The organism is Actinomadura sp. SCN-SB, from assembly GCF_043906805.1.
Taxonomy (GTDB): Bacteria; Actinomycetota; Actinomycetes; order Streptosporangiales; family Streptosporangiaceae; genus Spirillospora.
In genome coordinates this window covers 1-53,348 of the sequence record NZ_JBIMPP010000056.1, presented here as the reverse complement: position 1 = coordinate 53,348, position 53,348 = coordinate 1, and the positions used below count along the sequence as shown (strand labels likewise).

Annotated in this window: 50 protein-coding genes and 1 pseudogene; 18 read left to right on the top strand and 33 right to left on the bottom strand. The window is 72.8% G+C overall.

What is annotated here, in order from left to right; genetic code table 11:
- Positions 1 to 178 precede the first annotated feature (178 nt).
- The 3 genes from cmk to ACGWYJ_RS29005 all read left to right on the top strand — a co-directional run bounded on the left by cmk (position 179) and on the right by ACGWYJ_RS29005 (position 2,556).
- The gene (gene cmk, locus ACGWYJ_RS29015; protein WP_395109601.1) at positions 179 to 886 is read left to right on the top strand and encodes a (d)CMP kinase; all 708 of its coding nucleotides are present in this window, start codon (positions 179 to 181) and stop codon (positions 884 to 886) included.
- Positions 883 to 2,268: a ribosome biogenesis GTPase Der gene (gene der, locus ACGWYJ_RS29010; protein WP_395109600.1), complete on the top strand. Its 1,386-nt coding sequence runs from the start codon at positions 883 to 885 to the stop codon at positions 2,266 to 2,268. Before cmk ends, der begins: the two co-directional genes overlap by 4 nt.
- A gap of 84 nt (positions 2,269 to 2,352) precedes the next feature.
- Complete coding sequence (locus ACGWYJ_RS29005; protein WP_395109599.1) at positions 2,353 to 2,556, top strand: hypothetical protein; 204 nt, start codon at positions 2,353 to 2,355, stop codon at positions 2,554 to 2,556.
- Between the two features lie 26 nt (positions 2,557 to 2,582).
- On the opposite strand, the gene ACGWYJ_RS29000 is transcribed toward ACGWYJ_RS29005, so the two are convergent.
- Positions 2,583 to 3,275, bottom strand: a complete 693-nt coding sequence (locus tag ACGWYJ_RS29000) for a hypothetical protein (RefSeq protein WP_395109597.1) — start codon at positions 3,273 to 3,275, stop codon at positions 2,583 to 2,585.
- A gap of 137 nt (positions 3,276 to 3,412) precedes the next feature.
- On the opposite strand from ACGWYJ_RS29000, the gene ACGWYJ_RS28995 reads away from it, so the two are divergent.
- The 5 genes and pseudogenes from ACGWYJ_RS28995 to soxR form a co-directional block, all read left to right on the top strand.
- Positions 3,413 to 4,582, top strand: coding sequence for a nucleoside 2-deoxyribosyltransferase domain-containing protein (locus tag ACGWYJ_RS28995; RefSeq protein ID WP_395109595.1), 1,170 nt, complete (start codon positions 3,413 to 3,415; stop codon positions 4,580 to 4,582).
- A gap of 191 nt (positions 4,583 to 4,773) precedes the next feature.
- Positions 4,774 to 5,517 (top strand): ABC transporter permease, encoded by a 744-nt coding sequence (locus ACGWYJ_RS28990; protein ID WP_395109604.1) that lies wholly within the window; start codon positions 4,774 to 4,776, stop codon positions 5,515 to 5,517.
- Positions 5,514 to 6,563 (top strand): ABC transporter ATP-binding protein, encoded by a 1,050-nt coding sequence (locus tag ACGWYJ_RS28985; RefSeq protein ID WP_395109594.1) that lies wholly within the window; start codon positions 5,514 to 5,516, stop codon positions 6,561 to 6,563. Before ACGWYJ_RS28990 ends, ACGWYJ_RS28985 begins: the two co-directional genes overlap by 4 nt.
- Before the next feature lie 173 nt (positions 6,564 to 6,736).
- Positions 6,737 to 8,566 (top strand): phosphoenolpyruvate carboxykinase (GTP), encoded by a 1,830-nt coding sequence (locus ACGWYJ_RS28980; protein WP_395109592.1) that lies wholly within the window; start codon positions 6,737 to 6,739, stop codon positions 8,564 to 8,566.
- A gap of 100 nt (positions 8,567 to 8,666) precedes the next feature.
- Positions 8,667 to 9,134: pseudogene (soxR, locus tag ACGWYJ_RS28975) on the top strand (redox-sensitive transcriptional activator SoxR); the annotation flags it as partial.
- A gap of 107 nt (positions 9,135 to 9,241) precedes the next feature.
- Here the strand turns inward: soxR and ACGWYJ_RS28970 are convergent.
- Both ACGWYJ_RS28970 and ACGWYJ_RS28965 read right to left on the bottom strand, forming a co-directional pair.
- The gene (locus ACGWYJ_RS28970) at positions 9,242 to 11,662 is read right to left on the bottom strand and encodes a glycoside hydrolase family 65 protein (protein ID WP_395109591.1); all 2,421 of its coding nucleotides are present in this window, start codon (positions 11,660 to 11,662) and stop codon (positions 9,242 to 9,244) included.
- Entirely contained in the window at positions 11,659 to 12,411 is a 753-nt protein-coding gene (locus ACGWYJ_RS28965) for an HAD family hydrolase (RefSeq protein ID WP_395109589.1), read from the bottom strand. The genes ACGWYJ_RS28970 and ACGWYJ_RS28965 overlap by 4 nt, the downstream gene beginning before the upstream one ends.
- Positions 12,412 to 12,660: 249 nt before the next feature.
- On the opposite strand from ACGWYJ_RS28965, the gene gndA reads away from it, so the two are divergent.
- From gndA to ACGWYJ_RS28950, 3 genes are all read left to right on the top strand, one after another.
- A complete protein-coding gene (gene gndA / locus ACGWYJ_RS28960; protein ID WP_395109588.1) occupies positions 12,661 to 14,100 on the top strand; it encodes an NADP-dependent phosphogluconate dehydrogenase in 1,440 nt (479 codons plus the stop codon).
- 60 nt (positions 14,101 to 14,160) lie between these two features.
- Positions 14,161 to 16,674, top strand: a complete 2,514-nt coding sequence (locus ACGWYJ_RS28955; RefSeq protein ID WP_395109586.1) for a DEAD/DEAH box helicase — start codon at positions 14,161 to 14,163, stop codon at positions 16,672 to 16,674.
- A gap of 94 nt (positions 16,675 to 16,768) precedes the next feature.
- A complete protein-coding gene (locus ACGWYJ_RS28950) occupies positions 16,769 to 17,578 on the top strand; it encodes a carbon-nitrogen hydrolase family protein (protein WP_395109584.1) in 810 nt (269 codons plus the stop codon).
- A gap of 9 nt (positions 17,579 to 17,587) precedes the next feature.
- Here ACGWYJ_RS28950 and ACGWYJ_RS28945 read toward each other — a convergent pair whose 3' ends face one another.
- From ACGWYJ_RS28945 to ACGWYJ_RS28920, 6 genes are all read right to left on the bottom strand, one after another.
- The gene (locus tag ACGWYJ_RS28945) at positions 17,588 to 18,640 is read right to left on the bottom strand and encodes an SDR family oxidoreductase (protein WP_395109583.1); all 1,053 of its coding nucleotides are present in this window, start codon (positions 18,638 to 18,640) and stop codon (positions 17,588 to 17,590) included.
- Positions 18,641 to 18,705: 65 nt separating this feature from the next.
- Complete coding sequence (locus ACGWYJ_RS28940; RefSeq protein ID WP_395109581.1) at positions 18,706 to 20,076, bottom strand: FAD-binding oxidoreductase; 1,371 nt, start codon at positions 20,074 to 20,076, stop codon at positions 18,706 to 18,708.
- 19 nt (positions 20,077 to 20,095) lie between these two features.
- Positions 20,096 to 20,641, bottom strand: coding sequence for a Clp protease N-terminal domain-containing protein (locus ACGWYJ_RS28935; RefSeq protein WP_395109579.1), 546 nt, complete (start codon positions 20,639 to 20,641; stop codon positions 20,096 to 20,098).
- Positions 20,642 to 20,645: 4 nt separating this feature from the next.
- Positions 20,646 to 20,879: a helix-turn-helix domain-containing protein gene (locus tag ACGWYJ_RS28930; protein ID WP_395109578.1), complete on the bottom strand. Its 234-nt coding sequence runs from the start codon at positions 20,877 to 20,879 to the stop codon at positions 20,646 to 20,648.
- A gap of 65 nt (positions 20,880 to 20,944) precedes the next feature.
- Positions 20,945 to 21,964 carry a hemolysin family protein gene (locus tag ACGWYJ_RS28925; protein WP_395109577.1) on the bottom strand — a complete coding sequence of 340 codons (1,020 nt, stop codon included), beginning with the start codon at positions 21,962 to 21,964 and terminating at the stop codon, positions 20,945 to 20,947.
- Between the two features lie 7 nt (positions 21,965 to 21,971).
- Positions 21,972 to 23,318, bottom strand: coding sequence for a hemolysin family protein (locus tag ACGWYJ_RS28920; RefSeq protein ID WP_395109576.1), 1,347 nt, complete (start codon positions 23,316 to 23,318; stop codon positions 21,972 to 21,974).
- Between the two features lie 131 nt (positions 23,319 to 23,449).
- Here ACGWYJ_RS28920 and ACGWYJ_RS28915 point away from each other — a divergent pair, with 131 nt between their 5' ends.
- Both ACGWYJ_RS28915 and ACGWYJ_RS28910 read left to right on the top strand, forming a co-directional pair.
- Entirely contained in the window at positions 23,450 to 24,409 is a 960-nt protein-coding gene (locus tag ACGWYJ_RS28915; RefSeq protein WP_395109575.1) for an MBL fold metallo-hydrolase, read from the top strand.
- A 56-nt stretch (positions 24,410 to 24,465) separates the two neighbouring features.
- Complete coding sequence (locus ACGWYJ_RS28910) at positions 24,466 to 25,512, top strand: hypothetical protein (protein ID WP_395109574.1); 1,047 nt, start codon at positions 24,466 to 24,468, stop codon at positions 25,510 to 25,512.
- A 388-nt stretch (positions 25,513 to 25,900) separates the two neighbouring features.
- Here the strand turns inward: ACGWYJ_RS28910 and ACGWYJ_RS28905 are convergent, their stop codons facing one another.
- From ACGWYJ_RS28905 to ACGWYJ_RS28860, 10 genes are all read right to left on the bottom strand, one after another.
- Positions 25,901 to 26,713, bottom strand: coding sequence for an acyl-CoA thioesterase (locus tag ACGWYJ_RS28905; RefSeq protein WP_395109573.1), 813 nt, complete (start codon positions 26,711 to 26,713; stop codon positions 25,901 to 25,903).
- 86 nt (positions 26,714 to 26,799) lie between these two features.
- Positions 26,800 to 27,561 carry a DeoR/GlpR family DNA-binding transcription regulator gene (locus tag ACGWYJ_RS28900; protein ID WP_395109603.1) on the bottom strand — a complete coding sequence of 254 codons (762 nt, stop codon included), beginning with the start codon at positions 27,559 to 27,561 and terminating at the stop codon, positions 26,800 to 26,802.
- Between the two features lie 74 nt (positions 27,562 to 27,635).
- On the bottom strand, positions 27,636 to 27,929 hold the full coding sequence (locus tag ACGWYJ_RS28895; protein WP_395109572.1) for an HPr family phosphocarrier protein: 294 nt from the start codon (positions 27,927 to 27,929) through the stop codon (positions 27,636 to 27,638).
- 24 nt (positions 27,930 to 27,953) lie between these two features.
- Positions 27,954 to 28,994 carry a zinc-dependent dehydrogenase gene (locus ACGWYJ_RS28890; RefSeq protein ID WP_395109570.1) on the bottom strand — a complete coding sequence of 347 codons (1,041 nt, stop codon included), beginning with the start codon at positions 28,992 to 28,994 and terminating at the stop codon, positions 27,954 to 27,956.
- A 25-nt stretch (positions 28,995 to 29,019) separates the two neighbouring features.
- Positions 29,020 to 29,487, bottom strand: a complete 468-nt coding sequence (locus tag ACGWYJ_RS28885) for a PTS sugar transporter subunit IIA (RefSeq protein ID WP_395109569.1) — start codon at positions 29,485 to 29,487, stop codon at positions 29,020 to 29,022.
- The gene (locus ACGWYJ_RS28880) at positions 29,480 to 29,791 is read right to left on the bottom strand and encodes a PTS lactose transporter subunit IIB (RefSeq protein WP_285694246.1); all 312 of its coding nucleotides are present in this window, start codon (positions 29,789 to 29,791) and stop codon (positions 29,480 to 29,482) included. Before ACGWYJ_RS28880 ends, ACGWYJ_RS28885 begins: the two co-directional genes overlap by 8 nt.
- A 42-nt stretch (positions 29,792 to 29,833) precedes the next feature.
- Positions 29,834 to 31,045, bottom strand: a complete 1,212-nt coding sequence (mtlA, locus tag ACGWYJ_RS28875; RefSeq protein ID WP_395109568.1) for a mannitol-specific PTS transporter subunit IIC — start codon at positions 31,043 to 31,045, stop codon at positions 29,834 to 29,836.
- 32 nt (positions 31,046 to 31,077) lie between these two features.
- Positions 31,078 to 32,004 carry a 1-phosphofructokinase gene (gene pfkB, locus ACGWYJ_RS28870; RefSeq protein WP_395109567.1) on the bottom strand — a complete coding sequence of 309 codons (927 nt, stop codon included), beginning with the start codon at positions 32,002 to 32,004 and terminating at the stop codon, positions 31,078 to 31,080.
- Positions 32,005 to 32,206: 202 nt separating this feature from the next.
- On the bottom strand, positions 32,207 to 32,719 hold the full coding sequence (locus tag ACGWYJ_RS28865) for an HU family DNA-binding protein (protein WP_395109565.1): 513 nt from the start codon (positions 32,717 to 32,719) through the stop codon (positions 32,207 to 32,209).
- Positions 32,720 to 32,815: 96 nt separating this feature from the next.
- Positions 32,816 to 33,574 carry an IclR family transcriptional regulator gene (locus ACGWYJ_RS28860; RefSeq protein WP_395109564.1) on the bottom strand — a complete coding sequence of 253 codons (759 nt, stop codon included), beginning with the start codon at positions 33,572 to 33,574 and terminating at the stop codon, positions 32,816 to 32,818.
- A gap of 114 nt (positions 33,575 to 33,688) precedes the next feature.
- Here ACGWYJ_RS28860 and ACGWYJ_RS28855 point away from each other — a divergent pair, with 114 nt between their 5' ends.
- From ACGWYJ_RS28855 to ACGWYJ_RS28840, 4 genes are all read left to right on the top strand, one after another.
- Positions 33,689 to 34,483 carry a 2-keto-4-pentenoate hydratase gene (locus ACGWYJ_RS28855; RefSeq protein WP_395109563.1) on the top strand — a complete coding sequence of 265 codons (795 nt, stop codon included), beginning with the start codon at positions 33,689 to 33,691 and terminating at the stop codon, positions 34,481 to 34,483.
- Complete coding sequence (locus ACGWYJ_RS28850) at positions 34,480 to 35,388, top strand: acetaldehyde dehydrogenase (acetylating) (protein WP_395109561.1); 909 nt, start codon at positions 34,480 to 34,482, stop codon at positions 35,386 to 35,388. Before ACGWYJ_RS28855 ends, ACGWYJ_RS28850 begins: the two co-directional genes overlap by 4 nt.
- On the top strand, positions 35,385 to 36,434 hold the full coding sequence (gene dmpG, locus ACGWYJ_RS28845; protein ID WP_395109559.1) for a 4-hydroxy-2-oxovalerate aldolase: 1,050 nt from the start codon (positions 35,385 to 35,387) through the stop codon (positions 36,432 to 36,434). The genes ACGWYJ_RS28850 and dmpG overlap by 4 nt, the downstream gene beginning before the upstream one ends.
- A gap of 81 nt (positions 36,435 to 36,515) precedes the next feature.
- Positions 36,516 to 37,364 carry an MOSC domain-containing protein gene (locus ACGWYJ_RS28840; protein ID WP_395109557.1) on the top strand — a complete coding sequence of 283 codons (849 nt, stop codon included), beginning with the start codon at positions 36,516 to 36,518 and terminating at the stop codon, positions 37,362 to 37,364.
- A 67-nt stretch (positions 37,365 to 37,431) separates the two neighbouring features.
- On the opposite strand, the gene ACGWYJ_RS28835 is transcribed toward ACGWYJ_RS28840, so the two are convergent.
- The 11 genes from ACGWYJ_RS28835 to ACGWYJ_RS28785 all read right to left on the bottom strand — a co-directional run bounded on the left by ACGWYJ_RS28835 (position 37,432) and on the right by ACGWYJ_RS28785 (position 49,498).
- Entirely contained in the window at positions 37,432 to 38,253 is an 822-nt protein-coding gene (locus ACGWYJ_RS28835; RefSeq protein WP_395109556.1) for a class I SAM-dependent methyltransferase, read from the bottom strand.
- Positions 38,254 to 38,394: 141 nt separating this feature from the next.
- Positions 38,395 to 39,249, bottom strand: coding sequence for an SMP-30/gluconolactonase/LRE family protein (locus ACGWYJ_RS28830; protein WP_395109555.1), 855 nt, complete (start codon positions 39,247 to 39,249; stop codon positions 38,395 to 38,397).
- 70 nt (positions 39,250 to 39,319) lie between these two features.
- The gene (locus ACGWYJ_RS28825) at positions 39,320 to 40,516 is read right to left on the bottom strand and encodes an aldose epimerase family protein (RefSeq protein ID WP_395109554.1); all 1,197 of its coding nucleotides are present in this window, start codon (positions 40,514 to 40,516) and stop codon (positions 39,320 to 39,322) included.
- Between the two features lie 42 nt (positions 40,517 to 40,558).
- Positions 40,559 to 41,821, bottom strand: a complete 1,263-nt coding sequence (gene mmsB / locus ACGWYJ_RS28820) for a multiple monosaccharide ABC transporter permease (RefSeq protein ID WP_395109553.1) — start codon at positions 41,819 to 41,821, stop codon at positions 40,559 to 40,561.
- Positions 41,818 to 43,458 carry an ATP-binding cassette domain-containing protein gene (locus ACGWYJ_RS28815; RefSeq protein ID WP_395109552.1) on the bottom strand — a complete coding sequence of 547 codons (1,641 nt, stop codon included), beginning with the start codon at positions 43,456 to 43,458 and terminating at the stop codon, positions 41,818 to 41,820. The genes mmsB and ACGWYJ_RS28815 overlap by 4 nt, the downstream gene beginning before the upstream one ends.
- A 2-nt stretch (positions 43,459 to 43,460) precedes the next feature.
- Positions 43,461 to 44,591, bottom strand: a complete 1,131-nt coding sequence (gene chvE / locus ACGWYJ_RS28810; protein ID WP_395109551.1) for a multiple monosaccharide ABC transporter substrate-binding protein — start codon at positions 44,589 to 44,591, stop codon at positions 43,461 to 43,463.
- Positions 44,588 to 45,565 carry a hypothetical protein gene (locus ACGWYJ_RS28805; RefSeq protein ID WP_395109550.1) on the bottom strand — a complete coding sequence of 326 codons (978 nt, stop codon included), beginning with the start codon at positions 45,563 to 45,565 and terminating at the stop codon, positions 44,588 to 44,590. Before ACGWYJ_RS28805 ends, chvE begins: the two co-directional genes overlap by 4 nt.
- 9 nt (positions 45,566 to 45,574) lie before the next feature.
- Positions 45,575 to 46,603 (bottom strand): zinc-binding dehydrogenase, encoded by a 1,029-nt coding sequence (locus ACGWYJ_RS28800; protein WP_395109549.1) that lies wholly within the window; start codon positions 46,601 to 46,603, stop codon positions 45,575 to 45,577.
- Positions 46,600 to 47,772, bottom strand: coding sequence for a mandelate racemase/muconate lactonizing enzyme family protein (locus tag ACGWYJ_RS28795; RefSeq protein WP_395109548.1), 1,173 nt, complete (start codon positions 47,770 to 47,772; stop codon positions 46,600 to 46,602). Before ACGWYJ_RS28795 ends, ACGWYJ_RS28800 begins: the two co-directional genes overlap by 4 nt.
- Positions 47,773 to 47,844: 72 nt before the next feature.
- A complete protein-coding gene (locus tag ACGWYJ_RS28790; RefSeq protein ID WP_395109602.1) occupies positions 47,845 to 48,831 on the bottom strand; it encodes a LacI family DNA-binding transcriptional regulator in 987 nt (328 codons plus the stop codon).
- A 220-nt stretch (positions 48,832 to 49,051) separates the two neighbouring features.
- The gene (locus tag ACGWYJ_RS28785) at positions 49,052 to 49,498 is read right to left on the bottom strand and encodes a MarR family winged helix-turn-helix transcriptional regulator (protein WP_395109547.1); all 447 of its coding nucleotides are present in this window, start codon (positions 49,496 to 49,498) and stop codon (positions 49,052 to 49,054) included.
- A gap of 115 nt (positions 49,499 to 49,613) precedes the next feature.
- Between ACGWYJ_RS28785 and ACGWYJ_RS28780 the strand changes: the two genes are divergently transcribed.
- Positions 49,614 to 50,696: an NAD(P)/FAD-dependent oxidoreductase gene (locus ACGWYJ_RS28780; protein WP_395109546.1), complete on the top strand. Its 1,083-nt coding sequence runs from the start codon at positions 49,614 to 49,616 to the stop codon at positions 50,694 to 50,696.
- Here ACGWYJ_RS28780 and ACGWYJ_RS28775 read toward each other — a convergent pair.
- Genes ACGWYJ_RS28775 through ACGWYJ_RS28765 form a run of 3 tightly spaced genes read right to left on the bottom strand, consistent with a single transcriptional unit; the run spans position 50,656 to position 53,034 of the window.
- Positions 50,656 to 51,513, bottom strand: a complete 858-nt coding sequence (locus ACGWYJ_RS28775) for a M23 family metallopeptidase (protein ID WP_395109545.1) — start codon at positions 51,511 to 51,513, stop codon at positions 50,656 to 50,658. The genes ACGWYJ_RS28780 and ACGWYJ_RS28775 overlap by 41 nt on opposite strands.
- A 45-nt stretch (positions 51,514 to 51,558) precedes the next feature.
- Positions 51,559 to 52,101, bottom strand: coding sequence for an ArsR/SmtB family transcription factor (locus ACGWYJ_RS28770; protein WP_395109543.1), 543 nt, complete (start codon positions 52,099 to 52,101; stop codon positions 51,559 to 51,561).
- Between the two features lie 48 nt (positions 52,102 to 52,149).
- Positions 52,150 to 53,034, bottom strand: coding sequence for a PaaX family transcriptional regulator C-terminal domain-containing protein (locus tag ACGWYJ_RS28765; RefSeq protein WP_395109542.1), 885 nt, complete (start codon positions 53,032 to 53,034; stop codon positions 52,150 to 52,152).
- Positions 53,035 to 53,348 lie beyond the last annotated feature (314 nt).

Here is a 53,348-nt window from a genome sequence, read left to right as displayed (position 1 = left end):
GCTGACCGCCGCCCGGAGCGGAGTGGACCGCCGACGCCGCCGTGGCGCGGGGGGTGGGCATGTGGCGGTAGCCTGACGCGTTAGGACTCACCGGGGGCACAGCAGGCAGCGGCGATCGGGGGCGGCGGCCGCATGCCCCGCCGCCCGCCTCGTCATGCCGCGAAGAAAGGGAACATCCGTGCCGCTCGTCATCGCCATGGACGGCCCGTCAGGGTCGGGGAAGTCCAGCGTGTCCAAGGGCGTCGCCAGGGCGCTGGGCCTGCGCTACCTCGACACCGGCGCGATGTACCGCGCGATGACCTGGTGGATGCTGCGCCAGGGCGTCCCGGTGGAGGACGCCGAGGCGGTCGCGGCCCGTGCCGGGGAGCCGGTGATCGAGGTCGGCACCGACCCCGATCACCCGACCATCACCGTGGACGGGACGGACGTGTCCAAGCCGATCCGCACCCGCGAGGTCACCAACGCGGTCAGCGCGGTCAGCCGGGTGCCCGAGGTGCGGGAACGGCTGGTGGCGCTGCAACGCCGGATCATCGGCGACGGGCGGATCGTGGTCGAGGGCCGCGACATCGGCACGGTCGTCGCGCCCGACGCGCCGGTCAAGGTGTTCCTGACCGCCAGCGAGGAGATCCGCGCCGAGCGCCGTGCCAAGGAGCTGGCCGCCGAGCCGGGCGCCACCCTTGAGGTGACGCAGGCCGAGCAGGCCCGCCGCGACCGGCTGGACTCCACCCGTACCGCGTCCCCCCTGCTCAAGGCGGCGGACGCGGAGGAGATCGACTCCTCCGCGATGAGCCTTGAGGAGGTCATCGCGGCGGTCGTCCGCCTGGCCGAGTCCGCGACCGAGACCACAGCAGCGACCACGACCAGAGCCGAAGAGCGAACACAGTGACCGAATACGAGATCGAGACGGTCCCCGGGGACCTGGACGGCGCCGTGCCCGAGGAGCCGCCGGCGCCGGTGGTGGCGGTGGTGGGGCGGCCCAACGTCGGCAAGTCGACGCTGGTCAACCGGATCATCGGGCGCCGCGAGGCGGTCGTGGAGGACGTGCCCGGCGTGACCCGCGACCGGGTCGCCTACGACGCGACCTGGAACGGGCGCCGCTTCACCGTCGTCGACACCGGCGGCTGGCTGCCGGAGTCGTCCGGGCTGGCCGCCGCGATCGCCGAGCAGGCCCGGATGGCGGTCGACCTGGCCGACGTGGTGCTGTTCGTCGTGGACGCGACGGTCGGCGCCACCGACGTGGACGAGGCCGTGGTGGAGATCCTGCGCCGCTCGGGCAAGCCGGTGGTGCTGGCCGCCAACAAGGTCGACGACCAGGCCGGGGAGGCCGACGCCGCGCTGCTGTGGGGCCTGGGCATCGGCGAGCCGTGGCCGGTCAGCGCCCTGCACGGGCGGGGCAGCGGCGACCTGCTCGACGCGGTGCTCGACGCGCTGCCGCGGGAGGCTCCGCCGGAGACGTTCGAGGAGGCCGGTGGGCCGCGCCGGGTGGCGCTGCTGGGCCGTCCCAACGTCGGCAAGTCGAGCCTGCTCAACCAGCTGGCAGGGGAGAACAGGGCGGTCGTGGACGCGGTCGCCGGCACCACCCGCGACCCGGTGGACGAGCTGATCGAGCTGGGCGGGAAGACCTGGCGGTTCATCGACACGGCGGGGATCAGGCGGCGGTACCGCGAGAACCAGGGCGCCGACTTCTACGCGACGCTGCGGACCCGGTCGGCGCTGGAGCGCGCCGAGGTGGCGGTGGTGCTGGTGGACACCAGTGAGCCGCTGGCCGAGCAGGACCTGCGCATCGTGTCCATGGTGATCGACTCGGGCCGGGCGCTGGTCATGGCGTACAACAAGTGGGACCTGCTGGACGAGGAGCGCCGCCACTACCTGGAACGCGAGATCGACCGGCAGTTGCACCACGCGCGCTGGGCCCCGCGGGTGAACATCTCGGCCCGCACGGGGCGGCACATGGAGAAGCTGGTCCCGGCGATCGAGACGGCGCTGGAGGGCTGGGGCACCCGGGTGCCGACGTCCAAGCTCAACCAGTTCTTCACCGACCTGGTGAACTCGCATCCGCATCCGATCCGCGGCGGCAAGCAGCCCAGGATCCTGTTCGCCACGCAGGCGGGGGTGCGGCCGCCCCGGTTCGTGCTGTTCACGACGGGGTTCCTGGAGGAGGGCTACCGGCGGTTCATCGAGCGGCGGCTGCGCGAGGAGTTCGGCTTCCCCGGCACCCCGCTGGACATCACCATGAAGATCAGGGAGAAGCGCGGCAAGCGCAAGTAGCACCACCCTGCCGCCCCCTCGGCGCGCGGACCGAAACGCGATAACCTACCGCTTACTTGGTGATCGACGATCGAGGGGTCCGGCGTGAAGCTGTTGCTCTTGCTGGCGGTCGCGGTGGGGTGTGTGGCGCTCAGCTTCGCCTGGAAGCAGCCGTGGATCGGCGGCGTCGGGCTGCTGGTGGCCTTCGTCGCGATGTTCACCGACCGCGACGACATCCCGCTGGACGACGAGAAGCGCAGCTACGAGACCACTCACAGCGTCCGCAAGATGCGCAGCAGGCACCGCTGACGCGGCCTCACGAGGCGGGCCGGAGTTCAGGCGCGCGGCTGGTCACGGTGCTCTCCCGCCACATGCCGGTCGGCGGGGTCGGGCAGGCCGCCCTGGTACGGGGGAGGGTCGCCCGGACCGGCCGTGGCCTCGCGCGAGTACCGTCCGAACGACGGCGCGGGAATGGGCTGGGTGGTGCCGCTCACGGGGGTCGCCGGGCGGTAGCCCGCGCCCAGTCCGCCGTCACCGTAGTCGTAGCCGGCGTCGTCGTCCAGCTCGGCGACGTCCCGGACACCGACCACGGCGAAGCGGCCCAGCGCCAGCGCGGCCAGGAACACCACGACCACCCCGAGCCCGGCGAATCCGGACAGTTGCTCGGCGAGCCGCCGCCCCTCACCGGTGCCCAGCGGCGCCCCGGGGCCCGGCACGTTCCACAGCGTCGCGACCTGCGTCCCGATCACGAACCAGGCGCCGCCCAGCGCGGCCAGCCCGGCGCCGATCATCGCGAGCGCGCGGTTGGCCGCGAGCAGGGTGACCAGGCCGCCGAGCGCGGTGGCCGCGGCGGGGGCCACGCTCAGCTGGAGCCGGTCGGTGTCGTAGACCCAGGTCTCGTCGGGGGCGAAGCCGAAGTCGACGTACGGGCCGGCGAAGGGCAGCAGGCCGCCCCACAGGCCCAGCAGCACGAGCAGGATTCCGCTGACGGCGCCCCGGCTGCGCGGTACTCGCATGGTCCCAGTCATGGCCTTCTCCTCTTGACCGGGCGATCTCGTCCTGTTGTGAAGCCCTTTACCCCTGGGGCATCCGTCCAAGCACGGCCCGCGTCTGACGGTGAGTCCTGTCGCCGCCGTGGCGGCTCTCTCTCCGGGAGGTACGTCCGATGGACCCCGAAGTGATCACCGTCTCCGCGCTGGAGGAGCCGCCGGACGGCTGGGACGCCGCGATCTTCCTTGCGGGGCCGACGCCGCGCTCGCCGCGGGTCGCCTCCTGGCGTCCCGAAGCCCTGGACGAGCTGCGCGAACGCTGGCGGCACGAGGGTCGCCTGGTGGTGTTCGTCCCCGAGCACCGGAACGGCGCGTACGACGACCACGCCGCCCAGATCGAGTGGGAGGAACGCTGCCTGCACCTGGCCGACGAGGTGCTGTTCTACGTGCCGCGCGAGCTGCGGACCATGCCCGCCTTCACCACCAACGTCGAATGGGGCATGTGGCACGACAGCGGGCGCGTGGTGTTCGGCGCCCCGCCCGACGCGCCCAAGAACCGCTACCTGCTGCACTACGCCGCCAAGCACGGCGTGCCCACGGCCACCGACCTCCCCGGCACCGTGGCCGCGGCGCTGGACCGGATCGGCGCGGGGGCGTCCCGTAGCGGCGGCGAGAGGGAGGTGCCGCTGCTGCTGTGGCGTACCGACACGTTCCAGCGGTGGTACGGGGCGCAGCGCGAGGCGGGCAACACCCTGCTCGGCGCCCGCGTCGTCTGGCGCTTCGGCCTGCACTGGGGACTGCACGTGAGGATGCGGGTGGCGGCGGAGGACCGGGTCAAGGACAACGAGATGGTGATCGCCCGTCCGGGCATCTGCGTCGTCGTCCCCTACCGGCCGGGACCGAGCCCGGACGAGACCATGGTGGTGCTGGTGCGCGAGTACCGCAGCCCCGCCGCGACGCCCGACGGCTACGTCCACGAGCCCCCCGGCGGGTACAGCCCGCTCGCCGCCACCGACCCGCGGCGGGCCGCCCTGGCCGAGCTGGCCGAGGAGACCGGCCTCACGCTCCCGCCCGGACGGCTGCGCGACCACGGGACGCGCCAGGTCAACCCGACGCTGTCGGCGCACACCGCGCACGTCTTCGGCGCCGAGATCACCGAGGAGGAACTGGACCGGCTGCGCTCGGCGCCCGGCCCGTACGGCGTCGCCGGGGACGGGGAGCGCACCTTCGTGGAGATCGCCACGCTCGCGGAGATCCGGCGGGGCCGGCTCGTGGACTGGAGCGCCCTCGGCATGATCACCGATGTGGTGCTGGAGGGTCTCCGTTCGCGCGATTGCGAGGACTAGCCTCCGATCGCCCTCGTATTTTCGGGCGATTCGAGGGCTTCCCTTCGTAGATGCGATCGTTAGACTGCGTCCGTGGCGATGCTCCGGATCAGTGCGGCGGGCGGGGGCCGGGACGTGAGGGCCCGCTCCACGTGGTGACCGCCCGGGAACGGCCGCCTCGACGCCCGCCGTGGATCCTGCTGGTGCCCGCGATGGCGGGCCTGGCACTGCTCGTCCTGCCGCTGGCCGGGCTGCTGTTCCGCGCGCCGTGGTCGACGCTGGGGACGCGGCTGGGTGAGCCGCGGGTGCTGGAGGCGCTGCGGCTGTCGCTGGTCAGCGCCACGATCGCCACGGTCGTCTGCCTGGTCCTCGGGGTGCCGCTGGCATGGCTGCTGGCGCGCGTGCCGTTCCCCGGGGCCCGGCTGGTGCGGGCGCTGGTCACCGTCCCGCTGGTGCTGCCGCCCGTGGTGGGCGGCGTGGCGCTGCTGCTGGTGCTGGGACGGCGCGGACTGGTCGGCCGGTGGCTGGACGCCGCGTTCGGCGTCACGCTCCCGTTCACGACCGCCGGTGTGGTGCTGGCGGAGACGTTCGTGGCGATGCCGTTCCTGGTGATCAGCGTGGAGGGCGCGCTGCGCGCCGTCGACGCGCGGTACGAGGAGGCGGCGGCCACCCTCGGCGCCACCCGCTGGACCACCTTCCGCCGCGTCACGCTGCCGATGGTCGCCCCCGGAGTCGCGGCGGGCGCGATCCTGTGCTGGGCGCGGGCGCTGGGGGAGTTCGGCGCGACGATCACGTTCGCGGGCAACTTCCCCGGGCGCACCCAGACCATGCCGCTCGCGGTCTACCTCGCCCTGGAGACCGACCCGCAGGCCGCGATCGTCCTCAGCCTGGTGCTGCTGGCGGTGTCGGTGCTGGTCCTGGCGGCGCTGCGCGATCGTTGGGTGGACACCCGATGAAGGGGAGCGGGCTGGAGGCGCGGCTGGTCGTGCGGCGCGGGGCGTTCGAGCTCGGCATCGAGCTGGCGGTCGCGCCCGGCGAGGTGGCGGCGCTGCTCGGGCCCAACGGGGCGGGCAAGACCACCGCGCTGCGCGCCCTGGCCGGGCTCACGCCGATCGCGGACGGGCATGTCCAGGTGGACGGCGAAGAGATCCAGCGGCTGCCGCCCGAGCGGCGGGGGATCGGCATGGTCTTCCAGGACTACCTGCTGTTCCCGCACCTCAGCGCCCTGGAGAACGTGGCCTTCGGCCTGCGCAGCCAGGGGATGCCCCGGCGCGAGGCGCGGCGCGAGGCCGCCGCATGGCTGGAACGGGTCGGGCTCGCCGAGCACGCCTCCGCCCGTCCCAGGGCGCTGTCGGGCGGGCAGGCGCAGCGCGTGGCGCTGGCCCGCGCCCTGGCCCCACGGCCGGGACTGCTGCTGCTGGACGAGCCGCTGTCGGCGCTGGACGCGCACACCCGGCTGGAGATCCGGGCCGCGCTGCGCCGCCATCTGGCCGGGTTCGAGGGCGCCGCCGTCCTGGTCACCCACGACCCGCTGGACGCGATGGTGCTGGCCGACCGGCTGGTGGTGTTGGAAGGCGGGAGGGTCGTGCAGGAGGGGGAGCCCGCCGAGGTGGCGCGGCGGCCCAGGACCGGGTACGTGGCGCGGCTGGTCGGCCTGAACCTCTACCGTGGTCACGCGTCCGGGGGGATGGTCACGCTGGCCGACGGCGGTGCCCGCCTGGACACCATTGACCGTGTGGAAGGTGATGTTTTCCTCACCTTCGCTCCCTCGGCGGTGGCGCTGCACCGCGCCAGGCCCGGGGGCAGCCCCCGTAACCTGTGGCCCGCCACGGTCGCCGCGATCGAACGGCACGGGGACCGGGTGCGGGTCCGGCTGGACGGCCCGCCGCTGCCCGCTGCGGCCGACGTCACGCCCGGTGCCGTCGCCGAACTGCAATTGACCGAAGGCAGCCGGGTATGGGCCGCGGTGAAGGCCACCGAAACCCATGTTTACCCCGCCTGAACTCCGCCAGGCGAAACTCCCGCCGCCCCGCCGGTGACGATGTACTGGTGATATCAGTCACAAAAACCCATGGCAACCCCCTAAAGCGGCGCCGATTGGTCCAGACCAAATGGAAAACACGTGCGCTTTTGTTCATGATGCAAAGATCCTGCGAACAGCTGAAGGAGTTGCCCGTGTCCAAACAGGTCAGCGCGTCGTCGACAGCGGCCACCGACCAGCCCCCCACCAGTCACGCCGGACTGGTCGAGTGGGTCCGCGGGATCGCCGAGCTCACCAAGCCCGACCGCGTCGAATGGTGCGACGGCTCGGAAACGGAATGGGAGCGGCTCACCTCGCTCCTGGTGGAGCAGGGCACGTTCAAACGGCTTAACCCGGAGAAACGGCCCAACAGCTTCTACGCCGCCTCCGATCCCAGCGATGTCGCCCGAGTAGAGGACCGCACGTTCATCTGCTCGGAAAATGAGGCCGACGCGGGCCCCACGAACAACTGGATCGCGCCCGCCGAGATGCGCGCCACCTTCGGCGAGCTCTTCGACGGCTGCATGCGCGGCCGCACCATGTACGTCGTCCCGTTCTGCATGGGCCCGCTGGGCGGCACCATCTCCCAGCTCGGCGTCGAGATCACCGACTCGGCCTATGTCGCGGTCTCGATGCGGATCATGACCAGGATGGGCACCGACGCCCTGCGGCTCATCGAGGAGCGCGGCTCGTTCGTCAAGTGCGTCCACTCCGTGGGCGCGCCCCTGGAGCCCGGCCAGAAGGACGTGCCCTGGCCGTGCAACTCCACCAAGTACATCTCGCACTTCCCCGAGACCCGGGAGATCTGGTCCTACGGGTCCGGGTACGGCGGCAACGCGCTGCTGGGCAAGAAGTGCTACGCGCTGCGCATCGCCTCGACCATGGCCCGTGACGAGGGCTGGATGGCCGAGCACATGCTCATCCTCAAGCTGACCCCGCCGCAGGGCGAGACCCGGTACGTCGCGGCCGCGTTCCCGTCCGCCTGCGGCAAGACCAACCTGGCCATGCTCCAGCCGACCATCCCGGGCTGGAAGGTCGAGACGATCGGCGACGACATCGCCTGGATGCGGTTCGGCGAGGACGGCCGGCTGTACGCGATCAACCCCGAGGCCGGGTTCTTCGGCGTCGCGCCGGGCACCGGCGCCGCCACCAACGCCAACGCGGTGAAGACGCTGTGGGGCAACAGCATCTTCACCAACGTCGCCCTGACCGACGACGGCGACGTGTGGTGGGAGGGCCTCACCGAGGAGCCGCCCGCGCACCTGACCGACTGGAAGGGCAACGACTGGACGCCGGAGTCCGACACCCCGGCCGCCCACCCCAACGCCCGCTTCACCACCCCCGCCGGCCAGTGCCCGATCATCGCGCCCGAGTGGGAGGACCCCAAGGGCGTGCCGATCTCGGCGATCCTGTTCGGCGGCCGCCGCGCCACCGCCGTCCCGCTGGTCACCGAGTCCTTCGACTGGCAGCAGGGGGTGTTCCTGGGCGCCAACGTCGCCTCGGAGAAGACCGCCGCCGCCGAGGGCACGGTCGGCGAGCTGCGCCGCGACCCGTTCGCGATGCTGCCGTTCTGCGGCTACAACATGGGCGACTACTTCGGTCACTGGCTGAAGATCGGCCGGTCCACCGAGGCCGAGAAGCTGCCCCGGATCTACTACGTCAACTGGTTCCGCAAGAACGCCGACGGGAAGTTCATCTGGCCCGGCTTCGGCGAGAACAGCCGCGTGCTCAAGTGGATCGTGGAGCGGCTGAACGGCAAGGCCGACGCCGCCAAGACGCCCATCGGGCACGTGCCGACCAGGGAGGCCCTCGACACCGAGGGGCTGGAGATCGATCCCGCCGACCTCGACACCCTGCTGTCGGTGGACACCGAGGTCTGGAAGCAGGAGGCCGCGCTGGTCCCCGAGTTCTTCGAGAAGTTCGGCGACCACCTGCCCAAGGAGCTGTGGGACGAGTACAACGCCCTGGTGAACCGCCTGGGCTGACGACGTGCGGGGGCGGGCGGACCGGCCCGTCCCCGCGCCGGTCGCCGGCGGACGGCGGCGGGCCGGCGGGCCCGGCGGAAACCTCAATTATTGTTGGGGTATGACGCGACTGGAGTACAGGGTCCATGAACTGACCGTCGGGCAGCTCGCCCAGCGCAGCGGGGTGGCCGTGTCCGCGCTGCACTTCTACGAGGCCAAGGGCCTGATCAGCAGCCGCAGGACGGCGGGCAACCAGCGGCGGTTCAGCCGCGACACGCTGCGCCGGGTGTCGTTCATCAAGATCTCGCAGCGGGTCGGCATCCCGCTGAAGGAGATCAAGGAGGCTCTCGCCACCCTCCCGGAGGAGCGCACCCCCACGGTGGAGGACTGGGTGCGCCTCTCCAAGGGCTGGCGTGCCCATCTGGACCAGCGCATCCGGCAACTGGAACGCCTCCGCGACGACCTCACCGACTGCATCGGCTGCGGCTGCCTGTCCCTGAAGACCTGCGCCCTGGCCAACCCGTACGACCGCCTGGGCGACGAGGGCCCCGGGCCGCGGCGCCTCATGGTGGAGCCCGCCCGCGACACTGCGGCGGGCACTGCTGCGGACACGGACGCGAAGGCCGCGCCCGACCGCGGCCCCCGCGTCCCGGACGGCGAGGCCCAGCCGTGCGCCGGCGAGGCCCCGGCCGGGTGCTAGGGAGTGCCGTCGGCGGTGACGGAGGCGTTGTCGCGCAGGTGCGGGTCGGTACGGCGCGGGAGCGGCTCGCGGCCTTGCGGCTGGGCCGGGCGGGGAAGCGGCGGGATGGGCTCGATGGGCAGCTTGGCGGGCTCGTCGGCGCCCAGGCTGAACTCCTCGCCGTGGTGACGAAGCCTCAGCCCGGGGCCTTCGAGCAGTTCGTAGACGGCGTGGTCGTGGCGGACGGTGACGCGGAGGCGGCTGCCCCGGTAGCGCATGCGGAAGGACAGGCGGCTGATGCCTCCGGGGAGGCGGGGAGCGAAGGACAGGCAGCCGTTGGAGGCGCGCATCCCGCCGAAACCGGCGACCAGGCCGCTCCACGCCCCGGCCATCGAGGCGATGTGGAGGCCGTCCTTGGTGTTGCGGGCCAGGTCGTGCAGGTCCATCAGGGCGGTCTCGCCCAGGTAGTCGTGGGCGAGGTCGAGATGGCCGCACTCGGCGGCCATCACGGCCTGGCTCTGGGCTGAGAGGGACGAGTCGCGCACGGTCACGGCCTCGTAGTACTCGAAGTTGCGGCGCTTCTGCTCGTCCGTGAACGCCTCCCCGCACAGGTGCATCGCCAGCACCAGGTCGGCCTGCTTGACGACCTGTTTGCGGTACAGGTCGAAGTAGGGGAAGTTCAGCAGAAGCGGGTAGTGCTCGGGTTTGGTCGCGGCGAAGTCCCACTTGGCGTGGTTGGTGAAGCCTTCGCTCTGCGGGTGCACGCCGAGCCGTTCGTCGTACGGGACGAGCATGGCCGCGGCCGCGTTGCGCCAGGAGGCGGCCTCGTCGGTGGTCACTCCCAGACGTTCGGCCAGGTCCGGATGCCGCATCGCCATCGCCGCGGCCTCCTGGAGGTTCCGGCGCGCCATGAGGTTGGTGTAGACGTTGTTGTCGGCGACCGCGTTGTACTCGTCCGGGCCGGTCACGCCGTCGATGCGGAACACGCCCTCCACGTCGTGGTGGCCCAGGTCGCGCCACAGCCGGGCGGTCTCCACCAGCAGCGGCAGCCCCACCTCGCGCTCGAAGCGCTCGTCCTGGGTGGCGTCGACGTACCGGACGACGGCGTCGGCGATGTCGGCGTTGATATGGAACGCGGCCGTGCCCGCGGGCCAGTACCCCGACGACTCCTGCCCGCGGATCGTCCGCCACGGGAAGGCGGCGCCGGCCAGCCCGAGCTGGCGGGCGCGTTCGGTCGCCAGCGGCAGCGTCATGTGCCGCCAGGCCAGCGCGTCGGCCGCCGAGCCAGGATGGGTGTAGATCAGCACCGGCAGGACGAAGGTCTCGGTGTCCCAGAACGTGTGCCCGTCGTACCCGGGACCGGTCAGGCCCTTGGCGGGGATCATCCGCCGTTCGGCGCGGGCCCCGGCCTGGAGGATGTGGAACAGCCCGAACCGCGTCGCCTGCTGGATCTCCGCGTCGCCGTCGATCTCGATGTCCGCGCCCCGCCAGAAGTCGCGCAGGTAGTCGCGCTGCTGCTTGAGCAGCCCCGCCCAGCCGGTGTGCCGGGCCGCGGCCAGCGCCGCCACCACCTGGTCGTGCAGCGCGGGGCGGGACCGCTGCGACGACCACCCGTAGGCGAGGTACTTCACGATCCGCAGCCGCTGGCCCGGTTCGAGCTCGGTCGCCACGGTCACCCGGCCCACGTCGGGGGAGCTCTCGGCGTCCACCGCCATCCGCCCCGGGCCCTCGATGTCGTGCGACATGCCCGCGGCCATCCGCAGCCCGCTCTTGCGGGTGGCGTGCACCAGGATGACCTTGGTGCCGTTGTGCACGTGCTCCTCGCTGACCAGCGGCGCCTCCAGAGCGGCCGCCACCCGCGGGTCGTCGCCCAGGTCGGGCAGCGACTCGTTGGCCACCAGCTCCGACTGCGCCACCACCCGGAGCGACTGGTCGACCGGCTCGACGTCGTAGCAGATCGCCGCGATCGCCCGCTGGGTCAGCGACACCAGCCGGGTGGAGGTGATCTTGACCCGGCATCCGGCGGGCGAGGTCCACTCCACCGTCCGGGTCAGCGTGCCGGCCCGCAGGTCCAGTACCCGCTCGTGCGCGTGCAGCCGCCCGTACCGGACGTCGAACGGCTCGTCGTCGACCAGCAGCCGGATCAGCTTGCCGTTGGTCACGTTGATCACGGTCTGGCCGGACTCCGGGTAGCCGTAGCCGGCCTCCGCGTACGGCAGCGGGCGCTGCTCGAAGAACGAGTTGAGGTAGCTTCCGGGCAGCCCGTGCGGCTCGCCTTCGTCGAGGTTGCCGCGCAGCCCCAGGTGCCCGTTGGACAGGGCGAACACCGACTCGCTCTGCGCCAGGCGGTCGAGCCGCAGCTCCGGCTCGCGCACGCACCACGGCTCCACCGCGTACACGGGCCGGTCGGTCGCGCTCCGAGGGTCCCGCTCCGTCACCTATTACCCCCCAGCAGCTCGGAGAGGTCGTCCACCACCACGTCCGCGCCCCGTTCGGCCAGTGCCGCCGCGTGATCGGCGTTGACCCGGTTGACCCCCACCACGTACAGGAACCCGCCGGCCCGGCCGGCCTCGACGCCCGCGAGGGCGTCCTCGAAGACGACCGCGTGCTGGGGCCCCACGCCGAGCTCCCGCGCCCCCTCGAGGAACGTGTCGGGCGCCGGTTTGCCCGGCAGGTTCCGCTCGGCCGCGACCACCCCGTCCACCCGGGCGTCGAAGAGGTCGGTGATACCGACGACGCGCAGGACTTGGACGGTGTTCCTGCTGGACGACACCACCGCCGTCTTCAGCCCCGCCTCCCGCGCCCGCCGCACGTAGTCGATGGATCCCTCGAAGGTCTCCACGCCCTTGTCTTCGATCAGCTTGAGGACCAGCGCGTTCTTCCGGCTGCCCAGTCCCCGGATCGTCTCGGCCTCCGGCGGGTCGCCCGGATCGCCCTCGGGCAGGGTGATGCCGCGCGACTCCAGGAACGAGCGCGTCCCGTCCTCCCGCCGCTTGCCGTCCACGTACCGGCCGTAGTCCTTGACCGGGTCGAACGGGATGAACGTGCCGCCCGTGCGCTCGGCCCTCGCGCGCAGGAACCCGTCGAACATCTCCTTCCACGCGGCCGCGTGCACGGCCGCGGTACGGGTCAGCACCCCGTCGAGGTCGAACAGGCAGGCCCGTGCCTCCTCCGGAAGTCCCAGCATCGCTCCCCTTCTCGACGGCGTCCCGGCGCCGGACGTGTGATCTCCACGATCGGGTCCGTTCCCGGCCGGAACAAGGCCATGCCCGCGCGAGTTGCCGGAAACGTGGGCACGGGCGCGGCTCCCGGACGGTGCGCGGCCCCGGAGGGCAGGGTGCCACGCAAAGGGCGGCTTCGGGGGCCGGTTCCGCGAACGTGATCGCGTTCCGGGGCGTACAACACGGGTAGGGCGACGACGAGGAGGAGAGGGACTATGGGGAACGCCGGCAGGGGCAGCGCGCGCATCGGGGTGACCGGGCTGGCGGTGATGGGGCGCAACCTGGCACGCAACCTCGCCAGGCACGGCCATCCCGTGGCCGTCCACAACAGGACGCCGGCCCGCACCAAGGCGCTGATCGGGGAGTTCGGGGACGAGGGGACGTTCGTCCCGGCCGAGACGCCGGAGGAGTTCGTCGCGTCGCTGGAGCGGCCGCGGCGGCTGGTGATCATGGTGAAGGCGGGCGCGCCCACCGACGCGGTGATCGACGAGTTCGCGCCGCTGCTGGAGCCCGGTGACATGATCGTGGACGGCGGCAACGCCCACTTCGCCGACACCCGCAGGCGCGAGGAGGCGCTGCGGGAGCGGGGGCTGCACTTCGTCGGCACCGGTATCTCCGGCGGCGAGGAGGGCGCCCTGCACGGCCCCAGCATCATGCCGGGCGGGTCCGAGGAGTCCTACGCCGCGCTCGCCCCGATGCTGGAGGACATCGCGGCCAAGGTGGACGGGACGCCGTGCTGCGTCCACGTCGGTCCCGACGGCGCCGGCCACTTCGTGAAGATGGTGCACAACGGCATCGAGTACGCCGACATGCAGCTGATCGCCGAGTCCTATGACCTGCTGCGGCACGCGGCCGGCCTGTCCCCGGCCGAGATCGCCGAGGTCTTCCGCACCTGGAACACCGGCCGGCTGGAGTCGTATCTGATCGAAATCACCGCCGAGGTCCTGGCGCACTCCGACGCCGCCACCGGGCGCCCGTTCGTGGACGTCGTCCTGGACCAGGCCGAGCAGAAGGGCACCGGCCGCTGGACCGTCCAGTCCGCCCTCGACCTGGGCGTCCCGGTCGGCGGGATCGCCGAGGCCGTGTTCGCCCGGTCGGTGTCGGGCCACGCCGCGCTGCGCGAGGCCGCCCAGGGGCTGCCGGGGCCCGAGCGGTCCACGGCGGCGGGCTCGGAGTTCGCGGACGCGGTCGAACGGGCCCTGTACGCCTCCAAGATCGTCGCCTATGCGCAGGGCTTCCACCAGATCCAGGCCGGCAGCGCCGAGTACGGCTGGGACATCGACCCGGGCGCGATGGCCACCATCTGGCGCGGCGGCTGCATCATCCGCGCCCGCTTCCTGGACCGCATCCGCGCCGCGTACGAGGCCGACCCGCACACCCCGACGCTCCTCACCGACGACCACTTCGCCGAGGCCCTCGGCGAGGCCCAGGACGCCTGGCGCGAGGTCGTCGCCACCTCCGCCCGCCTCGGCATCCCCGTGCCCGGTTTCTCCACCGCCCTGGCCTACTACGACTCGCTCCGGACGCAGCGCCTGCCCGCGTCCCTCACCCAGGGCCAGCGGGACTTCTTCGGCGCCCACACCTACCGCCGCACCGACCGGGACGGCTCGTACCACACCCTGTGGGGTGGTGACCGGACCGAGGTCGAGGCTTAGGCCCCTGGAGCGGGGCGCTCCACGGCGCGGGCAGTCCCCGGCGGAGGGCAGGATGGAAGGGTGACCTCTCTCATCGATCAGCTGCCCTCCGCCGACGCCGTCGACGCCGACTCGCTGTACGAGTCGTTCGAGCGATGGGTGTCCGGGCGCGGCATCACGCTGTACCCGGCGCAGGAGGAGGCGCTGATCGAGGTCGTGTCCGGGGCCAACGTGATCCTGTCCACCCCGACCGGGTCGGGCAAGAGCCTGGTGGCCGCCGGGGCGCTGTTCGCCGCGCTGGGACGGGACCAGGTCGGCTTCTACACCGCGCCGATCAAGGCGCTGGTGTCGGAGAAGTTCTTCGACCTGTGCGAGATGTTCGGCCGCGAGAACGTTGGGATGATGACCGGCGACGCCAGCGTCAACGCCGACGCCCCGATCATCTGCTGCACCGCCGAGGTGCTCGCCAACATCGCGCTGCGGGACGGCGCCGACGCCGACATCGGCGTGGTGGTGATGGACGAGTTCCACTTCTACGCCGAGCCCGAGCGCGGCTGGGCCTGGCAGATCCCCCTGCTGGAGCTGCCGCAGTGCCAGTTCCTGCTGATGTCGGCGACGCTGGGCGACGTCACCTTCTTCGAGAAGGACCTCACCCGCCGCACCGGCCGCCCGACCGCCGTGGTGACCTCGGCGGAACGGCCCGTCCCGCTGAAGTACGACTACCGGGTCACGCCGCTGCACGAGACCGTCGAGGAGCTGCTCGGCGAGCAGAAGGCCCCGATCTACCTGGTGCACTTCACGCAGGCCGCCGCGATGGAACGGGCGCAGGCGCTGATGAGCATCAACGTGTGCACCAAGGAGGAGAAGGCCAGGATCGCCGAGCTGATCGGCAACTTCCGGTTCACCACCCGGTTCGGCCGCAACCTGTCCCGGTTCGTGCGGCACGGCATCGGCGTCCACCACGCGGGGATGCTGCCGAAGTACCGGCGGCTGGTGGAACGGCTCGCGCAGGCCGGGCTGCTCAAGGTCATCTGCGGTACCGACACCCTCGGCGTCGGCGTGAACGTCCCGATCCGCACCGTGGTGTTCACCGCGCTCAGCAAGTACGACGGGCACCGGGTGCGGCGGCTGCGGGCCCGCGAGTTCCACCAGATCGCCGGGCGCGCCGGCCGGGCCGGGTTCGACGTCGTCGGGTACGTGGTCGCGCAGGCCCCCGAGCATGTGGTGGAGAACGAGAAGGCCCTGGCCAAGGCGGGCGACGACCCGAAGAAGCGGCGCAAGGTCCAGCGCCGCAAGCCGCCGGAGGGCTTCGTCGGCTGGGACGAGGACACCTTCCGCAAGCTTCAGGCGGCCGAGCCGGAAATGCTCAAGTCCCGGTTCCAGGTCAGCCACGCCATGCTGCTGTCGGTGATCGCCCGTCCCGGCAACGCGTTCCAGGCGATGAAGCGGCTGCTCACCGACAACCACGAGGAGCCGGCCGCGCGCCGCAGGCACATCTCCCGGGCCATCGCGATCTACCGGTCCCTGCTGGCCGGCGGCGTGGTGGAGACCCTGGACGAGCCGGACGAGCAGGGCCGCTACGCCCGCCTCACCGTGGACCTCCAGGAGGACTTCGCGCTCAACCAGCCGCTGTCCACCTTCGCGCTGGCCGCCTTCGAGGTGCTGGACCCCTCCTCGCCCACCTACGCGCTGGACATCCTGTCGGTGATCGAGGCGACGCTGGACGACCCCAGGCAGATCCTGGCCGCCCAGCTCAACAAGGCGCGCGGCGAGGCCGTCCAGGAGATGAAGGCCGAGGGCATCGAGTACGAGGAGCGCATGGAGCTGCTCCAGGACGTCGACTACCCCAAGCCCCTTGAGGAGGAGCTGGAGGCCGCCTACGAGATCTACCGCGCCGGGCACCCGTGGGTCGGCGACCACCCGCTGCGTCCCAAGTCGGTGGCGCGCGACCTGTACGAGCGGGCGATGACGTTCACCGAGTACATCGCCTTCTACGAGCTGGCGCGCGCCGAGGGCCTGGTCCTGCGGTACCTGTCGGGCGCGTACCGGGCGTTGCAGCAGACCGTCCCGGACTCGATCAAGAACGACGATCTGATCGACCTGATCGAGTGGCTGGGCGAGCTGGTCCGCCAGGTCGACTCCAGCCTGCTGGACGAGTGGGAGCAGCTCGCGAACCCGCAGGAGGAAGAGGATCTCCAGGAGGCCCTGGAGGAGCGGGTCACCAAGGTCACCGCGAACGCCCGCGCGTTCCGGGTGCTGGTGCGCAACGCGATGTTCCGCCGCGTGGAGCTGGCCGCGCTGGAGCGCTACGCCGACCTGGGCGAGCTCGACCCCGGCCTCGGCGAGGACGGCTGGCGGGAGGCCATGGCCGCGTACTGGGACGAGCACGACGACCTCAACACCGGCCCGGACGCGCGCGGCCCCCGGCTGCTGCTCATCGAGGAGGTCCCCGAGGACGCGCTGTGGCGCGTCCGCCAGGTCTTCGACGACCCGGAGGGCCACCGCGACTGGGGCATCACCGCCGAGGTCGACCTGGCCGGCTCGGACGAGGCGGGCGAGGCCGTCATCAAGGTCATCTCCGTCGACCGGCTCTGAGATCGGCGGGGCCGGGGGCTCAGCCGGGGGCGAGGGGCACCAGTAGGGTCGGAAGGGTATGCCCGCCGGTTGCCGCCGTCATGGGGAGGCGCAGATGGTCCAGGTCGCCGTGGCGCAGTTCGCGTCCTCAGAGGACAAGGAGCGGAACCTCGCGAAGGCCGCGAAGCTGGTCGCCGACGCGGCCGGGCGCGGGGCGCGGCTGGTGGTGCTCCCCGAATACGCGATGTTCATCGCGCCGGCGATGGACGAGCGGTTCGTGACGTCCGCCGAGCCGCTGGACGGCCCGTTCGTGCGGGGGCTGGCGGAGCTGGCCTCCCGGCACGGCGTGCACGTCGTCGCCGGGGTGAACGAGCGGCTGGACGACGAGCCGGGACGCATGTCCAACACCCTCGTGGCGATCGACCCGTCCGGCGCGATCGTGGCCACCTACCGCAAGCTGCACCTGTACGACGCGTTCGGCTACAAGGAGTCGGACGTGGTCCGGGCCGGGGACATCGGCACGCCGCGGACCTTCGCCGTCGGCGGGGTCACCGTCGGCATGCAGACCTGCTACGACGTGCGGTTTCCCGAGGTGACCCGGATGCTGGTGGACGCGGGCGCCGACCTGCTGGCGCTGCCCGCCGCCTGGGTGCCGGGGCCGTTGAAGGAGGACCACTGGCGCACCCTGGTCCGGGCGCGCGCCATCGAGAACACGATCTACGTCGCCGCGGCCGGGCAGAGCGCCCCGATGGGCGCGGGCAACAGCCTGCTCGCCGACCCGATGGGCGTGATCGTGGCCTCGCTCGGTGAGGGGACGGGCATCGCGTCCGGCGAGGTCTCGCCCGACCGCGTCGCCGAGGTCCGCGACAAGAACCCCGCCCTGCGCCTGCGCCGCTTCACCGTGACCCCGGCCGGAGGGGTCTAGGGAAGGGGCCTAGGGGCGGCGGCCGACGCCGGTGACCAGTTCCCGCAGCCGCATCGGGCCGCTGGTGGCCTGGGACAGCGGCGGGGTCTCCAGGTCCGCGCCCGTGCGCAGCCCCTCGAAGAACTCGGCCATCGCCTCGGTTCCGCTGTGGGCGGGGGTCCAGCCCAGCTCCTCCCGGGCGCGCGAGGTGTCCATGATCGGGACGTGCAGGGCCAGGTCCAGCAGTTCGGCCGAGGCCGGCACCAGCCCCAGGCTCCAGGCCACGCGCAGCGCGCTGTGCGCGGCCAGGGGAGGCACGGGGATCGGCCGGGCGCCCATCAGCTCGGCCAGCTCCTCCGGGCCGATCGGCGGCTCGGCCGCGATGTTGATCGGCCCGCGGGCCCGCTCGTTCGTGACGGCGCGGCAGAACGCGTCGCCCGCGTCCGCGGTGTGCAGCGCCTGGAACCGCAGCCCCGGTATCGCGGGGACGAACGGGAGCCGCCCCGGCTGCACCAGCCTGCCCGGCAGGAACGGCCCGCCGAACAGGCGCCTCTGCTCCTGGGCGGCCTCCCGCTTGAACATGAACCCCGGGCGGAGCCGCACCACGCGGCAGTCCGGGTGATCGGACTCGAAACCGTCCAGGAGCCGCTCCACGTACGCCTTCTCGCGGCTGTAGGCGGCGCCGGGCCAGCCGTGCGTGGGCCACTCCTCGTCCACGGCACGGTCCTTGGGTCCCGGCGAGTACGCCCCCACCGAGGAGGAGTACACCAGGCACGGGACGCCGGCCTCGGCGACGGCGAGGAACACCCGGGCGCTGCCCAGCACGTTCGTGCGCCAGGTCACCGCGGGGGAGCGGGTCGGCTGGAACAGCCAGGACAGGTGGACGACCGCGTCCGCGCCACGGAAGTGCGAGACCAGGTCGGTGTCGTTCACGTCGGCCCGTTCCCACCGGACCTTGTCGATCTTCAACCCGGGTTCCCGGCGGGCCAGTCCCAGGACCGACGTCACCTTCGGATCGGCGGCCAGCGCCTGCGCGGTGCTGGTCCCCACGTTCCCGGTCGCCCCGACGACCACGACGTGCATGTGCGCCCCCCTCGCAAGTGGGTGTGGGATCGCCCCTACCCGAGGACGAGGGCGCCATGCGGCCGTCAGGGTTCGCCGAAGACCTTCCCGGGGTTGAAGATCCCGGCGGGGTCGAGCGCCCGCTTGACCCCGTGGTGAAGGGCGACGACGGCCGGGTCGAGCTCCGCGTGCAGGCCGCGGCGCTTGAGCAGGCCGACGCCGTGCTCGCCGGTGACCGTGCCGCCCAGCGCGATCGCGTCGTCCACGATCCGGTCGAAGGCGCGCTCGGCGCGGGCGCGGGCGGCCTCGTCACCCGGAACGCCGATGATCAGCGGGTGCAGGTTGCCGTCGCCCGCATGGGCGATGTTGGCGATGTGGGTGTCGTTGTCCCTGGCGGCGCGCTCGATGCGGGTCAGCATCTCCGGTACCAGGGAGCGCGGCACACAGACGTCCTCGGTCAGCACCGGCCCGAGCCGTTCCAGGGCCGGATAGGCCAGGCGGCGCGCCGCGAACAGGGCCTCGGCCTCCTCCTCATCGGTGGAGCGGGCGCTCCAGGTGGCCCCGGCGTCCTTGAAGCAGCGCACGATCGCGTCCGCCTCGGCGTCGTCGGCGGTGTCGCTGCGGGCCAGCAGCAGGACGTCGGCGTCCGCGGACAGGCCCATGTTCTTCCAGGCGTCCACCGCCTGGAGGCAATAGCGGTCGATCAGCTCCAGGGCGCTGGGCACGATCCCGGCGGCGGTGACCGCGCTGACGGCCTCACCGGCCGCGTGCAGGGTGTCGAAGTAGCCCACGATCGTCCGTTCGGGCGGGCGGGCGCCGCGCAGGCGGACGGTGATCTCGGTGATGACGCCCAGGGTGCCCTCGGAGCCGACCATCAGGCCGCACAGGTCGTATCCGACGACCCCCTTGGCGGTGCGCCGCCCGAGGCGCACCACCTCGCCGCGCCCGACGACCGCCTCGACGGCCAGCACGTAGTCGCGGGTGACGCCGTACTTCACGCAGCACACGCCGCCCGCGTTGGTGGCCACGTTGCCGCCGATGGTGGACCAGGGCGCGCTGGCCGGGTCCGGCGGGTACCACAGGCCGTGCCGGGCGGCCTCGGCGCGCAGCTCGTCGTTGACCACGCCCGGCTGGACGACCGCCAGGCGCTCGTGCGGGTCGATCTCGACGATCTCGTTCATCCGCTCCAGGGAGAGCAGCACGCAGCCGTCCAGGGCGTTGGCGCCGCCGGAGAGGCCGGTGCCCGCGCCGCGCGGGACGATCGGCACGCCCCGCGCGGCGCAGACCTCGACCAGCGCCCGCACCTCCGCGGTGGAGCCGGCGCGGACCAGCGCGGCGGGCGTTCCGTACGGCGCCCATGCCGCCTCGTCATGCGCGTAAGCGGAGATCACATCGGGATCGGTGACGATGCGGTCGGCCGGGATGCGCCGCTGGAGGGCGTCCACCACGTCGGTCATGCCCCCCAAAATAGGCCGGTCAGGCCGCTTTCGTCGTGATCGCCTTGGTGATGTCGGCGCGGAGGGCGTCGATGTCCACGCCGTGGGCGCGCAGGAGCGTGACGGCGGTGGCGTTCTCGTCGTGGATGAGGCCCAGCAGGAGGTGGCCGTCGCTGATGTGGTTGTTCTTGAGGCGAACGGCGTGCCGCAGGGCCAGCTCCAGGGACTTCTTGGCGGCGGGGTCGGGGTGGAGGTACCCGCGCTTGCGGTGGGCGCCGGGCGGGGCGTCCAGGGCGCCCTCGCCGAAGGTCTCCTCGGCCGCCCGCCGTACGGCGTCCAGGTCGATCCCGAGGCTGCGCAGGGCGTCGGCGTCGAGGGGATCTCCTCCGGCGCCCCGCCGGACGGCCTCGCGCAGCGCCGTGATCTCCAGGCCGTGCTCGCGCAGGACCCGGCCCGCGGGGCCGTCGCCGTCGAGCAGCCCCAGGAGCAGGTGCTCGGTCCCCATCCGCTTCGCGGACAGCCCCCGGCACTCGTCCTGGGCCTGGACGACCGCGAACCTCGCCTCCTTGGTGAAGCGCTCGAACATCCTTTCACCTCTCCCTGTTGAGGATGGACCGGCCGCCGCCGTGCTTCTTGTGGACGGCCTGGCGGCTCACGCCGAGACAGACCGCGATCTCCTGCCAGGACCAGCCCTGCTCCCGCGCGGAGGCGACCTGGAGGGCCTCCAGCCGCTCGGACAGCTCGCGCAGCGCGCGCACCGCGCGCAGCCCGACCGCCGGATCCCGGCTGCCCGCCTGCTCGGCGAGCTTCACTCCGTCGTTCATGGTGTCAATGTAGGTTGACATCCCGGGCCGTGTCAATCCAGGTTGACAGAGGCCGGGAACGCGGCTCAGGCAGGGGTCAGCAGCGTGCTCACCAGGGTGTCCAGCTCGACCAGGCCCGCGGTCCTGCCGTCCGCGTGCCGTACCAGGCCCAGGTGGCTGCGCCGCTCGCGCAGGATCGCCACCGCGTCGGTGACGGGCGCGCCCGCCGGGATGACCGGCACCGGGTGCGACAGCTCGCGCGCCGTCGTGGGCATGCCGCGTGCCCTGGCCAGGTAGGCATCGCGGACGTGCACCATGCGCGGGGACCCGCCCCGCGCCGCCCCGCGCACCATCAGCCGCAGCCTGCCCGTGCGCGCCGAGGTCTCCACGATCTCCGACGGCGAGGCGGAGGACGGCACCGTGACGATGCGTTCCTTTGGCACGACCAGGCCGGTCAAGGGGGTCTTCGGCGCGTCCAGCGCGGCGGTGAGCAGATGCAGATCGCTCTCCGCGATCAACCCGAGCCGCCGCGACTCCAGCACCAGGCTGCGCAGTTGCTCCGGGGTGCGGGGCACGGGGACCGCGTCCCGGGGCGACACCCGCACCAGCCGCAGTAACAGATTGGTGATCGCGTTCAGGCCCGCCAGCACCGGCCGCACCGCCTGGGTGAACGCGCGGAACGGCACCGCCAGGATCATCGCCGACCGCTCCGGCATGATGATCGCCCACGACTTGGGCGCCATCTCGCCCACCACCATGTGCAGGAACGTCACCAGGCCCAGGGCCAGCACGAACGCCAGCGCGTGCGCGGCGGAGCCCGGCAGCCCCGCCGAGTGGAACAGCGGGGTCAGCGTCTGCGCGATCACCGGTTCGGACACCAGGCCGAGCCCCAGCGAGCTCATCGTGATGCCGAGCTGCGCGCCCGCCAGCATCAGCGACAGCTCGGAGATCCCCGCGACCGCCGAGGCGGCGGTCCTGCTGCCCTCGGCCGCGGCCCGTTCGAGCCGCGGCCGCTTGGCCGCCACCAGCGCGAACTCCGAAGCGACGAAGAAGCCGTTGAGCGCCAGCAGCGCGAACGTCACCAGCAGCGCGGTGGTCAGGTCCATCCGCCCGTCACCCGCCCCGCTCGTCCGGAGGGCGCTCGCCGGGCGCCGTCCGTATCCGGATCAGCTCGGGCACGTGCCGCTTGATGGACAGCACCTCGATCACCGCCCGCAGCGGCGGCTCGCCCGGCCGGTGCGGCGCCAGGTCGACCGCGACCACGTCACCGGGCTCGGCGATGCGGCCGAGCCGGCTGTGCAGCAGCCCGGCGACCGTCTCGTAGTCGCCCTCGGGCAGGGCGATGCCGGTCTCGTGCTCGACCTCGTCGATCCGCAGGCCCGCGTCGACGGCCCACCAGTCGCCGCGCCGCACCGCCTGCTCCTCGCTCACCTCGTTCTCGTCGGCGATCTCCCCGACCAGCTCCTCGGCCACGTCCTCCCAGGCGATGAGGCCGGCGAAGCCGCCGTACTCGTCCACCACGCAGGCCAGCGAGCCGCCGTCGCCGCTGAGCCGCGCCACCACGTCCGGCAGCGGCAGCGTGTCGGGCACCAGCGGCGCCGGACGGGCGAGCTCGCGCACCGGCGTGCGGTCGGCCTCCCGCGGGGACAGCCGGACGAGCTGGTCGAGCCCCACCACGCCGACCACGTCGTCCACGCTGTCGCCGACCACGGGGTAGCGGGTGTGGCCGTGCGCGGTGATGATCTCGGTCAGCTCGCCCGCCCGCGCCGTCTGCGGGACGGTGATCACGTCCACGCGCGGCACCATCACCTCGCCGGCCGTCCGGTCGGAGAACATCAGCGCGCGCCCCAGCAGGTCCGCCTGATCCGCCCGCAGCTCCGCGCCGGACTCCCCGATGATGTGGCCCAGCTCCTCCAGCGTGGCGCCGTGATGCAGCTCCTCGACCGGCTCGATCCCGGCCAGCCGCAGCAGCCCGGCGGCGGAGGCGTCGAACAGCCTGATCACCGGGGCCGCCACCGACAGGTACATCAGCGTGGAGCCGGCCAGCGCCTTGGCCAGCGGGTCCGCCTTGGCCAGCGCCAGGTTCTTGGGGAACAGCTCGCCCAGCACCATCTGGATGACCGTGGCGATCGCGAACCCGGCCGCCACCGAGATCCCCGTCACCGCGCCGGGCGACATCCCCGCCGCCTCCAGCGCCGGCGCGACCAGCCCGCCCAGCGCGGGCTCGGCGATGAACCCCACCACCAGGGCGGTCACGGTGATGCCGAGCTGGGCGCCGGACAGCATGAACGACACGCGCTCCATCACGCGCACCGCCCGCGCCGCCCTCCGGTCGCCCTCCCTGGCCTGCCGCTCCAGCTCCGGCCTGTCCGCGGTGACGAAGGCGAACTCCTGGGCGACGAACCAGCCGGTCGCCGCCGTCAGCAGGAACACGGCCAGCAGGCCCAGCGCGACGGTCACGCTGGCATCAGTTCCCCGCCCCTGATCTTTCTCACGCGGGATTGCCGGGGGTGGACGAGTGGGAATGATTGGTTGTGGTATGCCCGCCGCGATCGCGGGTACAGGGCCGAAGAGTTCCGAGGGGGCGACCGATGCCCAGACCGTTCGCGTCCTCCGCCGACCTGGCGGAGAAGGAGCAGACCCTCGAGGTGCTCGCCGACGGCGTGTACGCCCTCACGGCCGAGGGGGACCCGAACGTCGGCGCGATCGAGGGCGAGGACTTCCTGGTCTGCTTCGAGGCCCTCGCCACCCCGGCCGCGGCCCGCCGGTGGCTCGCCAGGCTCCGCGAGCACACCGCCAAGCCGGTCAAGTACCTGGTGCTGTCCCACTACCACGCGGTGCGGACGCTGGGGGCCGCCGCGTTCGGGGACGCCACCATCATCGCGCACGACCGCACCGCCGCCCTGATCCGCGAGCGCGGCAAGGAGGACTGGGAGTCGGAGTACGCCCGGATGCCCCGGCTGTTCGAGGAGCCCGCGAGCATCCCCGGCCTCACCTGGCCGGACGTCACCTTCTCCAGCACCCTCACCATCGACCTCGGCGGCGACCGCGGCGACCTCGACCTGGCGTACTGCGGGCGCGGCCACACCGAGGGCGACATCGTGGCGTGGCTGCCCCGGCAGCACATCCTGTTCGCCGGCGACCTGGTGGAGACCCGGGCCGCCCTCTACACCGGCGACGCCTTCCACCAGGAGTGGGTGTCGGGCACCCTCGACCACGTCGAGTCGTTCGGCGCCCGGACCCTGGTCGGCGGGCGCGGCGCCATGGCGCACGGGCGGGAGGCGGTGCGCGACGCCATCGCGCAGACCCGGCGCTTCCTGGAGGTGATGATCGGCGAGGTCCGGGAGGTCAGGGACGGCGGAGGCACCCTCAAGGACGCGTTCGCCGCCGTGCACGCCGCCCTCGCCCCCGACTACGGCCGCTGGCCCATCTTCGAGCACTGCCTCCCGTTCGACGTCTCCCGGCTCTGGGACGAGCTGGACGGCGTCGAGCGGCCCCGCGTGTGGACGCCCGAGCGGGACCGGGAGGTCTGGGCCGAGCTCCAGGACTGACCGGAGGGAAGGGCCGGCGGGTTGTCATGTTCGCATCGCGAGCGGTGGGAGTTCCCATGACCGACGACAGGCATCCCCGGCCGGTGTTCGACCCCGAGATCCCCCGTGAGGACCGCGCCCTCCTGGACGCGGCGCCGGAAAGGCTGGTCGCGGCCCATCTCCCCGCCCCGTCCCCGCCCCGGCTCCGGCCCGCCGCGCTGGTCGGCCGCGCCCTGTGGGTCCCCATGATCGCCTTCTTCTACGGCGTGCTGCCCGGCGGCTGGATCCGGCTGTGCCTCCTGGCCCCGGGCGAGGAGGAGGACGATCTGGTCGACGGGGTGTTCCGATGGGGCGGCACGGCGGTGGCCGCCATGATGATCACTCCGGCGCTGCAGATCGCGCTGATCCTGCTGCGGCTGGGAGAGGTGGCCGCGCTGCTGGCCGTGGGCAGCTTCACCTGCTGGGCCGTCGCCGCCGTGCGCCACCTACGGGAGCCGGCCGCCGCCCGCGCCGCCCGCGTGCATCACGGCCGTTACCTGCTGCCCGGCGACTTCGACCGGGTGGCGTCCCGGCTGCTGCTGCGGGCGCAGCGGGCCTGCGACGCGGTGCTGGGCTCGGTCTCGCACCGCGCCGGTCTCCTGGACGACGCCGGCGGCCCGGCGGCGCTGTCCCACGAGGAATGGGCGATCGCCTCCACGCTCGCCGAGCACACCCGGCTGCGCCGAGACCAGGAGGAGCGGCTGCCCGAGCACCCGTCCCCGCGGCTGCGGGCGCTGGTGGTGCCGCAGCGCCGCGCCCTGGACGCCTCGGTCGGCTCGGTCACCGCCCGCGTCGAGGCGCTGGAGGCGTACGCGCGGCGGACGCTGGAGCTGGACGAGGCGTACCGGGAATGGCAGGCCGTCCAGCGTCTCCCCGAACGGAACGAGCGCTACCGCGAACTGCTGGCCGCCACCGTCCGGGACGACCTCGCCCGCGAGGAACTCGGCAGGCTGGCCGGGGACGCGCGCCGCGTCCGCGCCGTGCTCCTGGAGGAGACCCGCCGAGCCTCCCAAGACGGCGAAACCCTAGCCACCCCGCCGTCGCCCTCAGAGCCCGAAAACAGATTGGACCAAGCAACAATCTGATCCCGTACCAAACCCAGGGACCTAGCCCTCACCCCAGCCCCGAACGGCGCCCAAGCGCTGCGATCGCGTCCGGAGGCAGGTCCGAGCTTGCGAGGACCTGATCGCGGAGCGAGCCCCCTAGGGCGAGTCGGAGTGATGCAGCGATCGTCGCAGCCGCGACAAGCGACGAGCCGCCAGGCGAGGAGCGCAGCTCGCGGGTGCCAATAAACACAGCGCTGCGATCGCGTCCGGAGGCAGGTCCGAGCTTGCGAGGACCTGATCGCGGAGCGAGCCTCTGGGCGAGTCGGAGTGATGCAGCGATCGCCGCAGCCGCGACAAGCGACGAGCCGCCAGGCGAGGAGCGCAGCTCGCGGGTGCCAATAAACACAGCGCAGCTCGCGGGTGCCAATCAGAGCGCCGGCCGCAGGAGCGCTTCTTGGGCGATGGAGGCGACGAGTCTTCCGTCGCGGGTGTGCAGGGTGCCGTGGGCGAGGCCGCGGGCGCCGTGGTTGGTGGCCGGATCGACCGAGAACAGCAGCCAGTCGTCGATCCGGGCGGGGCGGTGGAACCACAGCGCGTGGTCCAGGCTGACGGCCATCGCCAGCTCGCGCGGGGAGCCCGGCGCCCGCGCGCCGCTGACCAGCGCCATGTCGGACAGGTAGGCGATGAGGCTCGCGTGGACGGCGGGGTCGTCCGGCAGCGGCTCCCGGTGCCGGATCCAGAACGGGTGCGGGGACCAGATCCCGTCGGGGCGTTCCCGCCGCACCGCCCGCATCTCGAACCCGGTGGGGTGCCGGATGAGCGCGGGGAGGTCCGGCGGCTCCAGGTCCTCGGGCGGTGGAACGTCCGGCGGCCCCTGTGGCTGCCAGTCGTAGCCGGGCTCGGGGTCGTGGAAGGAGGCGATCATCTCGAAGATCGGCTTGCCGCCCTGGGCGGCGGTGACGTGCCGGGTGGAGAACGCGCGCCCGTCCCGGGTGCGGGCCACGTCGAACCGCAGCGTCTCCTCATAGGTGCCCGGCCTGATGAAGTAGGCGTGCAGCGAGTGGGGGAGCCGTCCCTGGCCGACCGTGTGGCAGGCGGCGCGCAGGCTCTGCGCCGCGACCTGGCCGCCGAACAGGCGGATCCGGGCGAGCCCGGCGACCTCCGCCCCCAGGTAGGTGTCCTCGTCCAGCGGCCGCAGGTCGAGCAGCCGCACGATCCGGGGTGGGAACTCCTCGCTCATCCGCTGCCTCCCGCGCCGCCGGCCCGGCGGACTCCGCAAACCGGATCAACGGTACATCCGGCGTCCCGCCCGGTCGCACGGCGGGGTCAGGCCCGCACGACCTCCGGGCCGGCGGCGGCCAGTTCGGCGGCCGCCTCGGTGTCCAGGCCGGTGTCGGTGATCAGCACGTCGATCTCCGACAGCGCGGCGAACCGCACCAGATTGTCGTTGCCGATCTTGGTGCGGTCGGCCAGCAGCACCCGCCGCCGGGACGAGGCGATCATCGCCCGCTTCACCGCGGCCTCCGCCTGGTCGGAGGTGGTGAGCCCGTGCGCCGCCGAGCAGCCGTTGGTGGCCATGAACGCCACGTCCGCCCACAGGTCGGCCAGCGGGCGCAGCACCCAGTCGTCCACCGTGGCGAGCGTGCGGGGACGCACCCGGCCGCCGAGCATGATGACGTTGAGGTTGGACTGCGCGGCCAGCGCGGTGGCGTGCGGCGGCGAGTTGACGATCACCGTCAGCTCGCGGTCGGCGGGCAGCAGCCGTACCAGCCGGGCGGTGGTGGTCCCCGCATCGATGATCACCGAGCCCTCGGCGGGCAGCTCGGCCAGCGCCGCCTTGGCGATCCGCTCCTTCTCCTCGGTCAGCACCGCGTCCCTGGCGGCCAGCGCCGGCTCGAAGCCCAGCCGCTCCACCGGGATCGCCCCGCCGTGCACCCGGCGCAGCGTGCCGGCCCGCTCCAGCACGGTCAGGTCGCGCCGGATCGTCTCGGTGGTCACCGAGAACTGCTCGGCCAGCGCCACCACGTCGACGCGGCCGTCGGCGCGCGCCCGCGCCAGGATCGCCTGCTGCCGTTCCTCGGCGTACATGGGGGTGGGGTCACCTGCTCCCGCTGTCGTCATGACGGCGACCATTGTCCTACGGGTCGGCTCCGTCCTACGGGTCAGGTCGGCTCGGGTTCGGGCTCCTCCGCGTCCAGGTCCCGTTCGATGAGGGCGGCCAGCTCGTCCAGCGCCCGCTCGCCCCGCTCGCCGTCCTCGGCGCTCAGCGTCACCTCGTCGCCCTGGCGCGCGCCGAGCGCCAGCACCGCCAGGATGCTGGCGGCGGGGACGGGCGCCTTGCCGCCCGCGCTGATGTGCACCGGCACGGGCTGCCGTGCCGCCTCCTGCACGAAGATCTTGGCCGGGCGGGCGTGCAGGCCCTGCGCCGACCCGATGACGACGGTGCGTTCCGCCATGTGCTCTCCCTCCTCAGGCCCTCCTCAGGGCTCGACGGTGACCTTGATCGCCTCGCCGCGCGCGACGAGGTCCAGCGCCCGGTGCACGTCCGCGAGCGGGACGCGGTGGGTGACGAGGTCGTGGACGGGCACCTCGCCCGTGCCGATCAGCTCCAGCGCGCGGGCGTTGTGCGCCGGGCTCGACCCGTTGGCGCCGACGATGCTCAGCTCCCGGTAGTGCACCTGGTTGGAGTCGCAGGAGATGACAGGGTCGTCCTTGGGCAGCCCGCCGAAGAAGCTGATCCGGCCGCCCGGCGCGGCCATCCACTGCGCCTGCTGCTGCGGGGTGTGCGCCGCCGCGGCCGTGATGATCACGTCGGCGCCGCGGCCGCCGGTGAGGTCCCTGACCGCCTCGATCGGGTCGGTGTCCCCGGCGAGGATCGCCGCGTCCGGCTTGACCAGCTCGGACGCCCGGTGCAGCCGGTCGGCGTTCAGCTCGATCAGGAACACCCGGGCCGCGCCGCGCGCCCGCGCCACCCGCACGTGCAGGCACCCGATCGGCCCGGAGCCGAACACCACCACGTCGTCGCCCTCGCCGACCCGGGCCAGCTCCTGCCCGTTCAGGACGCAGGCCAGGGGCTCGGCCACCGACGCCTCGGCGAACGAGACGCCCTCGGGGATCCGGTTCACCCCGGCCACCGCCAGGACCTTCGCCGGGACGATCATGTACTCGGCGAACGCCCCGTCGTAGTGGTAGCCCATCGACTCCTGCCGCGAGCACACGGTCATCCGGCCGCGCCGGCACTCCGCGCAGGTCCCGCAGGGGATGGCCGCGATCACCTGGACCCGGTCGCCCGGCGCCCAGCCCTCCGTCCCGGCGCCCGCGGCCACCACCTCCCCGGCGATCTCGTGGCCCATCACCCGCGGCGGGACGATGTGGTGATGGCCGAACCGGGAGATCTTGACGTCCGTGCCGCAGGTGGAGCAGTTGCGGACGCGGAGCTTCAGCTCGCCGGGGCCCGGCTCGGGCTCGGGGGCGTCTTCGAGCCGGATGTCCCCGGGCGCGTGGAAGCGGGCGACCTTCATCGTGTGGGATTCCTGTTCTCTGTGGTCAGTCTTCGGATGCTTCGGCGGGGGTGAGGAGCTCGGCGATCCGCTCGGCCGTGGTGGCCTCGCGCAGCGCCCGCGCCCGCTCGGGGTCGAGCAGGATCTGCGCGAGCTCGCCGAGGATCGCCATGTGCCCGTCCCCGCGCGCCGCGATGCCGATGGCGAGCGTGACCTTCGCGCCGTTCCAGTCCGCGCCCTCGGGGAAGCGCACCACGGCCAGCGCGTCGCGCAGCACCGCGTCCTTGCCCTCGGCCGTCCCGTGCGGGATGGCGACGCCCTCGGCGAGGTAGGTGGAGATCGAACGCTCGCGGTCGAGCATGCTCTGGACGTACGGCTCGGTCACCGCGCCGATCTCGACGAGCAGCCTGCCGCACTGCCGTATCGCGTCGTCCCGTCCCTCGGCGCGCGCGTCCAGGCGGACGGCGGCGGGGTCGAGCAGCGCGCCGGGCCCGGAGGCCACGCCGCTACCCACCGACCACACCGCCGTCCTTGATCGCCTTGACGACCCCGTCGATCGCGGGATCGCCGATGTAGACGTCGAACGGGACGACCACGGCGTCCGGCGCGCCCCGGCGGGCCCGCTCGGCGAGCCCGGAGTGGCAGACGACCACGTCGGCGTCCGCGGGGATGGAGCCGACCGGTGTGTGCTTGACCTCGACCTGCTGCTTCTTGAGCGCCTTGCGCAGCTGCCCGGCCAGCATGACGCTGCTGCCCATGCCCGCGTCGCAGGCGATGATGAGCTTGCGGACGTCCTTGCCTTCGATCGTGGTGCCCATGGCGGGGTCCTTCCGAGGGGGTGGATGGATCCGGCTGCCCGGTCAGCGGCTCGCCGGTTGCTCTGTCGCCTTCTCAGTGTCGCCGGAAGTGTCGCCGGCACCGGTGACCTCGGCCTTCTCCGCCGGTTCCGGCGTGCCCTCGGCGTCCTCGGTCTTCGCGGCGGTGCCGCCGGAGTCGTCCGCCGAGCCCTCGGACTCGTCGGCGAGCCTGCCGAAGCCGAGCAGCGCGGCGCCGACGCCGAACGTCACGGCGACCGACGCGAGCATCCCGCCGTACACGCCGATCCAGTTGCCCGCGCCGCGCGGGGTCTGGGCGAGGTAGGCGAAGATGCTGCCGGGGGACGGGGTGGCGACCAGGCCGGTCCCGGTGGCCACGAAGATCGCGATGCCGGTGGCGGCGCCGGCCATGACCGCCAGGATCATCCGCGGCTTCATCAGCACGTACGGGAAGTAGATCTCGTGGATCCCGCCGAAGAAGTGGATGATCGCGGCGGCCGGGGTGCTGGGACGCAGCCGGCGGGGGCCGAAGAACATGTAGGCCAGCAGCAGGCCGAGCCCGGGCCCGGGGTTGGACTCCAGCATGAACAGCACGGACTTGCCGGACTCGGCGGCCTGCTGGACGCCCAGCGGCCCGAGCACGCCGTGGTTGACGGCGTTGTTGAGGAACAGCACCTTGGCCGGCTCGATCAGCACCGAGGTCAGTGGCAGCACGTTGTTGTCGACCAGCCAGCCGACCGCGTCCTCGGCCAGATCGCTGAAGGTGCTGACGACCGGGCCGATCGCCCGGTTGCCGGCGATCGCCATGGCGGCGGCCAGGATGCCCGCGGAGAAGTTGTCCACCAGCATCTCGAAGCCGGTGCGGACCCGGTCCTCGATCAGCTTGTCGAACAGCTTCATCAGGTACGCGGCCAGCGGACCGATGATCATCGCGCCCAGGAACATCGGCACGTCCGCGCCGACCACCAGGCCCATCGTGGCCACGGCGCCGACCACCGCGCCGCGCTGGCCGTGCACCATCCGGCCGCCGGTGTAGCCGATCAGCAGCGGCAGCAGGATCTTGATCATCGGGTCGACCAGCGCGCCCAGCTCCTTGTTGGGCAGCCAGCCGGTGGGGATGAACAGGGCGGTGATGAGGCCCCACGCGATGAACGCGCCGATGTTGGGCATCACCATCCCGGCGAGATGGCCGCCGAGGCGCTGCACGCGCGCCCGGAATCCGTCGCCGGTCGGTCGGGGGGTGTAGTCAGTGGCCATCGCGGCCTCCCGGGGTTCGGGTGGGTACGGGATCAGGGGACGAGGGGTCGGTCGAGGTCGGGCACGGCATGGATGCGGACGAGGTCGCGGCGCAGGTCGGCGGGCCGCGGCATCCGGCTGGCGGGCAGCCGTACCGCCGCGGCGCCCCAGGCCAGCGCCTCGGCGAGGGCGCCGGCGCCACGGGCCCCGGCCGCCAGGAACCCGGCGAGCAGCGCGTCGCCCGCCCCCACCGTGCTCCTGGGACGGTCGACCGGTGACTCGCCGGCGACGACGCCGTCGTCGTCGACCAGCACCGCGCCGTCCGCGCCCAGGCTCACCAGGACGGCGCGGGCGCCGAGCGAGCGCAGTTCGCGCGCCGCCGTCACCACGTCGGCGAGGGTGCCGACGGGACGCCCGACGGCCTCGGCCAGCTCCTCGCGGTTGGGCTTGACCAGGTCGGGGCCGGCGGGCAGGGCCGCCCGCAGCGCCGGCCCGCTGGAGTCGATCGCGACCCGGATGCCCGCCGCGGTCAGGCGGGCGCACAGATCGGCGTAGAGGTCGTCGGGGACGCCCGGCGGGAGGCTGCCGCAGCCGGCGACCCAGCCCGCCGCCACGGACTCGGCGGCGATCACCTCGGCCACCTCGGCGAGCTCGGCGGCCGACAGCCGCCCGCCGGGCTCGTTGAGCTTGGTGACCACCCCGCCGGGCTCGGCGATCGCCACGTTGGACCGGGTGTGCCCGTGCACGGGGACGGCCCGCACGGTCAGCCCCTCGTCGCTCAGCAGCCGCCGGAGCTGGTCGCCCTCCGGCCCGCCGATGGTGACGACGGCCGTGGACGGGACGCCGGCCGCGAGCAGCGCGCGGGAGACGTTGACGCCCTTGCCGCCCGGGTCGAGCCGGGCCGACCTGGTGCGGATCATCTCCCCCCGGGTCAGCCGGTCCACCTCGATCGTCCGGTCCAGGCTCGGGTTGAGCGTCACCGTGACGATCATGCGCCGCCCGTCCGGGGCACCACCGGCTCCATGTTGGTTCCTTCCTGTTTTGTTTGGTTCTCCTTTGTTTACGCCCGAATGCGTCCGCACGTCAACACCCGAAGGCGCGCATGGCGCGGGCGAATGTAGTGGAACGGTCCAAAACGGAAGAAAGGAACAACCCGGCGGCGAGAGCCGGGTTCGAAAGCGGTCAGCGAGCCTTGGCGGCCTTCTTGCCGGAGCCCTTCTTGGCGGACTTCTTGGCCGCCTTCTTCGCGGCCTGCTTGGTGGCCTGCTTGGTGGCGGCCTTCTTGCCCTTCTTGGGCTTCTTCGCCTTCTTCGCCGGGGCGACCCCGGTGCCGGCCTCGGGGACGACCTCCGTCACGACCGGCGCCTGGGCGACCTCGGCCGCCGCGATCTCCGCGGGGGCGGTGGCGGCGGCGCCGGACACTCCCGCGACGCGGTTCTTGAAGGTCTGGCCGAACCGGAACCTCGGCACCGTGCCCGCCGCGATCTCGATCCGCTCTCCGGTGCGCGGGTTGCGGGCGATACGGGCCGCGCGGTCGAACCGGTCGAACGTGCCGAAGCCGGTGACCAGCACGCGGTCGCCGGAGGCGACGGCGTCGACGATGGCCTCGAAGACCGCGTCCACATGGCGGCGGGCCACCGCCCTGTCGCTGCCCGCCCGCTCCGCGACGATCTCCACGAGCTCGCTTCTGTTCATCGGCCGTCCCTTCCGCCTTCACCTGCCCGCCGTGTGCAGGTCAGGCTAGACCAGGAGGAACCGCCCGGCCACCGGGGCGAGCGGCGGGGCCGTGGGTCAGGGTGCCCGGCCGTCGCCGCCGAGCGTCCGGGAGAGCGCGAGCGCGGCGGTGTGGACGGCCGGCGCGACGTGCCTGAGCGGCATCCGGTTGCTCCAGCCCGACACCGACAGGGCCCCGAGGACCTCGCCGCCCGGGCCGAGGACGGGGCTGGCCGCGCACACCACGCCCTGCCCCGACTCCTCGTGGTCGTAGGCGACGCCCTCCTTGCGGATCACCGCGAGCTCGCGCGCGAGCAGGCCGGGCGCGACCGTGCTGCGCGTGCTGAGCCGGGGCAGCTCTCCGTCCAGCACGGCGCGGCTCACCTCGGGCGGCGAGAAGGCCAGGATCGCCTTGCCGACCCCGGTCGCGTGCGCGGGCAGCCGCCCGCCGACGCGGGACGGCAGCGGCGGGCCGCCGGGGGAGGCGAGGATCTCCACGTAGACGACCTCGCTGCCCTCCAGCACGGCCAGGTGGACGGTCTGCCGGGTCGCCTCGCGCAGGTCGGACATGTAGGGCAGCGCCGCGTCCCGCAGCGCCCGCTGCCGGGGGACGCGCTGCCCGAGCTCGAACAGGCGCAACCCCAGCCGCACCCCGGATCCGTGCCGTTCGAGCAGCCGCGCCTCCACCAGGGACAGCGCGATGCGGTGCACGGTGGACTTGGGCAGGCCGGTGCGGCGGGCCAGCTCCGCGACGCCGACCGCGTCCTCTTCGGCGCGGAAGGCGTCGAGGATGGACATGATGCGGCTGAGGTAGGTCTCGTCGGTCGCGGCGGCCATCCCCACAGGTTAGGGGCGATACGTCATGCCGCGTCCCGTCACGTGGGACGCGATCGTTGGCCGGGGGCGTCCCCGGGGAGCAGTATTCACCCGCGGACACCAGAAAGGACGGCCATGGACCCCGAATCGGTGGAGAAGGCGGCCGCGAGCCTGCTGGACGCCTATGCGTCGCGCGTTCCCATCAGGCCGCTGACCGAGACCGAGCCCGAGCTCTCGCTCGACGCCGCGTACGCGATCCAGCGCGCCCAGGTCGAACGGTGGGTGGCGGACGGTGCGGTGATCAAGGGCCACAAGGTCGGGCTGACCTCGGCCGCGATGCAGCGGCAGCTGGGGGTGGACCAGCCCGACTACGGGCACCTGCTGGACACCATGTTCCACACCGACGGCGCGCCCATCGACACGGGGCGGTTCCTCCAGCCCAGGATCGAGCCGGAGATCGCGTTCGTGCTGGGCCGTCCCCTCCGGGGCCCCGGGGTGTCGGCCGCCGACGCGGCCGCCGCGGTCGACTTCGTGCTGCCCGCGCTGGAGATCATCGACTCCCGGATCGCCGACTGGAGGATCACGCTGCCCGACACGGTGGCCGACAACGCCTCCAGCGGCGGCCTGGTGCTCGGCACCACCCCCGTCCGTCCCGAGGGGCTGGACCTGGCGCTCACCGGCTGCCTGCTGCACCGCAACGGCGAGCTCGTCGAGACCGGCGCGGGCGGCGCGGTGCTGGGGTCGCCGCTGAACGCCCTGATCTGGCTGGCCAACGTGCTGGGGCCGATGGGCGTGACGCTGGAGGCGGGGCACGTGGTGCTGCCCGGCTCGATCACCGCGGCGATCCCGGTCACCGCCGGGGACACCGTGGTCGCCTCGTTCGCCGGGATCGGCACCGTGACCGCGCGCTTCGCGAAGGGAACGTCATGAGCAAGCTGACCGCGGCCATCGTCGGGCCCGGCAACATCGGCACGGACCTGCTGGTCAAGCTGATGCGCAGCGACCTGATCGAGGTGCACTCCATGGTCGGGGTGGACCCGGAGTCGGACGGGCTGGCGCGCGCCAGGTCCATGGGCGTCGAGGCGTCGGCGGGCGGAGTGGACTGGCTGCTGGCCCAGGACACCCTGCCCGACCTGGTCTTCGAGGCCACCTCCGCCAAGGCGCACCTGGCCAACGCGCCCCGGTACGCCGAGGCCGGGATCCAGGCCATCGACCTCACGCCCGCCGCGGCCGGGCCGTTCGTGTGCCCGCCGGTCAATCTGGACGGCCTGGCCGGCGCCCCCAACCTCAACATGATCACCTGCGGCGGCCAGGCCACCATCCCGATCGTGCACGCGGTCGCGTCGGTGGCGCCGGTGCCGTACGCGGAGATCGTCGCGTCCATCGCGTCCCGCTCGGCCGGGCCGGGGACGCGCGCCAACATCGACGAGTTCACCCAGACCACGGCCCGCGCCATCGAGTCGGTGGGCGGCGCGGACCGGGGCAAGGCGATCATCATCCTCAACCCGGTGCACCCGCCGATGATCATGCGGGACACGGTGTTCTGCGCGATCCCGGCGGACGCCGACACCGAGGCGATCAGCGCGTCGATCCACGCGATGGTGGAGCGCGTCGCCGCCTACGTCCCGGGGTACACGCTGCGCGCCGAGCCGCAGTTCGACGGGCCCCGCGACATCTGGAACGACCTGGCCCGCGTGGCGGTGTTCCTGGAGGTCCGCGGCAACGGCGACTACCTGCCGCCGTGGGCCGGGAACCTCGACATCATGACCGCCGCCGCGGCGAGCGTGGGGGAGCGGCTCGCCTCGAGCCGCAGGGAAGGGAAGGTGACCGCGTGAACGAGCCGGTCCAGGAGAAGGTCAGGCTGACCGACTCGACGCTGCGGGACGGCAGCCACGCCATGGCCCACCGCTTCACCGAGGGCCAGGTGCGCGGCGTCGTGCACGCCCTCGACCGCGCCGGCGTGGAGGTCATCGAGGTCTCGCACGGCGACGGGCTGGGCGGCTCGTCGTTCAACTACGGGTTCTCCCTCGAGGACGAGATCAAGCTGATCGAGGCCGCCGTGGACGAGGCGGAGCGGGCCGCCATCGCCGTCCTGCTGCTGCCCGGCCTCGGCACGGTCGAGGATCTCAAGCGCGCGCACGGCGCGGGCGCGTCCGTCGCGCGGATCGCCACGCACTGCACCGAGGCGGACGTGTCGGCCCAGCACTTCGCCGCGGCCCGCGAGCTGGGGATGGAGACGGTCGGGTTCCTGATGCTGTCGCACCGCATCGGCCCCGCCGAGCTGGCGGCGCAGGCGCGCATCATGGTGGACGCGGGCGCGCAGTGCGTGTACGTGGTCGACTCGGCCGGCGCGCTGGTGCTGGGCGACGCGCAGGAACGGGTCGCCGCGCTGGTCAAGGAGATCGGGCACGAGGCGCAGGTCGGCTTCCACGGGCACCAGAACCTGTCGCTGGGCGTGGCCAACTCCGTCCTGGCCGTCCAGAACGGGGCGCGCCAGATCGACGGGGCGCTGTGCGCGCTCGGGGCGGGCGCGGGCAACGCCCCGACCGAGGTCGTCGCCGCCACCTTCGACCGGATGGGCATCGCCACCGGCGTCGACATCCAGGGCGTCATGGCCGCCGCGCAGGACGTGGTGCAGCCGTTCCTGTCACGGCTGCCGTTCGCGGACCGGTCGGCCATCACCCAGGGGTACGCGGGGGTCTACTCCAGCTTCCTGCTGCACGCGGAGCGGGCCGCCGAGCGCTACGACGTTCCCGCGCACGCGATCCTGCAGAAGGTCGGCGAGGCCGGGTACGTGGGCGGCCAGGAAGACATGATCATCGATGTGGCGCTGCAACTGGCCGCCGAACGGGAACGCAACGGCGCCCCCACCGCGTCCTGAGCCCGGTATCTGACGAATCGGTGTGAGATACCTGCCCGTTCGCTGGCCAGCGGCGATGGAGGGCCGTAGCGTTCCGGACCTATGGCCGTCATCGTGGAGCTGGTGTCGTATCCGATCAAGGGCTGTGCCGGCACGCCGCTGACCCGGGCGCGGATCGGATGGGCCGGGCTCGACCACGACCGCTCCTTCATGGTCGTGGACGAGCACGGCACCTTCCGCAGTCAGCGGCGCGATCCAAGGCTGGCGCTCGTCCGCCCCGAGGTGGGCGCGGACGGACGGCGGCTGGTGCTGCGCGCGCCCGGCATGGACGCCGTGGAGATCGCGGTCGACACCACGTCCGCCCCGCGCGAGGTATCGCTGTTCCGCACCGCGTACCAGGGCGTCGACCAGGGACCGGAGGCGGCGGAATGGCTGTCGGAGTTCCTCGGCGCGCCCAGCTCGCTGGTCCGGGTGCCGCCGGGGCACGCCCGCGTCACCTCCGGGCTGACGCCCGGGACCAGCGGGTACGCCGACAGCGGCGCCGTTCACCTCGTCTCCCGGCCGAGCCTGGACGTCCTGAACCGGCGGCTCGCGGAGGCCGGACGCCCGGCGGTGCCGATGGAACGCTTCCGCCCCAACATCGTGGTCGACGGCTGGGAGGAGCCGCATGCCGAGGACGAGGTGCGGCGCGCCCGCGCCGGCACCGCCGAACTGGGGTTCGCCAAGCTCGCCCTCCGCTGCGTGGTGACCACCATCGACCAGCGGACCGGGGCCAGGTCGGGGCCCGAGCCGCTGCGGACGCTGGCCTCGTACCGGCGCGTCCCCGAGGGGCAGGTCGCGTTCGGCGCCAAGTTCGCGGTCGTGCGTCCCGGCCGGGCCGCGCTCGGGGACGAGGTGCCCGTGGACGTGTGGAGCGAGGGGGCGGCGGGCCTCGCGGACGCCGTCCGGTGATCCGCGGGGAGGCGGCGGCCGTGCCCGCGGCGCCGGGCGGCGGGCGCGGGCACGTGGAGGAGCCGTCTCAGTCGTTGAAGCCCTGGATGAAGGCGAAGCGGTCGGTGTAGCGCAGCTCGTGCTCGGGGTGGCGGAGCCGGATCGCCTCGACGCCCTCGTCGATCTCCTCGGGGGAGAACGTCGACAGCACCGACATCCACTGGTTGCGCACCAGGCCGATCCACTGCTCGCGGTCGATCGTGACCGCGTACTCCTCGAAGCGGTGCTCGGTGCGCAGCCCGGCCGCGCGCATCGCCTCGGCGATGCCGGCCGGGTCGGGCTGGTTGGCGGCGAAACGGTCCAGCGCCTCGGGGAACAGCGGGTACTCCAGCCGCGGCGGCAGCGTCACGATGAGGATCCGCCCGCCCGGCGCCAGCCGGGCCGCGAGCCCCCGCAGCGTCCCCGGGATGTCCTTGACATGGTGGATCGCCTCCTTGAAGACGAAGGCGTCCACCTGGTCGTACCGGATCGGCACCTCCCCGGAGGCGATCTGCTCCGCGGTGGCGCGCACCGGGGACAGCCGGGCGTCGTCGGGGAGGAGGTCGAGCATGTGCTGGGACGGGTCCACGCAGAGGATGGGGGTCTGCGGGGACGCCGAGTCCAGCAGCTTGCTGAGGAAGAGGCCGGTGCCCGAGCCGATGTCGGCGATCCGGTCGCCCGGCGAGGGGCGCAGCCAGGACATGATGCGGTCGGCCATCCAGACGACGTACTCGGGACGGTCGGCCCAGTTGCGTTCGTAGGTCTCGGCGATTCGCTGGTAGTGCTCGTCGGTGACGTCGATGACGCGGCTTCCTTTCGGTCGGCCCCCGGCCCGCGGGCATGATGCCGCGTCGCATCGGCCGGCGGACACTCCGGGGGGAACGGGACCTTTCAGGAGGTTTAGGAGCTTTTCGGGTTGTTCCCTTCCCTGGGGGGCGCGGGGGGCAAACCTTCCGCTCGTCAGAGGCGGACGGGGCGTGCGCGGGCGCGCGGGTTCGCCGTCGTCCCCCTCTCAGCCGGGGAAGGCCGGGCTCGCCAGCCCTTGACCGGCGTCCGGGACGACGAACAGCGAGCCCGCGTCCGGTGTGCCCGACGGCGTTCCGATCGAGGCCGTCGTGACGTAGAGGTCGCGCAGATCCGTGCCGCCGAACGCGCACGCCGTGGTCCGCTCCGCGGGGATCTCCACGATCCGGTCGACCCTGCCGGACGGGGTGTGGCGCACGACGCGGCCACCGCCCCACACCGCGACCCACACGCAGCCGTCCGCGTCCACGGTCAGGCCGTCCGGGCTCCCGGGAGGCGGCACGTGCGCGAACGGGCGGCGGTTGCGCGGCTCGAACGTGCCGGGCTCGCAGTCGAAGACGTCCACCCGCCCGGTCGGGGTGTCGATGTAGTACATGAACCGCTGGTCGGGACTCCATCCCAGGCCGTTGCTGATCGTCACGGCGTCCAGGACGTCCTCGACCCGCCCGTCCGGGTGGACGCGCCGCAGCCTGCCGCCGCCCTCGCCCTCGTCGTAGCGCATGGTCCCGGCCCAGAACGCGCCGTCCGGGCCGACCGCGGCGTCGTTGCCGCGCACGCCCTCCTCCGGACGCTCGGCCAGCCAGCGGAACGCGCCGTCCGGCTCGTACAGGCCCACGCCGTCGCGCAGGTTCACCACCAGCCCGCCGCCTGCGCGCGGCCGTACCGCGCCCACGTGCCGGCCTGTGCGCCGGACGACGTCGTCGGCGCCCGCGGACGGGTCGAAGGCGTGCACCTCGGCGGACAGGATGTCCACCCACAGCAGCCTGCGCGCGGCCGGATCCCACACGGGGCCCTCGCCCAGCGTCGCGCCCGCGGCGACGGCGACCTCGGGTCGGTCGGTCATCGGTCGGCTCCCGGAAACGGAGAGGGAACGGCCGGGCCCGGACGTCGTGCCCGGCCGTCCCGTGCGGTGGTCAGCGCGCGCTGAACGCGTAGACCGTCGTCGTGTCATAAACCTGCCCCGGCCGCAGCGTCGTGGACGGGAACCGCGGCTGGTTCGGCGAGTCGGGGAAGTGCTGTGTCTCCAGGCAGAACCCGTCGCCCTGCCGGTACGCCTTCCCGCTCGTCCCGACCAGGGTGCCGGCCAGGAAGTTGCCCGAGTAGAACTGCAGCCCGGGCTCGGTGGTGTAGACGTCCATCACCCGGCCGCTGCGGGGCTCGGTGACCCGCGCCGCCCGCTCCAGGCCGCCGCCCTTGCGGTCCAGGACGTAGTTGTGGTCGTAGCCCTGCCCGATCACGATCTGCGGGTGGCCGTTCCGGATCCGCTCCCCGATGGCGTGCGGCGCGGTGAAGTCGAACGGGGTGCCCTTCACCGGGGCCAGCTCGCCGGTGGGGATCAGCGTGGCGTCGACCGGCGTGTAGCGGCGCGCGTCGATCTGCAGCCGGTGGTCGTAGACGTCGCCCGACCCCTCGCCCGCCAGGTTGAAGTAGGTGTGGTTGGTCAGGTTCACGACCGTGGGCTTGTCGGTCGTGGCGCGGTAGGCGATGCGCAGCTCGTTCTTCCGCGTGAGCGTGTAGGTGACGGTGGTGGTGAGCGTGCCGGGGTAGCCCTCCTCGCCGTCCGGGCTGGTACGGGACAGGCGCAGCGCGACGTCGCCGTTCACCCGGGCGGGCTCGGCCTTCCACACCCTCTTGTCGAAGCCCCGGTCTCCGCCGTGCAGGCTGTTGGGGCCGTTGTTGGCGGCGAGCTCGTAGGTCTTGCCGTCCAGGGTGAACCGGGCCTTGGCGATGCGGTTCCCGTAGCGGCCGATGAGCGCGCCGAAGTACGGGTTGGCCTCGGCGTAGGCGTCGCTGGTGTACCCGTCCAGCGAGCCGAAGCCGAGCGCCACGTTGCCCGCCCGGCCCCGGCGGTCGGGCACCTCCAGGCTCTGCACGATGCCGCCGTAGGTGAGCACCCGGACCCGCATGCCACGGCCGTTGCTCAACGTGTACCGCTCGATCCGCGTGCCGTCGGCCAGGGTGCCGAACGGCTCCTTGTCGATCCGCGGCGCGCTCTCCGGGCTTCCCATGCCGGACAGCGTAGGCGCCGGGCCCGCTGCGGCCGGAATCGAGGCCGCCACTAACGCGGTGGCCAGCACGGCGGTGCCGGCCAGGGGTGGGATGAACCTCATGGTGCTCCTCTCTGAGGGGTGGAGGACACTTGCCGGGACGGCTCAGCGCAGGAGGGATGCGCCCGCGCGGCGTTTCGTCCAGACGTCGAAGGCGACCGCGGCCAGCAGCACGATGCCCTTGACCAGCATCACCCGCTCGCTGGGCGCGCCCACCAGCGACATCCCGTTGTTGATCACGCCCATGATCAGTCCGCCGGTGATCGCGCCGACCACCTTGCCGACCCCGCCCTGGACGGCGGCGCCGCCGATGAACGCGGCCGCGATCGCGTCCAGCTCGAAGGTGTTGCCCGCGGTCGGGCCGGCCTGGTTGAGCCGGCCGGCGAAGATGACCCCGGCCAGCGCCGCCAGCACGCCCATGTTGACGAAGATCCAGAACACGATGGACCGGGCGTTCACCCCCGACAGCGTGGCCGCCTGGAGGTTGCCGCCGACCGCGTAGATGCGGCGCCCGAACACCGCCCGGTTGGTCAGCAGCGTGTACCCCAGCACCAGCGCCGCCAGCAGCACCAGCACCCAGGGCAGGTTGCGGAACCTGGCCAGCTGCACGGTCACCGCCATGATGAGCGCGGCGGCCGCGGCGATCTTCAGCAGGAACACCGGATACGGGTCGACCGACTGCCCGTAGCCCAGGCGCGCGGCGCGGGCGCGCCACTGCGCGACCGCGAAGCCTCCGCACGCGGCGAGCCCGCACAGCAGGCTGAACAGGTCCGCGCCGCCCAGCACGCCGAGCCCGATGTTGCCCAGGTAACCGGCGGTGAAGCCGTTCGACAGCGTGCGGATCTCGCTGGGGAACGGGCCGATGCCCTGGTTGCCCAGCACGGTCAGGGTCAGCGCGCGGAACAGCAGCATCCCCGCCAGCGTGACGATGAACGACGGGATGCCGAAGTAGGCGATCCAGTAGCCCTGCCACGCCCCGATCAGCGCGCCCGCCCCCAGCGTGACCACGAGCGCCAGCGGCCAGGCCACGTCGTGGTTCACCATCAGCACCGCCGCGATCGCGCCGGTCACCGCCACCACCGAGCCCACCGACAGGTCGATGTGCCCGGAGATGATCACCAGGATCATCCCGATCGCCAGGATCAGGATGTAGGAGTTCTGCACGATGATGTTGGAGATGTTCTGCGGCTGGAGCAGGTCGCCCCCGGTCAGCACCGTGAACAGGACGACGATCAGGGCGAAGGCGACGTAGATTCCGCTCTGCCGCAGGTTGAGGGACAGCCGGTAGACCGGGTCCGGCCCGCCCTTCGCCCCGCGTGGGTCGTTGTCCGGCCCGGCCTTGGCGGTCTCGGCGCTGGTCGTGCTCATGACGCCTCCTTGCGCACACGGCCGTTGCGGTTCAGGGTCATGTAGGTCATCAGGCGTTCCTGGGTGGCCTCGGCGCGGGGCACCTCGGCGGTGATCCGGCCGGCCGCCATCGTGTAGATCCGGTCGCACAGCCCCAGCAGCTCGGGCAGTTCGGAGGAGATCAGCAGGATGGCGGTGCCCCGCTCGGCGAGCCGGTTGACGATCGAGTAGATCTCGTACTTGGCGCCCACGTCGATGCCGCGGGTGGGCTCGTCCAGGATCAGCACCTCGGGCTCGGTGAAGATCCACTTGGCCAGCACGACCTTCTGCTGGTTGCCGCCGCTGAGCTTGCCGGTCTCGCTCAGCACGCTGGGCGCGCGGATGCCCAGGTCGCGGCGGAACCCGTCGGCGACCCGGTACTCCTCGTTCGCGTTGACCCAGCCGCGACGGGCCAGCCTGCCCAGCCCCGCCGCCGACACGTTGCGCTTGACGTCCTCGATCAGGTTGAGGCCGTAGCGCTTGCGGTCCTCGGTGGCGTAGGCGATGCCGTGCCGGATGGCGTCCCGGACGGTGCGCGCCTCGATCGGTTTCCCGTCCTTGTAGAGCCGGCCGGAGATGCCCGTCCCGTACGAGTGGCCGAACACGCTCATCGCCAGCTCGGTGCGGCCCGCGCCCATCAGCCCCGCGAGCCCGACGATCTCGCCCCGCCGCAGCGTCAGGCCGGCGCCGTCGACCACCACCCGGCCGTGCTGGGTGGGGCTGTGCACCGTCCAGTCCTCGATGCGCAGCACCTCGTCCCCGATCCGCGGCTCGTGCGGCGGGAACCGGTGCTCCAGGTCGCGGCCCACCATCCCGGCGATGATCCGGTCCTCGGTGACCTCGCCGGACGACTCCGACAGGTCCAGGGTCTCGATCATCCGGCCGTCCCGGAGGATGGTGACCCGGTCGGCGATGGCCAGCACCTCGTTCAGCTTGTGCGAGATGATCACGCAGGTGATGCCCTCGTCGCGGAGCCCGCGCACCAGCTCGAGCAGGTGCGCGGAGTCCTCGTCGTTGAGGGCGGCGGTCGGCTCGTCCAGGATCAGCAGCCGCACCCGCTTGGCCAGCGCCTTGGCGATCTCGACGAGCTGCTGCTTGCCCACGCCCAGGTCCGCGATCGGCGTGACCGGCGACTCGGGCAGCCCGACCCGCTCCAGCAGCCGGGCCGCCTCGTGGTTGGTGTGGTTCCAGTCGATCAGCCGCAGCGCGGACCGGAGGCCCCGGCGGCCGTGCTCCCCCTCCGAGGGGTGCGAGAGGTCGTCACGGCGGGAGCGGAACGGCCCGCGGGCCGCCTGCTCGTTGCCGAGGAAGATGTTCTCCGCGATCGACAGCTGCGGGCACAGCGCCAGCTCCTGATGGATGATGACGATCCCGCGCCGCTCGCTGTCGCGGATCCCGGCGAACCGGCACGGCTCGCCGTCGAAGAGGATCTCCCCCTCGTACGAGCCGTGCGGGTACACCCCGGACAGCACCTTCATCAGCGTGGACTTGCCCGCGCCGTTCTCGCCGCAGATGGCGTGGATCTCGCCGCGCCGCACCGACAGATCGACCTGCCGCAGCGCGTGCACACCTGGGAAGGACTTGGTGATGCCTAGCATCCGCAGGATGTCGCCGGTCATGGTCAGCTCAGCTGGGACTGCTTGTAGTAGCCGCTGTCCACCAGCACCCGCTGCACCGTCGACTTCTCGACGATCACCGGCTCCAGCAGCTGGGACGGGACGACCTTGACGCCGTTGTCGTAGTCCTTGGTGTTGTTCACCGTGGGCTTGCCGCCCTTGAGCACGGTGTCGACCATCTTCACGGTCTCGGCGGCCAGCTTCCGGGTGTCCTTGAAGATCGTGGAGTACTGCTCGCCGGCCAGGATCGACTTGACCGAGGCGACCTCGGCGTCCTGCCCGGTCACCACCGGGTACGCCTGGCCCGCGGTGCCGTAGCCGTTGCTCTTCAGCGCCGACAGGATGCCGATGGACAGCCCGTCGTAGGGCGACAGCACGCCCTGCACCTTCCTGCCACTGCTGTAGTACCGGGTGAGCAGGTCCTCCATGCGCTTCTGCGCGGTGGCCGCGTCCCAGCGCAGGATCGCCATGGTCTTGAAGTCGGTCTGGCCGCTGGGCACCTTCAGCGTGCCCTTGTCGATGTACGGCTTGAGCACCGACATCGCGCCGTTGTAGAAGAACGTGGCGTTGTTGTCGTCCGGTGACCCGGCGAACAGCTCGACGTTGAACGGGCCCTTGGCGCTGCCCTCGGAGCCGTCGGGGTTCTTCACCTTCAGCCCGATCAGCAGCGAGGTGGCCTGCTGCACGCCCACCTTGAAGTTGTCGAAGGTGGCGTAGTAGTCCACGTTGGGCGTCTGACGGATCAGCCGGTCGTAGGCGATCACCGGGATCTTCTTGTCGGCGGCCTGCTGGAGCTGGCTGGTCAGCGCGGTGCCGTCGATGGAGGCGACCACCAGCGCCCGCGCGCCCTTGGTGATCTGGTTCTCGATCTGGCTGGCCTGGGTCGGGATGCTGTCCTCGGCGTACTGCAGGTCCACCTTGTAGCCGAGCTTCTCCAGACCGGCCTTGACGTTGTTGCCGTCGCTGATCCACCGCTCGGACGACCGGGTCGGCATGGTGATGCCGATCAGCGAGCCCTTGCCGGCGGCCTGCCTGGCCTCCCGGTCGACGGTCTTCTCGCTGGAGCCGCAGGCGGTGGTCAGGGCGGCGGTGAGGACGAGGGCGGGCAACGCGGTGGTGAGGCTCCGGAGTTTCATGGGGTTCTCCTCGGAGGGTGTGGGGGGGTGGGGAAGCGCTGGAGTGGGCCAGGGTCGCTCGACCCGGGCGGTGACATCCCCTCGCCCGCCCCGAGCCGGGCGAGGGTGTCGAGGACGAGCCGACCGCGCCGCACCCGTTCGCGCCCCGTCTCGACGGCGGCGGAGAGCAGGTGGCGGCCCACCGGGTACAGGCCGGGCACGTTGCGCAGCCCGAACTTCAGGTAGATCGGCGCGCCGCAGCGGATCAGCTCGGCCGCGTCGTAGATCCGGACGTAGCCGCCCAGGTCGTCGGGGGCCTCGACATAGAAGTCCATGGGCGCGGCGCTGAGCGCCCGGATCTCGGCGAGCTGCGCCACGGTCAGGTCGCTGGGCACGTTGACGGAGTCGGCGCCGAGCCGCTCCCAGATCGAGAACGACACCGGGTTGACCGGGCCGACCAGCGCCGACACCTTGAACCTGGTGTCGGCCGGCAGCCGTCCGGAGGCGCGCAGGCAGTGCAGCGTCCACAGGACGCCCTCGTCCGCGACGAGCAGGGAACGCACGCCGAGCGAGGTGGCGCGCTCGGCGTCCTCCACGCACTGGGCGAGCTGGTCGCGGCCACGCGCGCGCGGGCCGGACGCGTTGTACGCGCGCGCGCCCGCGCCGGGCTCCCAGGTGCCGCGGGGCCCGAGGAACAGGCTGAGCTCGATGCCGCGCTCGGCGCAGCCGGCCAGCATCAGGGTGATCTCGTCGTCGGTGAGCATCCACACGCCGCTGCCCTGGCTGATGCGGTGCAGCGGGACGTCCAGGCGTGCGCTCTCGTCCAGCACCGCCTCCAGGACGGCGGGTCCCTCGCATGAGGGCAGCTCGGTGCGCCAGGCGCCGCCGTCGGGGAACCGCGCGGCGGACGCGGGCGGCGGCTCGGGCCGTGCCGGGAACCCCAGCGCGTGGAGCGCGTCCTCTCCGGGAGCGCGGGGGCCGTCCGGTGAATCCATCACACCTCCCTAGTCGGGAATGTCAGGGGTGTCGGGGATGTCGGGGCGAAGGAGCACCTTGCCCGCGTCGGGCGCGGCGCTCAGCTTCAGCGCCGTCTCGAAGTCGGCCAGCGGCAGCTCATGGGTGACGAGCGGGGCCGGGCGCAGCACGCCGGTGCCGAACGCGCGCACCGCGTACGCCCAGTCGGCCGGGCCGGCGCCGAAGACCGTGTGGACGGTGAGGGCCCGGGTGACCAGCAGCGTGGTGGGCACCGCGTCGGACGCGTCGCCGGTGATGCCGGTGAGCACCACCCGTCCGCCACGGCGGGCGAGCGCGACCGCCGCGCGTGCCGTCCCGGGCCTGCCCGCGGTCTCGACGACCACGTCGAACGCGGCCTCGGCGGCCTCGCCCGGAAGGCACACGGCGGTGGCGCCGGCCGCCAGCGCCGGCTCGGCCCGTCCCGGACGGGGGTCGATCCCCACCAGCAGCGACGGCGAGGCCGCGGCCAGCAACTGGAGCGCGAGCATGCCGAGGGTGCCCGCGCCGACCACCGCGGCGGTCTCGCCGGGACGCAGCGCCGCGTGCCGCACCGCGGCGGCGATCACCGCCGCCGGTTCCAGCAGCGCCGCCGCGCGCAGGTCCGCGTCCTCGGGCAGGACGTGCAGCAGCCGCGCGGGGACCAGCAGGTGGTCGGCGAACGCCCCGGAGCGGGTGAAGCCGGTCTCGTCGTAGCCGCTCGCGCACAGGTTGGGCGCGCCGTCCCGGCAGCGCGCGCAGCGCTGGCAGCCGCGGTACCCCTCGCCGACGACCTTCGCGCCGGTCAGGGTGGGATCCGTGCCCTCGCCGACGGCCACGACCGTGCCCGACCACTCGTGCCCGGGGACGATCGGGTACGAGACGAACCCGGGCGGGCGCGAGCCCTCGTACAGCTCGCGGTCGCTGCCGCACAGACCGGCGGCGGCCACCCGCACCAGCGCCTCGCCGGGCCCGGGTCCGGGCACCGCCGACTCGGCCAGCCGGAACCGGCCGGGCGCCTCCACCACGACGGAACGGTTCACCTCGTCTCCTCGGGATGGCTCGGCCGTTCCTCGCGCTTGTGCCAGTCCTCGGCGAACAGGTCGAAGTCGGCCTTGCGGCGGGGGAACTCGGCGACGGCGTCCAGGTCCAGCTCGACGCCCAGGCCGGGCGCCTGCGGCACGGTGAAGTAGCCGTCCACCACGGCGGGCGCGCCCCGCGCCACGCTGGTGATCCGCGCGTCGGCGAAGTCGTTGAAGTGCTCCAGGATCTTGAAGTTGGGCACGCAGACGCCCAGTTGCAACGACGCGGCGGTGAGCACGGGGCCGCCCACGTTGTGCGGCGCGAGCTGCACGTAGTACGTCTCCGCGGCGGCGGCCAGCTTGCGGGTCTCGGCGATCCCGCCCAGGTGCCCCACGTCCGGCTGGACGATGTCGGCGGCCTGGAGCTCCAGCAGCTCGCGGAACTCGATCCGGTCGTGGATCCGCTCGCCGGTGGCGATCGGCAGCCCGGTGTGCGCGGAGACCTTCGCCAGCGCCTTCAGGTTCTCCGGCGGGCACGGCTCCTCCAGCCACGCCGGGTCGTACGGCTCCAGCAGCCGGGCCAGCCGGATCGCGGTGGCGGGGGAGAAGCGGCCGTGCATCTCCACCAGCAGCTCGCACTCGGGGCCGATGGCGTCCCGCACGGCCTCCACCAGCGCGATCGACCGGACCGTCTCGTCGTGGTCGAGCTCCATCCGGCCCGCGCCGAACGGGTCGAGCTTCAGCGCCCGGTACCCGCGCTCCACCACCCGCCGCGCCGCCGCGTGGAACTCCTCCGGGGTGCGGTCGACGGTGTACCAGCCGTTGGCGTACGCCTTCACGCGGTCGCGCACCCGCCCGCCCAGCAGCCGCCACACCGGCTGGCCCAGGGCCTTGCCGAGGATGTCCCAGCAGGCCATCTCCACGCACGCGATGCCGGACATCACGATCTCGCCGGCCCGGCCGAAGTCGCCGTACTTCATCCGGCGGACCAGGTCTTCGATGTCGAAGGGATCGCTGCCGAGGACGTGCCGGCGCGCGGCCTCGTTCAGGTAGCCCAGCAGGGCGTCGGTGTGCCCGAGCATGCGGGCCTCGCCGACACCGCTGAGGCCCTCGTCGGTGTGCACGGTGACGTAGGTGAGGTTGCGCCACGGCGTCCCCACCACGTGGGTGTCGATGTTCGTGATCCGCATGATCAGCGAGCGCTTGCTACTGGTAGCGCTAACATCATCGTCATCGTGGACCTCCTCGGGGTCTGTTCGGCGTTAGCGGGATGCCCTGACGGCCGTGCTCTCCCTGACGACCAGCTCGGGCTCCACGGTGCGGCGCGGGGAGCCGTCGGATCCGGCGATGCGGTCCATCAGGAGCTGGAAGGCGTGCCGCCCCACCTCCCCGAACGGCTGCCGGACGCTGGTCAGCGGGGGCGCGAAGTACGGTGCCTCGGGAACGTCGTCGAAGCCGGCCACGCTCACCTCCTCCGGGACGCGCCGTCCCGCCTCGCGCAGCGCGCGCAGCAGGCCGAGCGCCATCGGGTCGTTCGCGGCGAACACCGCCGTCACCCGCGGGTCGGCGGCCAGCAGCCGGCCCTGCTCGTAGCCGGACCTGGCGCTCCAGTCGCCGGGCAGCGGGTCGGGCGCCTCGCGGCCGGCGTCGCGCAGCACCGCGCGCCAGCCCTCGACGCGCTCGCTGGCGTCGATCCAGTCGCCGGGTCCCGCGATGTGCCAGACCGTCTCGTGGCCGAGGCTGAGCAGGTGCCGGGTGACCTTGGCCCCGCCCGCGCGGTGGTCGACGGCCGCCGCCGGAACCGGCAGGTCGTCGCCCGCGCCGATCACCACGAGGGGGAAGTCGGGCGGGAGCCCGCGCAGGCCCTCGGCCGCGGACCGGTGCGGGGCGATCACCACGATGCCGTCCACCGACTGGGAGCGCAGCCGCTCCACGGCGTCCTGGATGGAGCGCCGGGTCAGCCGGCTCACGCTGGCGATGCTCACCATGTGCTCGGCCTCGCGGGCGGCCCGCTCGATCCCGTACAGCGTGGACGCCGGCCCGTACAGCGTGGTGTCGAACGCGACCACGCCCAGCACCCGGGAACGGCCGGTGACCAGGACGCGCGCGGCGGAGTTCGGGCGGTAGTCCAGTTCGCGCATCGCCGCCAGCACCCGGTCACGGGTCTGCGGCCGGACCTTCTCCGGCGAGTTGAGCACCCGGGACACCGTCATCGCCGAGACCCCGGCCAGCAGCGCGACGTCCTCCATCACGGCGGCGCGGGTCCGCCCGGCCGGGGGGACGGACGGGCCGCCGCCATCGGAGGGGCGGGACGGGTCGGGGGCATCGCCCATGCTGTGATCTCCTGCGCACCGGGGTGGGTGGTCCGATGTTTGCGCTAACGCGGACGGCTGTCAATACCCCGGGCCAAAGCGGTGATAGCGCGAACATTCCACCCCTGGCGAGGGGTCGGACCACGCGCCGACGCGGCTACGGGGACGGCGGGAGCGCCCGCAGGATCGTGTTCACCAGGCCGTCACGCTCGGCGGGAGCGAGGTCGGTGGCGAGCCGTTCGAGGCGCCGGTTCACGGCCTCGTGCGTCTCGCAGGCGAGCCGCGACCCCTCGTCGGTCAGCGCGACCCGGTAGGCGCGGCGGTCGCGGTCGTCGCGGACGCGGGCGACCAGGCCGCGCCGTTCGATCCGGTCGACCAGCCCGGTCACGCTCGACTTCTCCAGGTGGAGCCGCCTGCTCAGGTCGGCCATCCCGATCGGGCCGTCGACCAGGTGGCACAGCACGTGCGCCTGCTGCGGCGTCAGCCCGTGCTCTCGGCCGACCTCGCCGAACACCTGATCGACATGCTGCGTGAGCCGGATCAGCGCCACGGTGAACGCGGTGCCGGCGGTGGTCGCCTGCGGGGTGGTGCGCGCACGGGTCATGAGGTCGGCCTCCACCCGCCAGCATAGTTGACGTTGGTTGGTGGTGCGAACTAAGTTGATTCGTCGTGCGAACATTTCGTATTACCAACAGTGCGTATCACGAATCGGAGAGACCATGACCGCGAAGGTTGCCGTCGTCGGTGGCGGATACGGAGGGAGCGCCGTCGCCAAGGCGCTCGACGAGGAGGCCGACGTCGTCCTCATCGAGCCCCGCGACGCGTTCGTGCACAACGTGGCCGCGTTGCGCGCCCTGGTGGACCCGTCCTGGACGGACGAGATCTTCTTCCCCTACGACGGCCTGCTGAAGAGGGGCACCGTGGTCCGCGACCGGGCGGCGCGCGCGGACGAGTCGGGCGTCACGCTCGCATCGGGGGAGCGGATCGAGGCGGACTACCTCGTCCTGGCGACGGGGTCGGGCTACCCCTTCCCGGCCAAGGTCGATGTCGACGACAGCGCCGCGGCCAAGGCCGCCCTCCGCGCCACCCGCGACGCCCTGGCGGGCGCGGAGCGCGTCCTGCTGCTCGGCGCCGGACCCTGCGGGCTCGAACTGGCGGGCGAGATCACGGCGATGTGGCCGGGCAAGGCCGTGACGATCGTCGATCCGGCCGGGGACGTCGTCACCGGCGGCTACCCGGACGAGTTCCGCGCCGAGTTGCGCGCCCAGCTCGACGCGATGGGCGTCGAGCTGCTCCTCGGCACGTCCCTGCGCGAGGAGCCGCCGACCACGCCGGGCAGGGCGGAGACGTTCACCGCCGTGACCGGGTCGGGCCGGAAGGTGACCGCCGACATCTGGTTCCGCTGCTACGGGGTCGTGCCCAACAGCGGCTACCTCGCGGGCGGGCTGGCCGGGGCCCGGCGTCCCGACGGGCAGGTCGAGGTCGGCCCGGACCTCCGCCTGCCCGGCCGGCCCCGGACGTTCGCCGTCGGCGACCTCGCCGCGCTTCCGGAGGCCAAGAGGGCGGGCGCCGCCGGGCGGCACGCCGAGGTCGTCGCTCACAACATCCGCGCCCTGATCGCGGGCGGCGACCCGGTGGCGACCTACACGCCTGCGCCGCCGGGGATCGCCCTGCCGCTCGGCCCGTCCGGCGGCGTCTCGTACTGGGCCGACGGCGGCGTCCTGGGCGCCGAGGAGACCTCCGAGATCAAGGGGGCGCACCTCATGACCGGCCACTTCCGGGACCTGTTCGGGCTGAGCTGAGTCCGGATCGGCCCGTCCCCGCGGTGCTGAAGGGACGGGTGCCGCCGGGCACGCCGCTGCGCGGCACGCCGTCCTGCAAGTACTCGATCGTGAACGGGATCCCGCTCGCGGTGAGGTGCCGCGGGCTGTTCATGAGGTGGAAGTGCAGGTGCGGCTCGGAGCTGTTGCCGGAGTTGCCGACCTCGCCGAGCAGGTCACCGGCCTTGACGCGGTCGCCTCGCCTCACTCGCAGCGAGCCGCGCCGCAGGTGCGCGAACACCGCGTGGACGCCGTCGCCCAGGTCGAGCACGACATGGTTGCCGAGGACGAACCGTCCCGCGGACAGGGTGAGCATCGACAGGACCGAGCGGAAGACGATGCCCTCGACCATCAGGTAGAGCAGGCCGGGCCAGGAGTTGCGGCTCCAGTGGTCGCGCTGCCACCCGCTGGCCTGGACCACCACGCCGTCGGCGGGCGCGGTGACGGGCTGCCCGAAGGCGGGAAAGGTCTCGGGCCGCGCCGCGAGCGGGTGGCGCACCACCGGCTTCCACTCCGACCTTGGGTCGGGCGCGTACACCAGGTCGATCGCGTAGGTCTGGCCCAGCTCGTGCGTGCCGTGGCTGGGCACCCTGTCGGCGGGGCTGTTCACCGGCACCCACCGCCCGCTGACGGGGCTGCGGACGGGGACGGGCGCGCGGTCGGACGCCTCGCCGCGCACGAAGAACAGCACGAGGCCGAGCGCGATCAGGGCCAGGCCCGCGCGCCCGGCCCAGTCCGAGCCGTGCAGCCTCTCGGTGAGCCCCAGCACGATGCCGAGGACGACGAGCGGCATTCTCATCCACGCGATCTTTCGGAGCACGACTGTCCTCCCGTTCCGGGTCGGTCAGCGGCGGGTGGCCGCCAGGATGGTCAGGATCGGCACCACCCGTTCGCCGGGCACCGCGTACCGGCCGCGCGCCGTGGTGCGGAGCCAACCGGCCGCGACGAGCTGGCGGAGGTGGTGGTAGAGCTGCCCGGTCGTGCCGAGCCGTTCGTCGGCGGCCAGCTCGGCGGTGCCGTGCGCGCCGCACAGGATCTCCCGCAGGAGCATGAGCCGTACCGGATGGGCCAGGGCGGAGAGCGCGTCGGCGGCCTGCGACCAGTCGTCGGCCACCAGCTCGGACGAGGTGTGACCCTGCTGCCATTCGTAGTGCTCGCCGTCCGGGAGGGTCACGCTGCCGGTGAACAGCACCGCGTCGCCCACCCGTTCCTTCAGGGCGCGCAGGGCCCAGAACACCTCGCCCGGATCGTCCTCGCTTTCCTCCGTGCCTTTCTGCGTGCCCACGACGTGCGCGCGGGAGGCCCGGTCCGAGCCCTCCAGGCGGGCCACGCGCTCCTCCAGCCGGGCGAGGCGCTCGGCCAGATCGTTCCCCTCGCTCCCCGTCACGATTCCATTATTACGTAGGAACGTAATTTCGCCAAGGCGTGCGGCGGATCAACCCGGCTCGCGCCCGGCCATGGCCTTCCACTGCCGGTCGGCGGCCGGGCGCCACGCCTCGTGCCGCCGATGGAAGAGCTCGAACGCGCGCGCTCCGCTCCACCCCTCCGGCAGCAGGTCCACGGGCAGGCCCGGGTCCAGGAACGGGAACCGGCGCCATTCCTGGACGAGCCGGGTGTGGGCGGCGAAGGTCTCGGCGTCGCCAACGGGACGAAGCGCGTGCACGGCGTCCAGGAAGTCCTCGTAGGCGGGTTCGATCGCGTCCAGGTCCCATGCCTGCCGCGCGACCCGCCGCGCCTCGGACAGGTCGCCGAGGCGGCCCACGAAGAGGGTCGCGGTGGCGGCCACGCCGATCTCCCGCAGCACCTCCCGTACCTCGTGTTCTCGCTCGGGATGCGGGGTAATCCACACGCCGGGGGAGAGGTTGCCCAGGCCGTTCCACGCCAGCCTGGTGCGCAGCAGGTGCCGCATCCTGCGGTCGCTCTCCGGGACGGAGGCCAGCACCATGAGCCACTGCCCGTCCCAGCGCGTCATGGGCCTGCCGAAGCCGTAGATCCGCTCGGTGCCGTCGGTGAGCAGCCCGCGGCCGGACGGCGTCAGCTCCCAGGATGTGCGGCGCCCGTGCCGGGTCCCGGCCAGCCACCCCTCGGAGGCGCTGCGCGCGAGCGCCTGCCTGACGGCCTTCTCCTCCACTCCGAGCAGCCCCAGCGCCTCCAGGAACGTGGCCGTCCACACCGGGCGCCCGCCCGGCAGCACGAACTCGCCCAGTACGGTCAGCAGCAGGGACCGCGCGCTGGCGGCGCCCAGCTCCCGGCGGCGCCGGAACTCCGGCTCGGCCTGCGCCGCGTAGGCCGCCGCCGACGGCCCGCCGGTCGCGGACATGGCACCCCCTCACCTGCGGTTTCGCCTGGTCGGCCCAATCATTCCACAGGGTCGTGGACGGGCGTCCCCACGATGTAGACCATGAAATGCTACAAAGTCTTGACGATCGAAGCGCTATGTGTGGAACATAGAGGTGGGAGACCGCCGGGAGGGACCCCGTCATGAGCACCGTCATGAGCACCCCCGAGAGCGGGACCGGCCACGTCGACTTCCGGGCCGACCCGTCCCGGTACCGTCACTGGCGGCTCGCCGTGGACGGCCGCGTCGCGACCCTCACCATGGACGTCGACGAGCAGGGCGGCCTGGTGCCCGGG

Bases quoted from the DNA above. Each gene is read 5' to 3' on its own strand.
- ACGWYJ_RS28925 (WP_395109577.1), bottom strand. From the start codon at position 21,964: ATGGACCTGACCACCGCGCTGCTGGTGACGTTCGCGCTGCTGGCGCTC.
- ACGWYJ_RS28945 (WP_395109583.1), bottom strand. From the start codon at position 18,640: ATGCACGTCGTGGTCGTCGGGGCGACCGGGAACGTGGGGACCAGCACC.
- ACGWYJ_RS29000 (WP_395109597.1), bottom strand. From the start codon at position 3,275: ATGACTGGGACCATGCGAGTACCGCGCAGCCGGGGCGCCGTCAGCGGA.
- ACGWYJ_RS28995 (WP_395109595.1), top strand. From the start codon at position 3,413: ATGGACCCCGAAGTGATCACCGTCTCCGCGCTGGAGGAGCCGCCGGAC.
- mtlA (WP_395109568.1), bottom strand. From the start codon at position 31,045: ATGGCCACTGACTACACCCCCCGACCGACCGGCGACGGATTCCGGGCG.
- ACGWYJ_RS28895 (WP_395109572.1), bottom strand. From the start codon at position 27,929: ATGGCGGAACGCACCGTCGTCATCGGGTCGGCGCAGGGCCTGCACGCC.
- ACGWYJ_RS28840 (WP_395109557.1), top strand. From the start codon at position 36,516: ATGGCCGTCATCGTGGAGCTGGTGTCGTATCCGATCAAGGGCTGTGCC.
- ACGWYJ_RS28905 (WP_395109573.1), bottom strand. From the start codon at position 26,713: ATGAGCGAGGAGTTCCCACCCCGGATCGTGCGGCTGCTCGACCTGCGG.
- mmsB (WP_395109553.1), bottom strand. From the start codon at position 41,821: ATGAGCACGACCAGCGCCGAGACCGCCAAGGCCGGGCCGGACAACGAC.
- ACGWYJ_RS28825 (WP_395109554.1), bottom strand. From the start codon at position 40,516: ATGAGGTTCATCCCACCCCTGGCCGGCACCGCCGTGCTGGCCACCGCG.
- ACGWYJ_RS28815 (WP_395109552.1), bottom strand. From the start codon at position 43,458: ATGACCGGCGACATCCTGCGGATGCTAGGCATCACCAAGTCCTTCCCA.
- ACGWYJ_RS28915 (WP_395109575.1), top strand. From the start codon at position 23,450: ATGCCCAGACCGTTCGCGTCCTCCGCCGACCTGGCGGAGAAGGAGCAG.
- ACGWYJ_RS28850 (WP_395109561.1), top strand. From the start codon at position 34,480: ATGAGCAAGCTGACCGCGGCCATCGTCGGGCCCGGCAACATCGGCACG.
- ACGWYJ_RS28900 (WP_395109603.1), bottom strand. From the start codon at position 27,561: ATGTACGCCGAGGAACGGCAGCAGGCGATCCTGGCGCGGGCGCGCGCC.
- ACGWYJ_RS28990 (WP_395109604.1), top strand. From the start codon at position 4,774: ATGGCGGGCCTGGCACTGCTCGTCCTGCCGCTGGCCGGGCTGCTGTTC.
- ACGWYJ_RS28985 (WP_395109594.1), top strand. From the start codon at position 5,514: ATGAAGGGGAGCGGGCTGGAGGCGCGGCTGGTCGTGCGGCGCGGGGCG.
- ACGWYJ_RS28785 (WP_395109547.1), bottom strand. From the start codon at position 49,498: ATGACCCGTGCGCGCACCACCCCGCAGGCGACCACCGCCGGCACCGCG.
- ACGWYJ_RS28795 (WP_395109548.1), bottom strand. From the start codon at position 47,772: ATGCGGATCACGAACATCGACACCCACGTGGTGGGGACGCCGTGGCGC.
- chvE (WP_395109551.1), bottom strand. From the start codon at position 44,591: ATGAAACTCCGGAGCCTCACCACCGCGTTGCCCGCCCTCGTCCTCACC.
- ACGWYJ_RS28935 (WP_395109579.1), bottom strand. From the start codon at position 20,641: ATGTTCGAGCGCTTCACCAAGGAGGCGAGGTTCGCGGTCGTCCAGGCC.
- ACGWYJ_RS28950 (WP_395109584.1), top strand. From the start codon at position 16,769: ATGGTCCAGGTCGCCGTGGCGCAGTTCGCGTCCTCAGAGGACAAGGAG.
- ACGWYJ_RS28775 (WP_395109545.1), bottom strand. From the start codon at position 51,513: ATGAGAATGCCGCTCGTCGTCCTCGGCATCGTGCTGGGGCTCACCGAG.
- ACGWYJ_RS28780 (WP_395109546.1), top strand. From the start codon at position 49,614: ATGACCGCGAAGGTTGCCGTCGTCGGTGGCGGATACGGAGGGAGCGCC.
- ACGWYJ_RS28965 (WP_395109589.1), bottom strand. From the start codon at position 12,411: ATGCTGGGACTTCCGGAGGAGGCACGGGCCTGCCTGTTCGACCTCGAC.
- ACGWYJ_RS28910 (WP_395109574.1), top strand. From the start codon at position 24,466: ATGACCGACGACAGGCATCCCCGGCCGGTGTTCGACCCCGAGATCCCC.
- ACGWYJ_RS28890 (WP_395109570.1), bottom strand. From the start codon at position 28,994: ATGAAGGTCGCCCGCTTCCACGCGCCCGGGGACATCCGGCTCGAAGAC.
- ACGWYJ_RS28930 (WP_395109578.1), bottom strand. From the start codon at position 20,879: ATGAACGACGGAGTGAAGCTCGCCGAGCAGGCGGGCAGCCGGGATCCG.
- ACGWYJ_RS28805 (WP_395109550.1), bottom strand. From the start codon at position 45,565: ATGGATTCACCGGACGGCCCCCGCGCTCCCGGAGAGGACGCGCTCCAC.
- ACGWYJ_RS28865 (WP_395109565.1), bottom strand. From the start codon at position 32,719: ATGAACAGAAGCGAGCTCGTGGAGATCGTCGCGGAGCGGGCGGGCAGC.
- ACGWYJ_RS28860 (WP_395109564.1), bottom strand. From the start codon at position 33,574: ATGGCCGCCGCGACCGACGAGACCTACCTCAGCCGCATCATGTCCATC.
- ACGWYJ_RS28790 (WP_395109602.1), bottom strand. From the start codon at position 48,831: ATGGAGGACGTCGCGCTGCTGGCCGGGGTCTCGGCGATGACGGTGTCC.
- gndA (WP_395109588.1), top strand. From the start codon at position 12,661: ATGGGGAACGCCGGCAGGGGCAGCGCGCGCATCGGGGTGACCGGGCTG.
- ACGWYJ_RS28765 (WP_395109542.1), bottom strand. From the start codon at position 53,034: ATGTCCGCGACCGGCGGGCCGTCGGCGGCGGCCTACGCGGCGCAGGCC.
- ACGWYJ_RS28855 (WP_395109563.1), top strand. From the start codon at position 33,689: ATGGACCCCGAATCGGTGGAGAAGGCGGCCGCGAGCCTGCTGGACGCC.
- ACGWYJ_RS28880 (WP_285694246.1), bottom strand. From the start codon at position 29,791: ATGGGCACCACGATCGAAGGCAAGGACGTCCGCAAGCTCATCATCGCC.
- ACGWYJ_RS28940 (WP_395109581.1), bottom strand. From the start codon at position 20,076: ATGACCGACGTGGTGGACGCCCTCCAGCGGCGCATCCCGGCCGACCGC.
- ACGWYJ_RS28830 (WP_395109555.1), bottom strand. From the start codon at position 39,249: ATGACCGACCGACCCGAGGTCGCCGTCGCCGCGGGCGCGACGCTGGGC.